The sequence below is a fragment of the Paenibacillus sp. N22P23 genome (assembly GCF_059383735.1).
The window spans coordinates 461,197-518,867 of record NZ_JBXENT010000003.1; the positions used below are offsets into that span (position 1 = coordinate 461,197).

Annotated in this window: 46 protein-coding genes and 2 other annotated features (2 of these 48 only partly in view); of the genes, 13 read left to right on the forward strand and 33 right to left on the reverse strand. The window is 51.4% G+C overall.

Annotated elements, in window-relative coordinates; translation table 11 throughout:
- From AC506A_RS17315 to AC506A_RS17330, 4 genes are all read right to left on the reverse strand, one after another.
- Window positions 1-266 carry the beginning of a glycosyl hydrolase family 28 protein gene (locus AC506A_RS17315; protein ID WP_495462433.1) on the reverse strand. Its footprint begins 589 nt before the window's first position, so 266 of the gene's 855 nt are visible here — the first part of the coding sequence; its start codon is at window positions 264-266; its stop codon lies beyond the left edge, outside the window.
- Window positions 167-733 carry a hypothetical protein gene (locus AC506A_RS17320; protein ID WP_495462259.1) on the reverse strand — a complete coding sequence of 189 codons (567 nt, stop codon included), beginning with the start codon at window positions 731-733 and terminating at the stop codon, window positions 167-169. Before AC506A_RS17320 ends, AC506A_RS17315 begins: the two co-directional genes overlap by 100 nt.
- A gap of 95 nt (window positions 734-828) precedes the next feature.
- Window positions 829-2,211 (reverse strand): helix-turn-helix domain-containing protein, encoded by a 1,383-nt coding sequence (locus AC506A_RS17325; RefSeq protein WP_495462260.1) that lies wholly within the window; start codon window positions 2,209-2,211, stop codon window positions 829-831.
- Window positions 2,212-2,527: 316 nt separating this feature from the next.
- Window positions 2,528-5,287, reverse strand: a complete 2,760-nt coding sequence (locus AC506A_RS17330) for a glycoside hydrolase family 2 protein (RefSeq protein ID WP_495462261.1) — start codon at window positions 5,285-5,287, stop codon at window positions 2,528-2,530.
- Between the two features lie 160 nt (window positions 5,288-5,447).
- On the opposite strand from AC506A_RS17330, the gene AC506A_RS17335 reads away from it, so the two are divergent.
- Entirely contained in the window at window positions 5,448-6,377 is a 930-nt protein-coding gene (locus tag AC506A_RS17335) for an ArsR/SmtB family transcription factor (protein WP_495462262.1), read from the forward strand.
- A gap of 518 nt (window positions 6,378-6,895) precedes the next feature.
- On the opposite strand, the gene mraY is transcribed toward AC506A_RS17335, so the two are convergent.
- Complete coding sequence (gene mraY, locus AC506A_RS17340) at window positions 6,896-7,849, reverse strand: phospho-N-acetylmuramoyl-pentapeptide-transferase (RefSeq protein WP_495462263.1); 954 nt, start codon at window positions 7,847-7,849, stop codon at window positions 6,896-6,898.
- 300 nt (window positions 7,850-8,149) lie between these two features.
- Window positions 8,150-8,411: a binding site (T-box leader), on the forward strand.
- A gap of 43 nt (window positions 8,412-8,454) precedes the next feature.
- Here mraY and metG point away from each other — a divergent pair.
- On the forward strand, window positions 8,455-10,101 hold the full coding sequence (gene metG / locus AC506A_RS17345) for a methionine--tRNA ligase (protein ID WP_495462264.1): 1,647 nt from the start codon (window positions 8,455-8,457) through the stop codon (window positions 10,099-10,101).
- A 348-nt stretch (window positions 10,102-10,449) separates the two neighbouring features.
- Here metG and AC506A_RS17350 read toward each other — a convergent pair whose 3' ends face one another.
- Both AC506A_RS17350 and AC506A_RS17355 read right to left on the reverse strand, forming a co-directional pair.
- The gene (locus AC506A_RS17350; RefSeq protein ID WP_495462265.1) at window positions 10,450-11,067 is read right to left on the reverse strand and encodes a LysE/ArgO family amino acid transporter; all 618 of its coding nucleotides are present in this window, start codon (window positions 11,065-11,067) and stop codon (window positions 10,450-10,452) included.
- 32 nt (window positions 11,068-11,099) lie between these two features.
- Window positions 11,100-11,642, reverse strand: a complete 543-nt coding sequence (locus AC506A_RS17355; protein ID WP_495462266.1) for a 5' nucleotidase, NT5C type — start codon at window positions 11,640-11,642, stop codon at window positions 11,100-11,102.
- A 114-nt stretch (window positions 11,643-11,756) separates the two neighbouring features.
- On the opposite strand from AC506A_RS17355, the gene AC506A_RS17360 reads away from it, so the two are divergent.
- Window positions 11,757-12,395: a pyridoxamine 5'-phosphate oxidase family protein gene (locus AC506A_RS17360; protein ID WP_495462267.1), complete on the forward strand. Its 639-nt coding sequence runs from the start codon at window positions 11,757-11,759 to the stop codon at window positions 12,393-12,395.
- A 166-nt stretch (window positions 12,396-12,561) separates the two neighbouring features.
- A complete protein-coding gene (locus tag AC506A_RS17365) occupies window positions 12,562-12,987 on the forward strand; it encodes a cupin domain-containing protein (protein ID WP_495462268.1) in 426 nt (141 codons plus the stop codon).
- Window positions 12,988-13,049: 62 nt separating this feature from the next.
- Here the strand turns inward: AC506A_RS17365 and AC506A_RS17370 are convergent, their stop codons facing one another.
- The 4 genes from AC506A_RS17370 to AC506A_RS17385 form a co-directional block, all read right to left on the reverse strand.
- Window positions 13,050-13,409: a DoxX family protein gene (locus tag AC506A_RS17370; protein ID WP_495462269.1), complete on the reverse strand. Its 360-nt coding sequence runs from the start codon at window positions 13,407-13,409 to the stop codon at window positions 13,050-13,052.
- Between the two features lie 167 nt (window positions 13,410-13,576).
- Complete coding sequence (locus AC506A_RS17375; RefSeq protein ID WP_495462270.1) at window positions 13,577-14,461, reverse strand: hypothetical protein; 885 nt, start codon at window positions 14,459-14,461, stop codon at window positions 13,577-13,579.
- A gap of 30 nt (window positions 14,462-14,491) precedes the next feature.
- Window positions 14,492-15,451 carry a helix-turn-helix transcriptional regulator gene (locus tag AC506A_RS17380; RefSeq protein WP_495462271.1) on the reverse strand — a complete coding sequence of 320 codons (960 nt, stop codon included), beginning with the start codon at window positions 15,449-15,451 and terminating at the stop codon, window positions 14,492-14,494.
- Between the two features lie 127 nt (window positions 15,452-15,578).
- A complete protein-coding gene (locus AC506A_RS17385) occupies window positions 15,579-17,393 on the reverse strand; it encodes a diguanylate cyclase (RefSeq protein ID WP_495462272.1) in 1,815 nt (604 codons plus the stop codon).
- Between the two features lie 218 nt (window positions 17,394-17,611).
- On the opposite strand from AC506A_RS17385, the gene AC506A_RS17390 reads away from it, so the two are divergent.
- From AC506A_RS17390 to AC506A_RS17405, 4 genes are all read left to right on the forward strand, one after another.
- Window positions 17,612-18,037 carry a VOC family protein gene (locus AC506A_RS17390; RefSeq protein ID WP_495462434.1) on the forward strand — a complete coding sequence of 142 codons (426 nt, stop codon included), beginning with the start codon at window positions 17,612-17,614 and terminating at the stop codon, window positions 18,035-18,037.
- A 259-nt stretch (window positions 18,038-18,296) separates the two neighbouring features.
- On the forward strand, window positions 18,297-18,959 hold the full coding sequence (locus AC506A_RS17395) for a hypothetical protein (RefSeq protein WP_495462273.1): 663 nt from the start codon (window positions 18,297-18,299) through the stop codon (window positions 18,957-18,959).
- A gap of 34 nt (window positions 18,960-18,993) precedes the next feature.
- Complete coding sequence (locus AC506A_RS17400; RefSeq protein WP_256256516.1) at window positions 18,994-19,125, forward strand: hypothetical protein; 132 nt, start codon at window positions 18,994-18,996, stop codon at window positions 19,123-19,125.
- Between the two features lies 1 nt (window position 19,126).
- On the forward strand, window positions 19,127-19,525 hold the full coding sequence (locus AC506A_RS17405) for a LytTR family transcriptional regulator DNA-binding domain-containing protein (protein ID WP_091223266.1): 399 nt from the start codon (window positions 19,127-19,129) through the stop codon (window positions 19,523-19,525).
- A 57-nt stretch (window positions 19,526-19,582) separates the two neighbouring features.
- Here the strand turns inward: AC506A_RS17405 and AC506A_RS17410 are convergent, their stop codons facing one another.
- Window positions 19,583-20,851: an MFS transporter gene (locus AC506A_RS17410; RefSeq protein WP_495462274.1), complete on the reverse strand. Its 1,269-nt coding sequence runs from the start codon at window positions 20,849-20,851 to the stop codon at window positions 19,583-19,585.
- Window positions 20,852-20,855: 4 nt separating this feature from the next.
- On the reverse strand, window positions 20,856-22,502 hold the full coding sequence (locus AC506A_RS17415; protein ID WP_495462275.1) for a PucR family transcriptional regulator: 1,647 nt from the start codon (window positions 22,500-22,502) through the stop codon (window positions 20,856-20,858).
- A 189-nt stretch (window positions 22,503-22,691) separates the two neighbouring features.
- On the opposite strand from AC506A_RS17415, the gene ald reads away from it, so the two are divergent.
- Window positions 22,692-23,825 carry an alanine dehydrogenase gene (ald, locus tag AC506A_RS17420; RefSeq protein ID WP_495462435.1) on the forward strand — a complete coding sequence of 378 codons (1,134 nt, stop codon included), beginning with the start codon at window positions 22,692-22,694 and terminating at the stop codon, window positions 23,823-23,825.
- 98 nt (window positions 23,826-23,923) lie between these two features.
- Here the strand turns inward: ald and AC506A_RS17425 are convergent, their stop codons facing one another.
- From AC506A_RS17425 to AC506A_RS17435, 3 genes are all read right to left on the reverse strand, one after another.
- Window positions 23,924-25,138 (reverse strand): glycoside hydrolase family 76 protein, encoded by a 1,215-nt coding sequence (locus AC506A_RS17425; protein ID WP_495462276.1) that lies wholly within the window; start codon window positions 25,136-25,138, stop codon window positions 23,924-23,926.
- 162 nt (window positions 25,139-25,300) lie between these two features.
- Window positions 25,301-26,986, reverse strand: coding sequence for an extracellular solute-binding protein (locus AC506A_RS17430; RefSeq protein ID WP_495462277.1), 1,686 nt, complete (start codon window positions 26,984-26,986; stop codon window positions 25,301-25,303).
- 219 nt (window positions 26,987-27,205) lie between these two features.
- Window positions 27,206-28,087 carry a helix-turn-helix transcriptional regulator gene (locus tag AC506A_RS17435; protein WP_495462278.1) on the reverse strand — a complete coding sequence of 294 codons (882 nt, stop codon included), beginning with the start codon at window positions 28,085-28,087 and terminating at the stop codon, window positions 27,206-27,208.
- A gap of 150 nt (window positions 28,088-28,237) precedes the next feature.
- Between AC506A_RS17435 and AC506A_RS17440 the strand changes: the two genes are divergently transcribed.
- Window positions 28,238-30,826 (forward strand): beta-mannosidase, encoded by a 2,589-nt coding sequence (locus AC506A_RS17440; RefSeq protein WP_495462279.1) that lies wholly within the window; start codon window positions 28,238-28,240, stop codon window positions 30,824-30,826.
- 759 nt (window positions 30,827-31,585) lie between these two features.
- Here AC506A_RS17440 and AC506A_RS17445 read toward each other — a convergent pair.
- The 3 genes from AC506A_RS17445 to AC506A_RS17455 form a co-directional block, all read right to left on the reverse strand.
- A complete protein-coding gene (locus AC506A_RS17445; protein WP_495462280.1) occupies window positions 31,586-32,020 on the reverse strand; it encodes a GNAT family N-acetyltransferase in 435 nt (144 codons plus the stop codon).
- Between the two features lie 93 nt (window positions 32,021-32,113).
- Entirely contained in the window at window positions 32,114-33,139 is a 1,026-nt protein-coding gene (locus tag AC506A_RS17450; RefSeq protein WP_495462281.1) for an NAD-dependent epimerase/dehydratase family protein, read from the reverse strand.
- On the reverse strand, window positions 33,136-34,437 hold the full coding sequence (locus AC506A_RS17455; protein ID WP_495462282.1) for a glycoside hydrolase family 140 protein: 1,302 nt from the start codon (window positions 34,435-34,437) through the stop codon (window positions 33,136-33,138). The genes AC506A_RS17450 and AC506A_RS17455 overlap by 4 nt, the downstream gene beginning before the upstream one ends.
- Window positions 34,438-34,640: 203 nt before the next feature.
- On the opposite strand from AC506A_RS17455, the gene AC506A_RS17460 reads away from it, so the two are divergent.
- Entirely contained in the window at window positions 34,641-35,162 is a 522-nt protein-coding gene (locus AC506A_RS17460; RefSeq protein ID WP_495462283.1) for an ankyrin repeat domain-containing protein, read from the forward strand.
- A 461-nt stretch (window positions 35,163-35,623) separates the two neighbouring features.
- Here AC506A_RS17460 and AC506A_RS17465 read toward each other — a convergent pair whose 3' ends face one another.
- Complete coding sequence (locus tag AC506A_RS17465; protein ID WP_495462284.1) at window positions 35,624-37,249, reverse strand: putative bifunctional diguanylate cyclase/phosphodiesterase; 1,626 nt, start codon at window positions 37,247-37,249, stop codon at window positions 35,624-35,626.
- Between the two features lie 187 nt (window positions 37,250-37,436).
- Entirely contained in the window at window positions 37,437-39,881 is a 2,445-nt protein-coding gene (locus AC506A_RS17470) for a carbohydrate-binding protein (RefSeq protein ID WP_495462285.1), read from the reverse strand.
- A 286-nt stretch (window positions 39,882-40,167) separates the two neighbouring features.
- Here AC506A_RS17470 and AC506A_RS17475 point away from each other — a divergent pair, with 286 nt between their 5' ends.
- Window positions 40,168-40,953 carry an SDR family oxidoreductase gene (locus tag AC506A_RS17475; RefSeq protein ID WP_495462286.1) on the forward strand — a complete coding sequence of 262 codons (786 nt, stop codon included), beginning with the start codon at window positions 40,168-40,170 and terminating at the stop codon, window positions 40,951-40,953.
- Between the two features lie 261 nt (window positions 40,954-41,214).
- Here AC506A_RS17475 and AC506A_RS17480 read toward each other — a convergent pair whose 3' ends face one another.
- From AC506A_RS17480 to AC506A_RS17510, 7 genes are all read right to left on the reverse strand, one after another.
- The gene (locus tag AC506A_RS17480) at window positions 41,215-42,903 is read right to left on the reverse strand and encodes a glutamine--tRNA ligase/YqeY domain fusion protein (protein ID WP_495462287.1); all 1,689 of its coding nucleotides are present in this window, start codon (window positions 42,901-42,903) and stop codon (window positions 41,215-41,217) included.
- Between the two features lie 87 nt (window positions 42,904-42,990).
- Window positions 42,991-43,264, reverse strand: a binding site (T-box leader).
- A gap of 67 nt (window positions 43,265-43,331) precedes the next feature.
- Complete coding sequence (locus tag AC506A_RS17485; RefSeq protein WP_495462288.1) at window positions 43,332-44,555, reverse strand: amidohydrolase; 1,224 nt, start codon at window positions 44,553-44,555, stop codon at window positions 43,332-43,334.
- 176 nt (window positions 44,556-44,731) lie between these two features.
- Window positions 44,732-45,079 (reverse strand): hypothetical protein, encoded by a 348-nt coding sequence (locus AC506A_RS17490; protein ID WP_495462289.1) that lies wholly within the window; start codon window positions 45,077-45,079, stop codon window positions 44,732-44,734.
- A gap of 63 nt (window positions 45,080-45,142) precedes the next feature.
- Complete coding sequence (locus AC506A_RS17495; protein WP_495462290.1) at window positions 45,143-45,340, reverse strand: hypothetical protein; 198 nt, start codon at window positions 45,338-45,340, stop codon at window positions 45,143-45,145.
- A gap of 584 nt (window positions 45,341-45,924) precedes the next feature.
- Window positions 45,925-46,944 carry a zinc-binding alcohol dehydrogenase family protein gene (locus tag AC506A_RS17500; protein ID WP_495462291.1) on the reverse strand — a complete coding sequence of 340 codons (1,020 nt, stop codon included), beginning with the start codon at window positions 46,942-46,944 and terminating at the stop codon, window positions 45,925-45,927.
- Window positions 46,941-47,900, reverse strand: a complete 960-nt coding sequence (locus tag AC506A_RS17505) for an aldo/keto reductase (RefSeq protein WP_495462292.1) — start codon at window positions 47,898-47,900, stop codon at window positions 46,941-46,943. Before AC506A_RS17505 ends, AC506A_RS17500 begins: the two co-directional genes overlap by 4 nt.
- Window positions 47,901-47,983: 83 nt before the next feature.
- The gene (locus AC506A_RS17510; RefSeq protein WP_495462293.1) at window positions 47,984-49,474 is read right to left on the reverse strand and encodes a tagaturonate reductase; all 1,491 of its coding nucleotides are present in this window, start codon (window positions 49,472-49,474) and stop codon (window positions 47,984-47,986) included.
- 140 nt (window positions 49,475-49,614) lie between these two features.
- Between AC506A_RS17510 and AC506A_RS17515 the strand changes: the two genes are divergently transcribed.
- Window positions 49,615-50,478: a helix-turn-helix domain-containing protein gene (locus tag AC506A_RS17515; RefSeq protein ID WP_495462294.1), complete on the forward strand. Its 864-nt coding sequence runs from the start codon at window positions 49,615-49,617 to the stop codon at window positions 50,476-50,478.
- 50 nt (window positions 50,479-50,528) lie between these two features.
- On the opposite strand, the gene AC506A_RS17520 is transcribed toward AC506A_RS17515, so the two are convergent.
- From AC506A_RS17520 to AC506A_RS17540, 5 genes are all read right to left on the reverse strand, one after another.
- Window positions 50,529-52,889 (reverse strand): glycoside hydrolase family 95 protein, encoded by a 2,361-nt coding sequence (locus tag AC506A_RS17520; protein WP_495462295.1) that lies wholly within the window; start codon window positions 52,887-52,889, stop codon window positions 50,529-50,531.
- Window positions 52,890-53,269: 380 nt separating this feature from the next.
- Entirely contained in the window at window positions 53,270-54,073 is an 804-nt protein-coding gene (locus tag AC506A_RS17525) for a Nif3-like dinuclear metal center hexameric protein (RefSeq protein WP_495462296.1), read from the reverse strand.
- Between the two features lie 17 nt (window positions 54,074-54,090).
- Window positions 54,091-54,942 carry an SDR family oxidoreductase gene (locus tag AC506A_RS17530; protein WP_495462297.1) on the reverse strand — a complete coding sequence of 284 codons (852 nt, stop codon included), beginning with the start codon at window positions 54,940-54,942 and terminating at the stop codon, window positions 54,091-54,093.
- Window positions 54,939-56,009 (reverse strand): mannonate dehydratase, encoded by a 1,071-nt coding sequence (gene uxuA / locus AC506A_RS17535; protein ID WP_495462298.1) that lies wholly within the window; start codon window positions 56,007-56,009, stop codon window positions 54,939-54,941. The genes AC506A_RS17530 and uxuA overlap by 4 nt, the downstream gene beginning before the upstream one ends.
- 371 nt (window positions 56,010-56,380) lie before the next feature.
- Window positions 56,381-57,671 carry the 3' portion of an alpha-glucuronidase family glycosyl hydrolase gene (locus tag AC506A_RS17540; protein WP_495462299.1) on the reverse strand. 785 nt of this gene lie beyond the right edge of the window, so 1,291 of the gene's 2,076 nt are visible here — the last part of the coding sequence; the start codon falls outside the window, past its right edge; it ends in the stop codon at window positions 56,381-56,383.

Below are 57,671 nucleotides of genomic sequence, written 5' to 3' on the forward strand. Positions count from 1 at the left end.
TCGCAGCCAACGATATCAATGCCGTCACCGGTTCCCGCATAAGTGAGAATATTGATGTTGGTAATCGCTACTTGCGTGCTGCCTGCCGGCACCACATGCCAGGTCGGCCCGTCTATAACCGAAATCCCTTCGATCGTCACTTGCTTACAGCCTGCAAGAAGCATCATCAAATGTCGCTTGCTGCCTTCTTCGGCCTCTCTCCATAACGAACCATCCAGGATCCCTCTGCCGCGAATCGCAATGTTCGATGCGTTCTCTGCCTTGATTCGTCCGTGAACGACGGCACACCTTCTTCGATGTAGACCGTCTCTCCGTCAGCCAATACGATTTCTCCGGCTTGATGGACTTCCCCGCCTTTGAAATAGTGCACCGACGGATCGGCCGGATCCGGACGCGCCTCGACTTCAATCGGATTGATCCAAATAAACAGAGGCTCCCGGATGTTATCGTTAAACTCTACCGACAACTTAATAGGTGCTTGCGCCTCGAAACGAAGAACGCCGCCTTCTTGAACCGGCTTAATCCCATGACGGAGCGGACGAACGACAACCTGCTCTGCCGCTTGGCTGTCTTCGATTTCAACCATGACCTTGCCTTCAGCGGACAGCATCGCATAACCTGCGCCTTGACTGCTGTACACGAATACCGGCTGCCCGTTGATACGTACTTTATAACGCTCGGAAGCTGCGATTTGCGCTGCCGGAGCCTGATAGTGAATCGTGGATTGCTGCATAATTGTACACTCTCCTAATGAGCTGATCATCCTTCTATTCTAGCGAACGTCCATCATGAAGCGTGTGAGAAACTCGTCTGCACCCCGTACGAAACTTATTCTTTGCGTACATGCTTGGGCAGCCTGCCTGTCTGCTGTTTATAAAATTTGCTAAAATATTTCTCATCCTGAAAGCCCGTTTTCTCCGCGATTTGATAGACGGGCTCATTCGTTGTGGCCAGCAGTTCCGTGGCTTTCTCGACCCGCAGGTCGTTCAGCACATCTTGAAATTGCTTGCCGACATATTGCTTGAAGCAGCGGCTGAGATAGCTGCGGTTCAAATTGATGCGCTTCGCCACTTCAGTCTGATTCATGCTGCTTTGCAAATCGAAAGAGATCATTTGCATCGCCCGCAGGATGCCGATGCATACATCCTCGGAGAGCTCATGATGTCGCAGCCGCAAGCGGACGAGCCGGAGCCAGTCCGTCCATTGCTCCCAGAACAGCAGTTCCTCGCAAGCAGCAGCCCAATCCACCGACTCCGAGATCGACTCGAAATGCCGCCATAACAAGACGGTATTCTTCAGATGCCTCGTCCAAACCGAAACCGTCGGTCTGCGCTCCCGCACCTTTTCCATCAAATCGTGAAAAGCGCCATCATGGTACACCCAGTAGAAGGAACGCCACTGCTGCTTCAGCACTTGCATAACGGCATCATCGGTGGCGGCAGGCCGAGTCTCCAGCTCAATCCAATCAATCTCATAGCCCGTCTTCTGCGCCTGAAAATCGAAGAACAGCTTCTCGTCCCGATACCGGGTCAGCAGTTGCACCATAACCTTCTCGGGCAAATTGCGCACGCCGCGGATAATGACCGGAATCCACTGATTCCAGTCCATTACGGCATACAGCATTGCGATATTCGTATATTTCTGGAGCAGGTCTTCCCGCCTTACATAAATCCCCTTCTTCTGTATCGTGATCACCCGGCTCCTGGAGCTGGGCATAATAAGCTCAAAAGGCAGCTCCCAGTCTGCCTCATTCGTAATAGGCGTTAAGAATAACGCCCACGGCTCCTCCACCTCCTGCTGCTGCTCCTGCAGCTCGAGTTTGCGTTTCTCCTCCAACCGAATGCGTTCGATGATTCGCGCAATGGATTTGTTTAAGGTGTCGTTCTCCAGCTCTGTTTTGACTACATAGTCGATTGCACCAAGCCGCACAGCCTCTTGAATATGATGAAAATCCTGATGACAGGTCAAGACCGCGATCCACGTACCTAGATAATGCTCGCGAACCTGCTTAATCAGCTCGAACCCGTTCATCACCGGCATCGTCAAATCCGTGAGCACCAAATCCACATGGAATTGTTTCATGAGCGCTAAGGCAATCTCGCCATTAGCTGCTTCACCAATGATCTCAATCCCCAGCTCTTTCCAAGGAACAATATGCATGAACCCTTTGCGCACAAAATATTCGTCGTCCACGATGATCGCCTTCATCATACGATCTCTCCTCAAAGTTAATGCGTGGCTGTGCTTGATCTCCGATTCCTATGCCACCGCTTCTTAGCTGAATGCTGCATGCCCGATCTTAGAATCGTACACGCAAACCAATCAGCATAGCCGACTTCATATTTTCGAGCGCTTGATCGACTGACTGCCAAGTTCCCCCTAAATATATATGGATCTAGTCAAGTGTTCAATAAAGAGAGGGGTGAAACCTGTTGGGTAAACGTAAGAAGATTGTTACTTTTCATAACAAAACAAGCCGTCCCGCAGTGGGACGACTTGTTCGGCTGTTCATGCCATGAATCATTAACTACCTCAATTGAAGGAGAACATCAAACGGATAACGGCCGGCATTTCGTCCGTAGAGGGCAATACCGCCTTGCTCTGCCTCAAGCGTCAGCTTGAAGCTGCGGCTGCGATCCAGCTTCGCCGTGATGCGGCTCGGCACGGTAACGCTGCATAGGTAGCCGAAAGATCCCGCTTCATCCAGCTTGTTAAACACCTCTTGATACTGCCAGGACAGAACGCCTCTGCTATCTGCAGGGTTATCCGGAAGCAGGAACGAACCGATACGCTCCCCGTCAATGAGAACATGAACACGGGATTCGTGCCGCTCCTCATCCGTCATATAGTACGTGTTGCTGTTGCGCTCCACGTCCGCGGCAGCTCCATGCATGAAGCTAATGGTGTGAGCGCGATCCGTAGCACCTTCCACATTGCGGGCAAGCAATCGTTTCGCGCTTGCTTCGAAGCGGATATCCACATGGTGGATCGCCGTCTGCTCCGCTTTGCTTGGGAGATTAATGTCATAAACGAATTGGCCTTCTCCGCCGCCGTTTGTTTTAAAGCCTTGAATCGCATTCCACTGATAGTTGAAGCTGTGCTCGGTATATGCCGTAACCGGCACATTGACGAAACGACCCGCTGCAGCATAAACGCCATTTTCGCTTCCGCTACGCACATCGAATGTAATGAAGTTGCGTGTTACAACGTTACCGGAGGCATCTTTCAGGGAGACCGCAAGTACGGCAACTGCATCCTGATTCGGCATCGTAACCGTAAGCGGCGCATCAATTGCCGTTACGCCGAAGCCATCCCAGTTAAGCGCGATGGCACCTTGATCGGCAACGGTACGGATACCGAGGTTGTCATACCACAGCTCATAGCTCAGCTGCAGCTGCTGGCCGTGGTGTTGGTCCGAATAGCTGGAGCGCAGCAGCGGAACAGCAACCTGCGTGCCCGCTTGAATCGTCTGACACGGCGGCGCATCGATGACGATAAAGTCTGCCGAATGCAGATCGGAAAGCGACATGCCCGGTACGAACTCCTCGTAACCGAAATATTTGTCCGTTCCATCCAAGCGATAGTAGCCGTTAAACTCATTCGTTACATCGCGGAATTCCGTAAAGACGAATCCGCACATTTTGTCATGGCGGCGGAACTCGTTGAGCATGTACCGATAGTGCCATGCGAGATCGCTGTCGCCCGCACCGCTTGTGAAGCCCCATACATTGCCGCACTCACTGTTGATAAGCGGAGCATCGCCTTGCAAGTTGCCGCCGATATAGTTAAAGTCTGAACCCGGATAGGTCTTCTCTACAATCTCCGTTACATGCTCGCGTACTTGCTCATAGCCGTTAATATAGAAATGCCACGAATTCAAATCCGACTCGACATGGTCAAAGTTGCACGGGGAATTATCCTCGATAACCCGCGTCGGATCGGTCTGCTTCGCCCAGCGGTAAATCCCGCGTACCCATTCCTGCGTTTCCGGCAAATACCAGCTCTGCTGGCCCGGCTCTCCTGTTAACCCATCGCCTTGCGGGTTGGTCTTCAAGCCCCAAGTTTCGTTGAACATGACCCAGCAGAAGATCGATGGATGGTTGTAGTCACGATCAATAATCTCTCTGGCTTCGCTCTCATAAGAAGCACGCGCCGTCTCATCCGGGTTGCCCCAGAAGCATGGCATATCTTCCATAACAAGCATACCCAGCTTATCGGCCCAGTACAGCTTGCGCGGCTCTTCCGGTTTGATGTGGATACGGACCATGTTTAGGCCAAGGCGTTTCAGCAAGTAAATTTCATTATGCATCTCTTCGTCGCTTGGATAGGTAAAATAACCGGTTTTGTGGAAGGACTGATCCAGTGTGCCGTTGAGGTAGACCGGTTTTCCGTTCAGCGTGATCCAGCGGTAGGAGCGGTCGCCGAACAATGCTGTCCCGATTTCACGAATACCGAAATAGGTTGAGACTGTATCGGCGCCTATGCCTGTGCCGCTGCTGAGAGTAAGCTCACCTTCATAGAGATAAGGAGACTCGGGGCTCCACAGCTGCGGGTCGCTTACGATGAACGACGTGCTAACCGCGTTGCTGCCTGCCTCGAGCTGAACAACTGCCGTATGCTGCACCGACTGATCAGCGAAGCTGAACTGCAGCGTTGCTTCTCCCGCTTCCTGCGCAGTAATCGCTGCATTCACTTCAATCGTGCCGTCTAGTTTGGTTATGAACTTGGCCGATTGGATATACGACTGTGGTCTTGCCTCCAGCCATACCGGCTGCCAGATTCCACGAATTTCTCCATACCCCTGCTTGCCTCGTGCTTGCGAGCTGCGGTCGAAGTCTTCTGCGCGCACGACGATCGTGTTCTCTGCATCGTTTCTCCACAGCGCGCTAACCTCGAACTCGAAGCTGCCATAACCGCCGGCATGCGAGCCGACATGAATGCCGTTAACCCATACATCGGAGCGATAATCAACAGCGCCGAAACGCACGAATATGAGCGATCCGCTCTCTGCCGGCGCCCATGATACAGTCTTCTTGTACCAGCCTGTGCCGGTATCATTGCGGCCGATACCTGACAATGGACTTGACCATGAGAACGGTACCGTAATTTCGGAATCAAATGAATTCGAAGGCTGAAGCGATGCGTAATCGCTTACATTCTCTTCAGTATCAAGCCGGAAATCCCATACGCCGTTCAGATTCAGCCAATCTTGGCGCTGCCAATCCGGACGCGGATATTCGGGACGCGGCATTTCTGTTTGTGCAGATTTCAAAGCTTGAGCAGCCATTAGGGAAACACAACCTTTCAGGGTGGTGGTGGATTTGAATTGCCCTCATTTTAGCACCGGTATATGATTTAATCAATATATATTATGTTTTTACAATACTTCGATAATAGAGTACACTGGTGGTAATGAAAGATCTGAACGATGAAGGGTTGAAACCGCTATGAGTGAACTCAAACAAGATACCATTCGTTATCCCTCCACCCGCCTTATCGATGTAGCCAAAGCGTTGTCCGGTGACGTCCGCGTCCGCATTCTGGAAGCGCTGGGCGAGAAATCGATGAGCGTCAGCCAGCTCGCCGAAGCGCTCGGCGTCGCGCAGCCGACTATTTCCGTGAACGTGCAAATTCTGGAGAACGTCGAGCTGATCACGTCCACGCTTGGTGCGAATCGGGAGAAAATATGCTCCGTCACCTGCCGCTCTATTCAGTTGGACTTGCCCGTAAAGCTTGGTGAAGGCCTGCTTCGCACGGAAGAGCTGCGCATGCCAATCGGCATGTACGCTCATTGCTCCGTGCAGCCCACATGCGGCATCGTCACCCGCGATTGCGTGCAGCTCGGCTCCGTCGATGATCCCCGTGCCTTCTACTTGCCGGAACGAGTGGAGGCTTCGTTGCTCTGGTTCGCTGGAGCCGGCTATGTGGAATATTATTTTGCCAATCCCATGCCGCCGGGCGTTGTCATTAATGAGCTGTGGTTCAGCGCGGAGCTGTGCTCCGAGGCAGCAGGCTTCCAGATGGACTGGGCCTCCGATATTTCACTTCTCATCAACGATCAGCTTGTCGGCACATGGACAAGCCCCGGTGATCTCGGCGACCGCAAAGGCAAATTGACACCGGATAAATGGAAGAGCGGCACCGAATACGGCATGCTGACCGAATGGCGCGTTACCGCAGCCGGCAGTCACGTGAACGGCGAAGCGTCGTCGGAAACTACGCTTGATACACTCGGCCTGCAATATAACAAGCCGATCCGTGTCAGGCTCGAAGTGTCCGAAGACACGGCCAACTGCCGCGGCCTTAACCTGTTCGGCGCCGATTTCGGCGATCACAGGCAAGATTTGCTGCTGTCGTTTATTCGCTACGCGGAGTAAACGACGCTAAGAAGGACTGACTCAAACGTGCGCAGCCGCGACTTTTGGGACAGTCCTTTCGTATGATTAGGTCAGCCAGATTCTTCTGGCTGGCCTTTTTTTGTGAGGCTCTAAGTAAGCTGGGATCCTGCTTGGCGACTCTCCGACTACGAATCGGTAGTTCACTCTGAAATCAGCGATATGCCGCCGGCTTTTCACTCTAACAAACCACAGAGGCCTTATTTCAGCAATTGGGCTCATCTTGATATTCTAACGAACCCTACAGGCCTTATTTCATGTTTTGAGGCCCCTTTTCGAGCCTTTTGGGCAGAATAACGTTCCTACGATTCGTTAGAATTGAAAAGAGGTGATTTTCATCTAAATAAGGCCTGTACGATTCGTTAGCGCGCTGTAACTGTGACAGGTACCGGCTGGCTGGGCTCGGCCACCGAGCCACTGGGCCACTTGCCTGCTGGGCTGGGCCGACTGGCTGCTGCCCCGGTACGACAAGTCCTGCCCATAGGCAGCCTTTCACATATTCACAAGACATACTTCCAGAGCAACCACGAAACAAACGCTGCCAGCCACGACACAAACCCGAATATCATGACGATTTTGTTCTCGCTCCACCCATATTTCAAGCTAAAATGATAATGAATCGGAGCCATGCGGAAGATTCGCAGTTTCGTCTTCTTGTAATACCACACCTGCAGGATCACGGACAGCTGCTCGGCCAAATAGATGATGAACAGAATCGGAATCAGGATCTCTACCTTTTCGATGACGGCTAAGAAGGTGAGCGAGCCGCCGATTGCAAGTGAGCCCGTGTCGCCCATGAATGCTTTTGCCGGATAAATATTATAGATGAACAAGCCCAGCAAACAGCCTACCATAACTAAGGAGAAGGTCTGCACCTCGATCCTCTCGGAGATGACAAAGAAGAAGAAAAAGGTCGGGATCGCAACGTTGATCAATAGCCCGTCCAGCCCATCGGTAAAGTTAATGGCATTAGCCGAGCCTACAATGAACAAAAGCATGATCACCAGATAGAGCCACGGAGGCAAGCTGAGTGAGAAGCCTTGAAATACTGCAATATCCGTGCTTAAGTTAAATTGCTGAAGCAAAACAAGCAGCAATACACCCGCAAATGTGAATTGAAGGACAAGCTTCATTTTGCCGGAGATGCCCGATGGATCTTGAAAAGCTGCCTTTCGAAAGTCATCCATGAACCCCACAATGCCGAATAATACAAATGTTGTACCTATAAACAGCACCATCGGCTGGGGATGAACGTAAACCGAAACCATAATGCCGATCAGCAAAATTAATCCCGACATTAGCGGCGTACCGCGTTTAGCTTGATGATCTGGCGGCAGCTCTGCACGAATAGGCTGCGTTAGCTTCAGCGCGCGCAAACCCCAGATGAGGAGTGGAGTCAGCAGCGTTACGAGCAGGAACGAAATCCCTGACGCACTCAGTATGGAAATATCCATGAATTCGGTTCTCCTTTCTTTATCACAACATTGGAAACAGGGAACTTGTCCACTTGCTGCCATCCATCACGTGCAACGGATTGAGGAGTACATAGTTGTGGTCATGGACTATACTGCTGCATTGTTCGCTTCCCTCCACTTGGTTTGGAAGTCTACTATCCTAAATGCTAGCATCTTATGGAAAAATGTTGCAAGAGCGAATTTACACCATTCGATTCAGAGCAGCATATTCTATGCTCATAATTGTCCTTGACTTGGAAAATGCTGTGCATTATAATCTCGAATAAGCTGAATATTCAAACAAAAGCTGTGAAGAGAAAGAGTATCGCGCTGATGTCTTTAACAGAGAGCCCCGTCCGGTGCAAAGGGGTAAAGAATAACCGCGAGAATATGGTCTCTGAGCTGTGCCCCGAAACCCGCTATGGGTGTAGGCTGCGCCGGATCCTGCACCCGTTACTGTGCTAGGGTATAACCGCGAACCGCGACGTACCTGAAGAGGTGAATGCCGCAAGGCATTTATAAAATTGGGTGGTACCACGTGAGCACAGCTCTCGTCCCTTCGGGATGAGGGCTTTTTCTGTTTTCTATAAATGGAGGCGATATGGATGGCACCTATCTTTATTGGCGGCGCTTGGCCGTATGCGAATGGTTCCTTACATTTGGGGCGATTGGCGAGCTTATTACCCGGAGATGTACTGGCACGCTATTACCGTTCCAAGGGAGAGCAAGTTTTGTACGTTTCAGGGAGCGATTGCCACGGCACTCCTGTCGCGGTTCAGGCGATTCAAGAAGGCGTTTCTCCCCGTGATATCGCGGACCGCTATCATCAGGAATTTGCCGATTGTTTCGCACAGTTTGGCTTCACCTATGACCTCTATACGCGGACGGATCAGCCATTCCATCATCAGGTTGTACAGGAGATCTTCCTAAAGCTGCTCGAGAATGGATTCTTGTACAAGAAAACCATTCAGCAGACTTACTGCGAGACGGATAAAAGGTTTCTGCCGGACCGTTATGTGGAAGGAATATGCCCGGTGTGCGGGAGCCGCGCCAGAGGTGATCAATGTGACGCTTGTTCCACCATGCTCGACCCGGCGGATCTATCGGATAAGACATGCAAAATATGCGGAAACCCACCCACTGAACGGGCCACCGAACACTTCTATCTTGCGCTATCCCATTTTCAGGATGAGCTGTCTGCTTATGCTGCTGGCAAGTCTCATGGCTGGCGAGATAACGCTGTTCAATTAACTAAGCGCTACTTAGAAGAAGGCCTTCATGATCGAGCGGCAACAAGAGACCTGGACTGGGGCGTTGATGTACCGATAGAAGGCTTCGAAGGTAAGAAAATCTATGTCTGGATCGAAGCGGTCAGCGGTTATCTGTCAGCAAGTAAACAGTGGGCTGCAGAGACCGGCGGGAGCTGGGAGTCCTTCTGGAAAGATGGCGAAAGGGCCATAACGGCTTATTATGTGCACGGCAAAGACAATATCCCCTTCCATACGTTAATATGGCCTGCCGTACTTCTGGGTGGAGGCGGACTGCATGTGCCGGATCGTATTATTTCCTGCGAGTACATGACGCTGGAGGGGAAGAAGTTCTCAACCAGCCGCAATTGGGCCGTTTGGGTGCCTGACATCATGAGCCGATATCAGCCGGACTCCATCCGTTATTTTCTCATTGCCAATGGCCCTGAGAAACGGGATACGGATTTTTCTTGGCGGGAGTTTATCCACAGTCATAATGGCGAGCTGCTTGGCGCATTCGGTAATTTCGTGAACCGCACGCTCGCATTTATCACAAAATCGTTTGAAGGACGCGTTCCCGCAGGCGAGCTTAGCGATGAATGGAAGCAGGCGCTTACGGAGCTGTATCTGGATTCAGGAGCTCTTATCGAAGAGGGACGATTGAAAGAATCGCTGGAGCTCGTCTTTGCGCAAATTCGCCGGGCCAACAAATTTTTCGATGAGCAGAAGCCATGGGCGCAAATCAAAGAGAATCGGGATGATTGCGGCTCTACGCTCCATACCTGTGTAGGGATCATCGCGAATTTGGCTAATCTGCTGCAGCCGTTCATCCCCTTCTCCTGTGAGCGTATTCGAACCTTCCTCTCGCTTGAGCAACCGACTTGGAAACTTGTTACCGTTCCGACTGATCAGCAAATTCAGAGCTTATCGCTGCTATTCGAGCGCATTGATACTCGCCGTATTGAAGAGGAAGAAACCAATTTGTTGAATAGCCGACAGCAGTAGTATTGAGCAATTGAAAAAAGGCAGGCCCTCTTCGGCCTGCCCTCGGGCTTTCGATAAAGTCTCGACGGCCATTTTTTGCGAAAATCTAACGAACCGTAGGGGCGTTATTTGGCCGAATTTCAGGGCCTCGAGATTCTAACGAACCGTAGAGGCGTTATATGGAGATAATCAGCTCCTAACTCCTCCAAAACCGTCAAATAGAGCCCCTACGGTTCGTTAGCATGTTTTCGAAGCCAATAATGGGCAAATAAGCGCCGTACGGTTCGTTAGAGCATTCCGCCCTTCCAAATAATCAACAGCCTGAAGGAAAGAGCAGGCCTTCTTCGGCCTGCCCCACATGTACGCCCTCTACTTGCTTACTAACGTAACGAACAAATATACAGCTGTTCCCCACATGACTACAGCGGAAACTTTGTTCAGCGCAATCATAATCCGCCCTGACTTGTCCAGACTGCCCGTTAGCCGGCCGGCCGCAGCCAGACTTGTAAACCAGAGCCATGAAACAACCACGCAGGCTACCGTGAAGAGCAGCTTCTCGGCCCCGCTGTATTGCAAGGAGCCTGTCCCAATAACGCCGACCGTGTCCAGAATCGCATGCGGATTGAAGAGCGACACCGACGCTGCAAAAGCAATCTGCTTCTTCGCCCCGAGGGCCTCCGAGGAAGAGGATTCTCTAGCTGCCGGCTTGCTTTTCCAAGTCAGCCATCCCATATAGAGCAGGAATAAGATGCCTGCCACAAACAGGATGGTCTTCAGCCAAACGAACTGCAGGACAAGGACCGATACGCCGAGTACAGCTAGCAAGATCAGCAACGTATCGCAGATCGATGCCGTTATGACGACAGGCAGCGCTTGACGGAACCGAGTCTGAACCGCACCTTGATTAAACACAAACACATTCTGTACCCCTAGCGGCAAAATCAATCCCAATGCCAAAATAAATCCGTGAATCATTGCACCAAGCATGGTTCTATTCTCTCTCCAATTCTAGTTGATATTTACCTCAGCCCATTGGCTAAACGAGTAATATGCTGATTTACTTCTGCCCAATCGGCAGCACGCAGTACGAACTCACTCGTAACGGCTCGATTATAAGGCTGATCATACAAAATAATCGGTTTGCGCATCAGAGCAAACTCCTCTGCGTAATGAGGCGCATCATCGATCAGTACGTCCACTTTAGCCGCTATGCAGGCTTCGAGTTTATTTTCGACGAATGTGATGTGGTTGTAGGTGAACTTATGATGGTTCAACCAATCTATTGTAACATCCCGGAACAACAAAGGCCTTGCCGTAATGATAGAAAGCTCATGATGTAGGGATAATTGCTGCAAGCTATCGGCTGCGTTCGGATACGGCGCCGAATGCCAATGAATATCGTGGCCATACTTCGCATAGATGATATCTCGTTCCTCACGATTCCAGCCATAGGATCGATAGATATAGAAATCTTGAATATCCGCGGCAGTTAGCGCCATTCCGGATGCCATATTATAATAGGTTACATGCGCCGCCGTCGCATCCAGAACGGTATTATCCAAATCTATGGCAATGTGCAGACGGGCTCAACTCCTTCGAGGTGGTGCCTATTTATTCTAGTCAGGCATGTATGTTAACTCATTATATCGTTCAAATACAAGGGGTGTGAACCTATTTTGAAAGCAAATGAAGCTTATAACGACATCATCGAAACGGAGGAGGAACTGCGCGCACTTATCGGTTTCCCTAGCGAATTAGTAAGTCGGAAGACGATTACTCATCTCGACGAACATTGCTACAACTACATAAGCCGCTCGCCATTCGTAGTCATCTCGACTGCTGACAGCTCCGGCAGCTGCGATGTTTCGCCGCGCGGAGATTATCCCGGATTCGTGCTGGTCCAGAACGAGCAGCGCTTAGTAATTCCGGAGAGACCGGGTAATAAGCGTATCGACTCGCTGCGGAATATTTTATCGAATCCACAGATTGGTCTTCTCTTTATGATTCCGGGACTTGGAGAAACTCTTCGTATTAATGGGAAAGCGACTATTATAAAAGATGACCAGCTGCTAGAGCAGATGGCGTATAACGGTCGCAAACCACTGCTTGGCATTGCTGTAGAAGTAGAAGAATGTTTCATACATTGCGCCAAAGCCTTTATACGATCGGGCTTATGGGACCCCGAGTCGTGGTCGGATAAGGAATCGCTCCCATCTGCGCCGCAAATTATAGCGGATCACGCGAAGCTCCCCGGCTCGGATTCAGAGGCTATTGCACGTCGGCTAGCGGAAGGCTATTCACAGCGGCTTTATTAGAAGGAAGCGGTTTCGATACTGTATCCCGATGTGGATAACTTCAATTGTGGATATGTTTATACGTCGCTAATACTTATACACGTATTGCTGTTGAAGGCTGTTGACACTGGGGATAACTTTGTGAATAACTATTATAGTAAACGATGAACTGGAGGTCACCGTCATCATGTCCCAATCAACGAACACCACTATTAATGCCTTTCCTTTGTTAGGGCAAACCCTCTCTCCCTTCGGCGCTGATATGGTAATTGCCGAATGGACCGCTGAGGGCTGTCCGCCGGACACGGAACCGATGCGCATCGCCCCGCTGCATATTCATCATGAAGATGATGAAGCGTGGTACGTACTTGAAGGCAAACTTGCGATCCAAGTCGGCGACTCCATTGTTGAGGCTGCCGCTGGTAGTGCCGTCATTGCCCCGCGAGGCGTGAAGCATACGTACTGGAACCCCGCGCCAGAGCCTGCACGTTATTTGCTTGTTATGAACAAGCGCATTCAATCATTAATTGATGCGATTCACGCGATGGAGCAGCGAGATCCGGAAACAATGCAAGCCTTGTTCTCCCAATACAAAGCCGAACTTCTCGATTAGATGGCGCAAAAAGGCCGCCCGTCTCCTTCTCCGGAGATAGGCGGCCTTTCGATGTATGCTTGTTATGAACCTAGTCGTCCAATCGCGATAAATACGGCAATCGCCAGAATGACGACGTTCATCACGATCGCCTGGTTCTCGCTTCTTCTAGCATGAACCCCAATTGCCAGCACCATAATGACCGCAATCCCAATCCCAGCAACACCGGCCAGCCATGGCAGAATGTCAGTTGCAGTTGGTACGATAAATCCGATTGCCGCGAGCAGCTCGGATAAGCCGACGAGGAGAACGAGTCCCCGAGAGGAATCTTTTGCCCAAGGCATGGTCGCTCTAACCTTCTCGTATTGGAACGTCTTCATCATTCCTGCCATTAAGAACATAAGTGCCAGTATAATCTGAGCGACCCATAATGCAATATTCATAAATTGAACTCTCCCTTTGTTTGTTATATTGGTTTATCATACGACAAAGGGTACTTCATCAGAAGTAGGCACATGAAAGTTTCCTAGTTTCCAAAAAGAAACCATAGATAAATACAGGAAAATCCGAGAAGGGGCTCCTTCACCCCACTCGGATTTCTGCAACCACTTTACAACATGCCATAAGATTTTAACGTCTTTAATCGTTCTACCGTAACATATCCGCGCCATTCGGCTTCGGCTCCGGGACCTAACGGCTCCCAGCTGATCCCCCAGCCTCCATCATCTTGCTGCTGATTGATCAAGGCGTGCAAATGCCTTTCCAGCTCGCCCTCTGAAATCAGTCTGCCTGCATAACTGCCATGCTGCGGAGCCCAGTCCAGCACCTTCTGTACATAACCTATCGCTTCCGGATCCCGCTCAATGACCCCTGGCTGCTGCAGCCATTCATCGATCAAAACTTTATAGGGAGCAGCCTTCTCTTGCTCGGGCGTATGCTGCAGAAACGTAATCCACTGAATGCCATCGTGAAAACCATGCGGTTTCTCCTGCTCGAACGCGCGCCATAGATAAGCGGTGTTTCGCTGAAACCAATCTTCCTTCCAAATGTCCGTCCGAACTTGCTGTTTGCATAACATGCCGATCAGTTGGCCGGTTGGATTCATCGAAGCGACATCATCCCGCTCTGCCGCCCACCAAGGCATATGCGGATAAGCCATCGCGCTGCGAAATACGAATGGAACGCCACCATCTGGTAACGTAATGCTCTGCACGTAGCGAATAATTCCGTCAAGCAGCCCCGGATCCCCGTATCCCATCTCATCCAGTATCATTAATGCCACTTCAGTAGGCACAGGCTGGCTGTCCGGACAGCGAATGTCCGCTTCCAGCGCATGTCCGAAACCGCCGTCCTCATTCTGATAAGCGCGAAGCGCACTGAAGACCGCTTCTTCCGTACCACCCTCGAAGAAATATTCAAACCGTCTCCGATCAATTAACCTGCCGTTTGTATATAGATATGATTTTGCCCGTTCGAGAATTTCTTTGCTTCCCATCCTGAACAACCTCCTCTGATATATGAATTCCTACTCCACTGTTATCCCTTGGCTGTATCTCTCGCATACTTGTCTTGCCATCTGAAACAGTTCCTCACGCAAATGCCGGGGTTCCTTCACTTCAGCATCCATGCCGAGCGTATAGAAAAACTTGACCGCCCACTGCCATTCCGAGGACGGACACATGAAATCCAGCTCCCATCTCTCATCCGTGACTTGTCTCACATGGTCACCAATATGGAAGTCTTGTTCCGCTAATAACGCTCCACGATACGTGAATTGAGCGATAATGCGGGTAGAAACCTCATCGCTGCCGTTCGAACTCTCTACTTCCCGAGCCAATCGATCTGCCTCTTCGCCCGGCACATCCATGAGCTCCATCGCTTCGAAACGATCCACCCGAAACGTCCGCTGCTCTCCATGTGATATCGAATACGCCTCGCAGTACCAGTACCCATGTGCAGCGTACATTTTTCGAGGCCGCAGCTCGAGCCAGCGGGTTTGCTTCTCCGAACGGTAGTGCACGCGAAGCCATCTCGAATCGGCAGTATGTGCCAATAAGTCGGTCAAATACGGGGATTTGACGCTGCGCTGCGGCACTTCAACCTCCACAACATCAAGCATGGATTCGATGTGCGCCAAGGTCTGCTTCGGCATAATAGCCTTCAGCTTATCCATCACCGTCCATCTAGCCCGCTGAAACGGCGTATCGGCCATCCTCGTCAAGCTGCGCAGCGCGAAGAGGACGGACAAGGCTTCGCCGGCATCCAGCTGCAGCGGTGGCAGCCGAAAGCTTTCCATCAACCGAAAGCCTCCTGATGGACCCGATACCGCATACAAGGGAATCCCCATCTCGGAGAGTGACTGCATATCCCGCAAAATCGTCCGTTTCGTCACTTCGAATTTGTCAGCCAACCGTTTGGCTGTTGCCGGCTCCTGCTGAAGTGCGATCAGGATCGCCATTAGTCGGTCCATCCGCCTCACTGTCATCCCTCATTTCAACCTCATTATATCACCCTATTGGTGACATCAAGACTGTCACCTAACGGAACAGCCTTCACAAAAAAAGATGACCCTGATCCACTCAGAAGTCATCCCTTGATCGTGATCGTCGAACTTACTCCGTCGCCGCAAACTGCACGCAATCTCGCCCATGGTTCTTCGCCGAATATAGGGCATTGTCCGCCAACTGAATCAGCGCCTGCAGCGATCTATACTGCTCTGCATTTCCTGTTGCGCAGCCGCAGCTGACCGTCACATAGGAGGCTGTCTTTGACGCTGCATGTGGAATTTGCAGCTTCCGAATCGTCTCTCTCAGCTCATAGGCAATGGTTATCGCAGCATCGCTGTCTGCTTGCACGATGACGGCAAACTCCTCTCCGCCAAACCTCGCCGCCATCCCGCCATGAACCTTCGCCTTCTCTTGAAGCGCAATCGCGACTTGCTTCAAACATTCATCTCCGGCCAAATGTCCATAAGCGTCGTTATATTGCTTAAAGTGATCCAGATCAATCAACATCACACTCACAGAAGCCCCTTCAGCACGCAACCACAGCTTCTTCGAGACGTCATCGAACTGGCGCCGATTCGCAATTCCCGTCATTCCATCAAGCAGCGTCAGCTGTTCCAGCTCACGGTTCGCCTGCTCCAGTTCGAGTGTTCGCTCACGCACTTTCTGTTCCAGGGTAAAATTGAGCATTCTGAAATTGCTAAGCAGCTTCTCGCTGGATGCAAACGCCTTAGAGAACCGCCCGGATAAGATGAACGATTGCGCGAAAACAAAACAAAAGATGCCGAGCGGAGACAAATTATTATTCGGCAGCCAATCATATTGAGCGAAGATATCCACGATAACGGCTACTACCATCAAGAATTGACAGATAAAAACGATGCGCGAGCCTTCCCTTCCGCGAATGATCGCCAAGAAGAACACCACATTCATGTAAAGGACGTACACGAGCAGAAACAGCACAATATAGGGCAGCAGCGATGTAAAGTAAAAGGCGGATGTGCCTATGGTCAAGATGAAGAATACGCTGCAGCAGCAAGCAATAATCGGAATGGCTGGCTTCATGAATTCAGCAGGGTACAATCGGCTGATGAACAACGCAAAGGCGAGCATCGTCAGATAAACCAAGCAATACTCCATGGTAAGCATGGTCTCCCAGCTCATGGAAGGCAGCAGCCTGGCCATAATAATTCGGCCGCCGAACAGACTCCGTATCGCTACAAACAGACAGACGAGCCCGAAATATAGCGTCGATCGTTCTTTCAACCGTCGGACATATAATCCGAAGTGGTACATGGCCATAATAAACAGCGCACCGGCCACAAACATCTCGATGGCCAGCTTCAATTGATCCTTTCCTGTAACCGCCGTGGCTTCACCAACACGGAGCGGCTGCGAGATGCCGCCTTGATTATTATCATAGTTAGAAACGTGCAGCACGATTTGAATATCCGCCGCCGCTTTATGGAAGTAGACAAGCTTCACGGCTTTACCGGCTGTCGATGCTTGCGCGGACGTCCCCGGAACACCGACACCCCCATATGCTTCACCATTAATCCATACTCGGTAAGCGCTGTAGATGGGTGGAATCTCTAATGCCCAGCTGCCTGTCTGTTCTTCTATGCGAATGGTCTTGGCATAGGTCGCATATCCGACACGGCCAAGCTTCCGATCATCGATCCTGTAACTATTCCACATCGACGGGAGGTTCACCGTCCAATCAGGCGCCGCATGGCGGACTTCGTCCGGTGTTAGGAAACGGTTCCAATAAAACGACCAACTCTTGTCCAGTACCTGAATGGGGTTATGCCTACTCGGCGCCGACAAGCCTTGGCCTTCTGCGAATGAGGAGAAGCCGAATAATGTACAAATAAGCAAGACCATACTAAACCAGCACTTATGTATAGCGCGTCTCGGTGCCATCTCATTCTTCCTTATCCGCTGATTTATGCCTGAATCGCATGTACTTTATCTTATCATAGTTTTAACCACTAATTTACATTTCATAAATAATTCCCAGGAAATCGAATCCATTTTATTCGGCCGACAATCAAATATTGCAAACATATGTTCGGTATTGTATGATAACCATATTCGGCCATACTGATATGGCCACCCCAATCACAAAGGAGCGATTTATGATGATTACCATGTTGGTCCCTTATCTAGTCATGAACGGCAATGCGACGGAAGCGATCGCATTTTATCAAGGAGCTTTACATGCAGAAGTAGTCATCATGCAAACCTTTGGCGAGATGCCGCAGAATCCGGAGATGCCGCTGCCTGAGGAAGCTAAGAGCCTGATCGGACATGCGACAATTAAAGTCGGCCAGACAGACCTTATGTTCTCCGACGCATTCCCGGGTACGCCTCATCAGATCGGCAACCAAGTTACAATCTGCCTGTGCACGGACGATGTAGATACATCCAAGCAAGTCTTTGCCGCGCTCGAGCAAGGCGGTCAAGTCAGCGTGCCTTTAATTGAAACGCATTTCAGCCCCGGCTACGCGGTGATTACGGACAAATTCGGCGTTACTTGGCAGCTTTACACGAACATGCATCAATAGACTGTACACTTCCATGTCTAAGAAGAGACACGGCTTCGCACTTGCTGCGGGCCGTGTCTCTTTTGCTTACAAAGCAGGGGAAGTAATGTCTCATTTTGTCGGATTTATTTCGTTTATATGCATTTTGCTTCTGATATAATGGAATCAACTAGTCCAAATGTCGTAAATCCAAAGAAAAATGTCAAATCTATTCCCGGAGTCATGGTAAAATGAAGCTAGATGGCCTTATAATACTACCTTAGGAGGGAAGAGCGGTACTATGAATTATTTATACTTCATCTTGGGTTCATCAGTAGAATACTTTTCAGTTTTCGTTTTAATGTTCACCTTATTCCGCTTTCCCGTGACAGAACGGCTGAATATTACTTTGATTATCTCGCTCATGATGAGTCAGGTTTCTTACTTCACTCGCCTTATTCCTGAAATTGGAGATATATCTTCCTATATACAACTCGGGATGCTAGTCATTGTCTTATGGGTTTTGTTCCGGGTTCCAATCTATTATTCTCTTATTATGAACGCCGCGGCATTCATTGTCGGATTTGCTATCCAAGGGCTGACGCTTCTCGTACTTTCCCTATCCGGCACACCGCTGGAAGTTGTGGCAGGCACGCCTATACTATCCGCCTCGGTACAATTGTTGTCGGCAGCGATTGTTTTCGCCATCAGCAGAACCATTTATATTAAACATTGGGGTTACGATTATGTACCAGCCTCGCATCGCGCGAACGTGACCATAACGGGAACCAATGCAATACTGCTCGTTGTTGTCGTATCCAGTCTCGTTATAGCTGCCGGCGCCGGACTCATCCTGCGAGGAAACTATAAAGACTATGCGATTGTCGCAAGTGTCATTTTTCTTCTAACGATCCCCCTATTTCTGCATTACTCCATAAGAAAAGACAAAGAAGACGCTAAATAGGTCTCGTTATTACTCTGATAAGGAGGTGATAGCGATGCAAAAAAGAGCCTACCAAATGTTGGCGGCAGCCATTATCGGCGTTTCATCCTTGTTTGTACTGACAGGATCTTATTTCCTGCTCCACAACCCGCGCATTCCAAATGAATTAAGAAAAAAGGGCGTGTAATATGAAGATTCCAGTCGTAAAAAGATACAATAAAAAAGAGTTCGATATCGTTTTTATTGATCTTGAGGACGTTCTTCTTATGCGCAGCTACCGCGGAGAGGTATACTATCAAACAAGAGAAGGTCTTTACAGTCAAATTTCTACGTTCGAAGAACATGAGCGCTTCTTAGTAGGCGAGGGTTTTAAGAAAGTCGATCGTTGTTACGTCGTTCAGATGGATCAAGTGGAGTTTTTTGATGAAATACAACAACGATTATACTTCGTTAAGAAACCAGTAAATAGCGATTCACCAAGCGCACCTGTTTCCGGCGCACATCTGAAGGAAGTAGAACGGCTCTGCAACGCTGCAGAATCACCTGCGATCCGAAATGATCTGACCGGCGGATTATCGACAACATAGCTTGAAACAATAAAAAAGCCTTCTTCCTTTAACCGGGAAGAAGGCTTCTTTGTTAGGTTAGGAAGCCATGTGAATGGCAGCAGCTCCAGCACGGCGAATACGCAGCGCCATAAGCGATGCCAGCAAGCAGAGAAAGCCGGACATCACGAATGGCACCGTATAGCTGCCGAGCCAAACCCGCAGCAGTCCTGCTTCATAGGCTGCAAGCGACGCACCGGCTTGGTGAGCCACGACGACCCAGCCGAAGATCATACCGGCCTTCTCTTTGCCGAAGGTATCCGAGGCCAGTTTCGCTGTCGGCGGAACGGTCGCGATCCAGTCGAGACCGTAGAAGACGGCGAAGACGGTGAGCTGCATATAGCCAGTACCAAGCGCATAAGGCAGGAAGATAAGGGATAATCCGCGCAGACCGTAATACCAGAACAGCAGCCACCGGCTGTCGAAACGATCAGATAACCAGCCCGATAACGTCGTACCGACAAGATCAAACAGTCCCATCAGCGACAGAAGCCCTGCCGCGGTTACAATGGGAATGCCATAATCGCCGCAAGCCGGTATTAGATGCGTCCCGATGAGTCCGTTCGTGGAGAAGCCGCAGAAGAAGAATGTCCCGGCGAGCAGCCAGAATGTCCCGCTGCGTGCAGCCGTTAACAACGTTTGAATCGGCGTGAAGAACAAATTTCCTGTAAACGGTACTGGCTTCACCACTTCGGTTGTACCGAGTGCGGATACGCCGACATCGTAAGGATGGTTTCGCATCCAGATCCCGACGATCGGTGTCAGCAGCACCAGTACACCTACAACCGTATACACGGCGGTTCGCCATCCGATATCCTCTGTCAGTTTAGCCAGCAGCGGCAGGAAGAGAAGCTGACCGGTAGCCGCGCTCGCGGTGAGCATGCCGATCACAAGCCCTTTATGCGTAACAAACCAACGACCGGCTATCGTAACGCCGAGCACATTGGCTAGAGATCCGGTTCCAATGCCGACCATGACGCCCCACAGCAAGGTCATTTGCCAGATCGACGTCATGATCGGGGTTAGCGATAAGCTGACGATGAGCAGCAGCATCGAGATTACCATAATCTTGCGTACGCCATACCTCGCCATGAAGGCTGCTGCGAAAGGCCCCATTAAACCATACAGCAGGATACGAATCGATACGGCGCCGGATACCGCGCTGCGATCCCAGCCAAATTCTTTCTCAAGCGGCAGCATGAGAACGCTTGGCACGGAATTAATCGCGGCTGAAACGAGCAGCGTCAGAAATACGATGCCGACAACGACCCAGCCGTAGTACAACCTAGATGATCTCATTCCCCGCATCCCCTTACTTCAGCTTATAGGCAACTAGCGCCATCTCCAGACAACGCCTTTTATCCGCTTCCAGGAAGTCTTCTCCCAGCAGTAGGCTGAGCTTTTCTAACCGATTATAGAGTGTCTGACGGTGGATGTGAAGCTTCGCCGCCGTCTCTTGCTTGGAGCCCATACAGCCCAAATAAACATCCAGCGTTTCAATAAGCTGCAGATGATGCTCTCGATCGTAAGCGATAAGCTCTCCCAAATGGTCATCCACATACGAAGCGAGGAAGGATAGCTTCGGAACGGCCTTCAACAGCTGGTACACACCCAGACGATCATAGAAGATGCATCCCTCCTGCGACGCTACATTGCGAGCAACATCAATAACCTGCTGCGCTTCTTCGAAGCTTCTGGACGATTCCACGATTTGCGTGCGCAGCTTGCCGAAGCCGGCATGGAGCTTCAATGATTTTCTCGGTTCATGTGCAGATGCACGTAATTCCTCCGCAAGCCGCATAAGCGTCGCTTGGAAGTTATCCTGCGATTCCTTGTGCAGCGCGTCTTTGGCGCAGAGCATATAAATACGATTGTTCTGAATCATGACCAAATTGTACAGTCCATGCTTCTTCAGCAGCTGCCGCACCAAGATGAGCATATCCTGCTTATCTGCCTCAATGGTAATGGGTTCAATGTCAACCGTATGCTGAATTTCGATAATGCCGCTTGCAAACAAATACTCGCCTTTATTCAGTTGACGAAGCCCCATCCGGGATTGCGCCTGATCTTCGTTCTCGATGCGGTTGTTCATAATATCCAGGATGAATTCGTTATGGTCCCGAGACATCTTCTCTTCCAGAAACTCGGTGCGCAGCGTGATTGCGGCAACGGCCTTCGTGGTGTAATCGAGCAGCAGCGTGAGCGACTCCGTAATCTCGGCACGGTTGTACAAGAGCACACCCACATAGGAGAACGTCTGGCCGAAGCAAATAACAGGCTGCACAACAAGCATTTGCTGCGTATTCATAGGCAGTATCGAGACATCTTTGGCAGATAGTGCTCGGGTATCCATCTGCCGCTGCAGGAAGCTTGAAATCGGCCCCGATACTTTAGCGGTTAAGGCCGGGTAGAAGATACTATGGTCGAGCGAAGAGAAATACAGCACCTGCCTGGCCGATTGTTCGTGGAAGGCTTTCAGAATTTGCGCGATTCCGGTACTTTCAAGGGTTAGACGCTGCAGCTTTCGCGAGTAGACCTCCAGCTCCTTCAGAAACTGATGCTGCCTGTTAATGATCAAGGCATGAATGTCCTGCGTAATCTCCACAAACCGCACCGGCTGCTCGAACACGATGAGTGGAAAATGATGCAGGTCCGCCAGCTCCACAATTTCCTTCGGAATGTTATCGACGGTGGTGCCCATCTCAATGCAAAGTCCAGCAGCCTGTTGGTCGATCAGCTGCTTCATATAGGCAAACCGTTCCTGCTCGTTCTGCTTCAACCACAGGCCCGTCGTCAGAATCAAATCGTTCGGGCTCACATAGGGAGCCACATTCGTGATTTCAAGTACATGCACCCAGCCGACAGGATGATGGATCCCTTCCCGTCCTGCAACCAGCCTCGCGGCGCGAAAAATCGGCCTTTCGAGCAGCTGTTTTATCCCAAACGTCATTGTGTCCATTTTATCACCCTTATGTTAGACATTTTGTCTATAACCAGTAGGATCAATATACATAAATGTCTAACAATCTGTCAATTCACTTTATATTCTGTATGATGTTTATGCTTGGAATCCATTTTATAATGCAACTAAGAACAGCAAACAAACGACTTTCAGAGGTTCGCATTCAGAAATAGGGAGAGATCAATGATGATCATTGGCGTGCCGAAGGAAATTAAAAATAATGAATGCCGTGTAGGCGTAACACCATCCGGCGTGAAGGAATTCGTGCAAGACGGACATACCGTCTATGTGGAGACCAATGCCGGACAAGAGAGCGGCTTTACCGATGCTGAATATCAGCAATCGGGCGCGATTATCTTAGCTGATGCCGCAGCTGTTTGGCAACAGGCGGATATGGTTATAAAAGTGAAAGAGCCGCTGCCAAGCGAATACGCATTCTTTAGGGAAGATCTTATTCTCTTCACTTACCTTCATCTCTCCGCAGAACCAAGTTTAGCTGAGGCACTAGTTCAGTCGAAGGTGACAGCAATCGCCTATGAAACGGTCAAAGATGGCGGAGCTCTTCCGCTCTTGACGCCAATGAGCGAAGTAGCCGGCCGGATGGCCGCACAAATCGGCAGTCAGCTGCTCGAGCGCTCCAAAGGCGGACGCGGCATTCTGCTCTCCGGCATCCCCGGTGTAGCCAGAGGCAAAGTCACCGTAATCGGAGGCGGCGTTGTCGGTACGAATGCAGCGAAGATCGCCATCGGCTTAGGCGCGGAAGTCACGATTCTTGATCTGAATGCAAACCGCCTGCGACAGCTCGATGACCTGTTTGGCAATCAAGTACAAACGCTCGTATCCAGCCGCTATAACATTGCGCAGAGCGTGGCCGAAGCAGATTTGCTTATCTGCGCCGTACTGATTCCGGGAGCGAAAGCACCTGTCCTCGTTTCCGAAGATATGGTGAAAACGATGAAGCAAGGCGCCGTAATCGTCGATGTGGCCATCGACCAAGGCGGAAGCGTTGAGACGATTGATCATATTACAACACATGACAATCCAACGTACGTGAAGCATGGCGTGATTCATTATGCCGTAGCGAACATGCCTGGCGCTGTTCCACAGACGTCCACCGTTGGTTTGACCAATGCAACCATACCGTATGCGCTGCAAATTGCCCGCAAAGGTGCCTATCAAGCGATTCAAGACAGCCCTGCCCTGCAAAGCGGCACGAATATCATCAATGGCAAAGTCACGTACAAAGCCGTAGCCGATGATCTTGGTTATGCATATACTCCTCTGGCACAGGTGCTGGAGCTGCATACCGTTCATATATAGAATTAAGCTCAGAACCCTTTCATATTTTTTTAAACCCCATGCCAAGCCCCCTTGAGAATTTCTCAAGGGGGCTTGGTGTATCTATATGCGCTGGCTAATTACCGGTATTGCGACAACATGATTTGCACCCTCTGCATCCATGCCTGACTGACCGTATGAAAGGAGCTGTCTTTGATATTGTTCGTTGCCGGATCCCAGCTGTAATGGTAGCCATAATTGGTTGTATCCCGCAGCTTGGCATTCAAGGTGTCGATATTTTGCTGCGCGATATTAAGCCAGTTGACGTTGCCATCTGCTTGATACAGCTTAATAAAGGACTGCGATCCCCAGCCGCTGTAGCAAGGGTTAAATACCGGATCGGCAGTATTGATGATAAAGGCGCCTGTACTATTTTGCGTGTTCCAGAGCTGGTTCTTCATATTCGCAGCTATATTCTGGGCACTCGTCAAATACGCATTGTTCCCCGTAATGGATCTGTAGAGAAGATTAACCTCTATCATAATGGCATTGTCGTAGGTGAATTTAATCGGGGTAACGCTACTATTCGTGAGTTCATATTGCCAATTGTACAGGCCTGCAGAGGTGTCGAACATGTAGGTATCGAGCCACTGCTTGATGGAATCGGCCCATGACTTGTAATAGGCCTGCCCTGTAATCATATAGAGGCGGAGAAATAGCTGACAGGCGAGCCCGTTGACCTCCGAGCCCTTGATCTGCATGTACGGGGTCGTCTTGTTCGTCGTCCACCAGAACCCGCCGCCTGCGGTCGAATCCCATAGTCCGCTGTACATCAGCCAATTCGCAACCGCTTTAGCCGAGTTCAAATAATTCTGCTGCGTGATGCCGGTAGTCACTTCGTAGGCATCCAAATAAGCTGCGCCCGCAAGTGAAGCGTCATCGACATATTTATCTCCGCCTGCACCCGTGCCGTCAAGATTGCTCAGCGCAAAGTAGCCGCCAATCGGGCTTGTCATATCCCACATATTGCCCATGAAGTTGTACGTATTGTTCATGTAGGACAAATACCTGGAATCCCCTTGCCCCAGCATCGCGGCATCCGCATAGATTTGACTCACGTTGTACCACTGCGTCGTTGACTGATCTCCGATTTCGGTGCGGTAACTATTGGAAGACGTCAACAGATTGCCTGCCGTGAAATTATGCGTTTCCTGCGCAAGCGTCCAATACGTGGAGCTGGAACTGGCCGATACTGCTCCGGACGGAGCCATCATGAGCACGAGTGCCATAATCAACTGTACAATCACGATCTTCGAGCATGCTTTCGGTAATAGAGTAGAAACGTTCTTCTTCATCCTATAACCTCCTATGATGTGGGTGATTGGACATGCTGTGCAGCTGCCCTGTTTTCTAGTATGAGGATTTAAGACTTACCAGTAAATAGAAATTTTTACTCAAATATAAAAAGGTATCCACGCTTACCGGATCGTAAGCTTAGATACCTTCTTCCTGAGTGGCTAGTTCAGTGATTCTGCCACTTCTTTCGTAACCTCGTCGCCTCCGGATAATTTCCACGTAGAGACGAACTTATCGAAATCCTCGATTGGCGCCGCGCCGGTTATAATACGCAGGAACGTTTCATTTTCCAGATTATCCAGGCTCGTCCCTTTCTTCACCATCGTCGCAGTCGTGCCATAGAAGATCGGGTTCACCTTCGTAATTTCTTTGGTACCCGTGACAGCGCCGCCCGTGTAGTAGGCAAGGGAATCGGCAAAGGCCGTAATGTCTTTCTTCGGTTCCTTCTTGTTCTTCAAGATCGAATTCACTCGTTTAATAAGCCTTGCCGGCAGATCCTGCAGATCGTTGTCCACCAGCACCTTGTCGTAGATCGGAATATCGCGGGCTAACGAGTCTTGGAAGTCCAACTGTACGTTAAGCGGATAGTTGAGCCAGCTGACGATCTTATCCTTGTACAGCTCATGTGCTTTCGGATCGATCAGACGAATGCCTTCATATTGGACACTCAGCATTTTCAGTGCCGCTTCCGGATGCTTCGCTTTCTTGTTCACTACAAGGAAGGTGCCCGATGGCGCAGAAGGCACGACATTACGTTTGCCATCCCCGTCAAGCGGCCCAGCAAGCGGCACCCACTCTGCCTTCGGATCGGTTTTCACACTATCCGCCAGCATCCAGCCGGCAAACCATGGTGCAAACAGAATACCCGCTCGACCGCCGGATACAAGCGCGGCATTGTCCTGCCATTTGCGCGTCAGAAACTCTTTATCGATGAGACCTGCTTCGTACATATCCCTTAGCTTCATGAGCGCTTGCTTCGTTTCAGGCGTTGTCGATCCATAAACAATATTGCCGCCGGCATCCTTAAACCAGCTCTTCGGATAAGAATGGTACTGGTTAAAAATCGGATCGAAGGTGAAAAACTCAGCATCGCCGACGATCTGTTTGTCCCCGAGCAGCCCTAACGTATCGGGCTTGCCGTTCTGATCGGGATCCTGCTCCTTGAAGGCTTGGGCAATCGTTTGAACATCTTCCATGGAAGATGGGAGCTCCAGCTTCAATTTATCCAGCCAATCCTTGCGAACCCACAACAGCTGGTATGTACCATCAATGTTCGTATTCGGCAGCCCGTACAGCTTGCCATCGATGCGTCCTGTGTTCAGCACGCGATCGCCGGAGAACGACTTATAGTAGTCTTTAATAAGCGGTGAGCTATAAGTCTCGTAAATAGAAGTCAGATCAGCAAGCATGCCTGCTCCTGCCATCTCCTTGAATTGCTGCTCATTGACGACCATGATGTCCGGCATGCTGCTATTGGCTATCGCCAAACTAACCTTCTGATTATAGTCATCCACGTCTTCAATGGAGAACTCATAATTAACTTTCAAATTGAGACGGTCCTCGACGTATTTAAGAAATTCGTTGTTCTCCAGCGTATCTCCATTGGGTAAGTTATTGCCCGCTATTCCTTGCCTTCCGAGCGTAACCTGGATCTGTTCCTCATACTGTGTAAATGGCCCATCATCATTTATATCCGCATATGTAGTAGAGTCAGTATTTTCATTCGAGTTGCCTTCATGATAAGTAGCACTAAACTGATTGCCCTCATCCGCACCATTCCGATCGCAAGCCGCCAAGCTTAAGACGATTGATGCACACAGAAATAAACTCACCGCTGTAGTTTTCATCTGCTTCCCCCAAGTTTATTGTTTGCTGTTTAACCCATTATAGTATCGAAAGGCCTTCTATTCTATGTAAAAACTAATTTTAATCTGACTATCCCGATATTTATCCTAGTGGATTCCAGTTTAGGTAGCTATTTGTTTCCGAATCGAACATAAACTGGCCCGCTCTCATCCTACGATAGTTTTCCATTTCTGATCATGTAAGCGCTGTTATGATTTCGTTTAAACGAGCACCCTTTCCGGTCCACGAACCGGTATTGCCGTTTTGCGGTTAAGCTTCCTATACCTTGCAGGCGTCATGGCGTACCTGGCCGTAAACATTTTGTAGAAATAACTTAGGCTGCTGTAGCCGCAATCCAGTCCAATATCGAGGATGGACGCTTCCCCCTGCTTCAACAGCGCAGCAGCGTGCTGCAGCCTTCGTTCATTCATCCATTCCGTAGGGGTGATGCCGAGATACTTCCGCATTTCCCTGCAGACATGCTCTTGCGAATACGGGGCCAGTCGGTAGAGTGCGCCTGTCCCCTCGGCCAAGTGTGCTCTAGTGCCGACCTGACTGAGCAGATCGTTTAACCACTTCGGTGCACCGGGATGAACATCTGCAGGCGGGGGCGTAAAATGCTGCACCAGCAGCTCGATCAGCAGACCTCTTGCCGCAGCGCGAATGGCGGACTTGTTGTCCGCACTCATGGCTTTGATTCGTTCATATTCCCCGATCAGCCATGCAGCTTGTTCCGGTGAAAGCGTACATTGAGGCGGCAGCAGCGGCTCGGTCAGCCGCGTTCGGCCGAAACCTTCACCCAGATAGTTAAAAGCCTCCTCTATCATCGAACTGCGAAAATTAATATTAAGCAGCTCCACTTCTTCGTCGCCATATCGCTCATAACTATGAATATCGGTTGGACGGATGAAAGTTAGTATACCCGCTGACATTAGCTGTTTCACGTCGTTAACAAGATGATAGACGCTTCCCTCCGTAATCAGGAAACATTCATAGAAGTCTTCGTGATCATGCACGGTCGTCCAGTACTGAAGCTTACGGTGATAATAGAACTCTGTTTCAAGGCTCGCATCAATCAGTCCATCGGCGGTCAAACGCAGCATGGCTGGCCGCACCTCCCTTGTACGTTCATTATATCAACAGAAAGCAATTCTAGATCAATGGAAATGAAGATTCTTTCGCACCTCGAATGGTACGCTATCAACAGAACGAAGTTCTAACGAGATTGATTATAAAAGGGAGATGAACCGTCCTTGCTGCGAATTCCGTTACATGACGATTGGCAGTTAACATTTGAGGATTTATCCTGCGGTCCTGATGCGGCTTTTCGTGTATTCAGCAAAGCGCATGATTGGATTCCGGTTGCCACGCTTCCCTGCGATATTCATATGCCGCTCATCGAGCAAGGCATTATTAAAGACCCGTTGCTCGCCGATTATTGCTTCGCTGCGGAATGGACGGAGAACAAATCGTGGTGGTTCATGAAGCGTTTCTCCCTTGACGAAGAGACACTTGCTCGGCAGCGCATTATGCTCCATCTGGAATCACTCGATTCGGAAGCCGATGTTTGGATCAATGGCGTCCATCTCGGCCATCACCGCAGCACATTCTACCCGTTCCGAGCATCTGTAAAATCACTGCTGCATACTGGCGAGAATTCGCTGCTCGTGCGCGTCACTTCGGGACTTGAGCATGTGTCTGCTCAAGATATGGTCATGACCGCCGGGACACTCGCGGAAATGGAAAACGAGGCGATCGGTAAACGCGGCGACGATCGGCGCGCCAACGTGCGTAAGCCGCAGTTTGTCTATGGCTGGGATTGGGGGCCGCGAGTTGCCACGACGGGCATCACCGGCAGCGCTTGGCTGGAAGCGGACAGCGTCGTCAGCATTCGCAGCGTCAGTGCGGTGACACTGTCCGCTTCAGATGCGCATGCGAGGCTTCGCTTTGAAGTAGAGGCAGAGCAGCTTCATCCCTTTAAGACACGGGAAGCGGCGCTATCCTTGCGGCTGATGCATCCGCAAGGCAGCGTTAGTGCTGAGGTGAGCGAGCAGGTCTGTCTTCGCTCCGGTATCAACTTCCTTACTTATGAAGTGGAGGTGCATGAAGCCGAGCTTTGGTGGCCGAACGGCATGGGGGGCCAGCCGCTCTATGTGGTTCAAGTTTCACTAGTAAGCAATGGTGAGAGGTTTGTTTATCCTGAATTCAAGCTCGGTATCCGTACGCTTCGTATCAATACGGATCCGGTCGTTTCATCCTTGTCAGACGAGCCGGAGCCGGAGCTGGAGCGGCAGTTTACACTTGAAGTGAATGGTGTGCCTGTCTTCTGCAAGGGAGGCAACTGGATTCCGGCCGACTCCATTATCGCCAGAGTGAGCGATGAGAAATATGAAACGCTTATCGCCGAGGCGCGAGAAGCCAACTTCAATATGCTGCGCATATGGGGCGGCGGCCTTTATGAGCGGGATATTTTCTATGAGCGGTGTGATGCTTATGGTATCCTCATCTGGCAGGATTTCATGTTCTCCTGCGGGAAGTACCCGGATCACCTGGACTGGTATAAGCAAGAGGTCACGAAGGAAATCGATTACCCGACCCGGCGGCTGCGCAATCATGCCTCTCTTGCGCTCTGGTGCGGCAATAATGAGAACCATTGGGGCTTCGATGAATGGTGGAACGGTACTCGGCACCCGGACTTTTATGGTGGAGCCGAGATCTATAATCAAATTGCGCCGACGCTGATTCGCAGCAATTGTCCGCACATTCCCTACTGGAACAGCTCTCCCTATGGCGGCGAGCATCCGAATGGCAATGCCATGGGCGATCGTCACCACTGGCATGACGGCACAATGAACCCGGATATGGAGCGGCGGATTACGCCGGAAATTTATGATGAGGTACAGGCGAAGTTTGTTTCAGAGTATGGCTATATTGGGCCGTGCCGCTTAAGTACAATCGAAACCTACTTTGACGGAAAACCGATTGATACGAGCAGCCGAATCTGGGGACTGCACACGAATACATTCGAGAAAGACACCGTCCGCGCGGGAATCCGCAAGCATTATACAGAACGTGAGGACCTGTCGCTGGATGAATATTTGCTCTACGCCGGGCTTTGTCAAAGCCTCATGTACCAATATTCGCTGGAATCCATCCGCAGCAAGCCGTTCTGCTCCGGCGCTTTGTTCTGGATGTACAACGATTGCTGGGGCGAGGTCGGCTGGACAATTGTAGATTATTATCTCCGGCGTAAGCTAAGCTATTATGGCGTGCGGCGTGCTTTTGCGCCGGTGAAGCTGATTTTGCGGGAGGGGTCGCCTGGCATGGTGGAAGTAACCGCCGTGAACGAAACCGATGTGCCGCTGACGGAGACACTGGAATGCGGATTCCTCTCCTTTGATGGGCAGATAAGGCAGACGGAGCGGATTGATGTGGTCATTCCGGCTCGCTATCGCGGAGTGCTGCATCGCTTCTCGAGGGGGGGTTCTTCTGACGGCGCTGGGGCCCTCGGGGCTGGCGGGCTGTTCGTGGCTGCTATTCCCGTGGGCAGCTCCTCGCAGCGCATTCAACCGGCTATGCTTCGCCCAGGGGATATTCGAGCCCTCGGTCTTCCGCAGGCGGAAATTAGCGTCGTCTCCTCCAGCGTGGAAGGCGATGACCTTCATGTCACTGTGAAGTCGCAGACCTATGCGCATGCGGTACATTTTGACTTGGCGGATGATGTGCGGCTGAGTGATCATTATTTCGACCTGCTGCCAGGGGAAGTTCGCACCGTCACCATCTATGGCGGTGCCTCAGCAGGGATTACGTTAGAGGCATTAAAGATTGCCTCTATTAAGTAATGGGAGCTCGAGAGTTCGAAAATGGAACTCTCGCCGCCAATTCCGCGCCGTAATGAAGCTGAGAGTCCGGTAATCATACTCTCAGCGGTCACACTAACCAATCTGGCTCCGTGCGTGGATGCGAGAGTTCGAAAATGGAACTCTCATCACCAATTCCACGCCGTAATGTAGCTGAGAGTACGGAAATCGCACTCTCAGCAGTCACACTAACCAATCTGGCTCCAGATGTGGATGCGAGAGTTCGAAAATGGAACTCTCATCACCAATTCCGCGCCGTAATGTAGATGAGAGTACGGTAATCGTACTCTCAGCAGTCACACTACCCAATCTGGCTCCGAGCGTGGATGCGAGAGTTCGAAAATGGAACTCTCATCGCCAATTCCGCGCCGTAATGAAGCTGAGAGTACGGTAATCGTACTCTCAGCGGTCACACTAACCAATCTGGCTCCGTGCGTGGATGCGAGAGTTCGAAAATGGAACTCTCACCGCCAATTCCGTGCCATAATGAAGCTGAGAGATCGAATATCGTACTCTCAGCAGTCACTCTAACCAATCACGCTCCGTGCGTGGATGCGAGAGTTCGAAAGTGGAACTCTCACCTCCTAATCCGCGCCGAAATGATGTTGAGAGATCAAAAATCGCACTCTCAGCAAACCGATCGCGGGAGTTAGACCAGCCGGCACGCAATGCCCTCGACGGCGCGGGCTTCCATAACAAAGAAAAAGCGGCGCAGGGAGCTCCCCTAACGCCGCAAACTCTTTACTCATTGTCGTCCTCATCCGCGTAATACGTGCATTTGAACCGCTCCGTACCGGGATACTTCTCGCCAAGGCTCTCCACCGTGAATCGGCTGCTCCGATAGAAGTCGACTGCTTCTTCATCTGTCTCGGCCAGCAGCACCGCAGGTTTCTCCAGCTCCAGCAGCTCCAGAATAATGCCTCTGCCGTAACCTTTGTATCGTTCTGAAGGATCAACAGAAATATGATCGATCTCAATCGTATCGCTGCTCATACGGTGATACCCGATCAGCCCGATAATTTCGTCCTGCGATACATAGCCAAGCAGTTTAGCCGACGAATCGTCTTTATAGCGCTGCACCGCTCTCTCCAAATGCTCCGGCTCCGGAAATACCGACCAGCCGAGCAGCTCCTGAATCGCTTCTTCGTCCAGCTTTGCTTTAATATCGATCAACATATGAGAATACCGCCTTTGCATGGTTACTTTGTGACCAAAATTATACCATAACCGCAGGCGACAACGCTCCCCACCTTCACACCACTTCGTCCGTTATCCGTCTAAACCGACCATTCGCTCCGCCATCAGCTTTTCCGCTGCCGACCACGCCTCAACAAGCTCATCGTACCAAGGCCGTTCACCCGCCGCTTCAATCGCCCCCATCTTATCCAGCTCTTCAACAATGCCTCGAATGCCCTGCTCCCATTTCACTGTATAGCGAAAATCCAGATCACGCCTCGCAGCGGTATTGTCAAACAGGTTGTTGTAGCGGAAGTTCTCCACGCACCACTCGGCCTTCTTCGGCAGCAGCAGGCCCAGAAGATCGGTCGGGATGTGTATAATTCGCGGTTCAGGCACACCAAGCGTAGTCGCAACCGTTCTCCAATAACGGTCGTACGTCATCCATTCTTCACCCGTCACATTGTACGCTTGTCCGTATGCAGCCTCGTTGCCGATGGCTTGTACGAAAGCTCTCGCCACATCATCCCGATGGCAAGCGACCCACAGCGAAGTACCATCGCCATGAATTATAATCGGTCGTCCTTCGCGCACCCGCTTCATGTTGTAATTCCCGTCCGCGATGGAAGGGACAGCCGTCCCGCTTCCGCCGTACGTTTGAGCCGGTCTGAAGATCGTAACCGGAAACGTGCCGGGATCATGAGCTTCCAGCAACATATTTTCGCTCAGCACCTTATTAAACGCATACGGGAACGAAGGCAGCGCTTCACGTTCACCGCTCTCCGTAATTGGATAGCTCTTGGCTTGCTTCGTATAGACGTCAACCGTGCTGCAATAAATGTACTGACCGACTCTGCCCTTAAAGGCCCGAATGGCGCTCTCAGCCTCGTCCGCTTGAAACCCAATCATGTCAATGACGCAGTCGAACCGTCCCGCTTCCGCCATCTGTGCTTCAAAAGCTGCAAAATCCCGCCGATCGCCAATAATCGTCCGAACACCGGTCGGCGTTTCTCTATTGCCCCGATTGTAATGCCAAACTTCCATATCCCCTCGGCTTAACAGCTGTTCCGTAATCGCCGTGCTAATCGTCCCTGTTCCACCAATAATAAGCACCTTCACCTGATTGTCTCCTCCTTGAGCACAATGATGAGTACGTCCGAATTTGTATCTGACATGGGGATTCTGCTGCTCACACCTTCAGCGGTGGATGTGGTAGAAATGGCTGGTTGAATGATATGTCGCCTATCCAAATCGATCATTTTTACCGTGCAGCCATCAGCAGACAAGTCTAAAGACAGCTCCACATCGATGCAATACGGAACATAGACCACGATTTTACTTCGATCACAATTTGCGGCTACGCGGATTTCCGGATAAGGCGTGACCAGCAGATCATTACGCGGAACAAGATCGAACATGGCATACTGCTCGAACAACTCTTTGGCATAGCCGGTATCCCATGCACCAGGGAATCGAAGCGCCACTCGCCAGTCAAACGGTGTTTTGGCAAACTGCTCATTGTTGAACGGCATCCCCTTCTTATGCCAGGACCAAATGCCGTGCGCGCCATAGGTAAAGCCTGCTTTTGCCCCGCCCAGTACACTCCACCAGAAGGCTCGGCGAACGTCGAAAGCACCATATCGGCCATACCGATTGCCATATCCATGTCCCTCATAACAAGGCTCGGAATTGATAATCGGTCTATGAATCGTTTTCTCCATGAAATGCTCCGGGAGTTCGTAACAATCGGACTGCGTTTCCGTCCTATGACCGGATTGATAGATATACAGATCCAAGTCCTCCGATTGCAAAATCGTATCCGGAATGTCATGCTGATGCGATCCCATGTGCATCGCCGTCACAGCCTCAGGAGCGCAGCGCTTCAGTGTTTGCAGTGCTCTCTCGTAATACGCGGTCACTTGCTCATTCTCAAACTGCGTGTCGCCGCTGATGTAATAGAGCGGGCTGTACCGCGCGAAACGCTTCGCCACATACTCGGTGTAGGGCTGAACAGCCTCCCATGGAATCGTATACTCCGGATGCATGTTATTCACGCCGGTACCGGGAACATAATTGTGCCAGAGCACAACAAGCACGGGAAGGAAGCCTCGTTCGCAGGCCATCTGCAGCATCTTCTCCGCTTTATCGAAATAAGCCTCATTGCAGCTCATAAAGTCCCAATTACCCTCTGCATCAAATCGAAACGGCAATTCATCGGCGACCGTTTCATGCACGAGCGGCAGCACGCTGATTTGCAAGGCATTGAACCCCTGCAAGCGGCGGTATTCGAGATAGACTTCCCACTCCTCCAGCTTCGCGGCCGAGAATACCCCCCACACGGTATCGGCCATATAGAAAAAAGGCTGCCCTCGGTCTAGCAGGATCTCCTTATTTTCCGCTACTGTAACTTGTCTCATTGTTCCCCTCTTTTCGCGACCGTGTCATGCTTTCTTCTGCACTATACCATGGGCTGAAAATCGCTGTCTATGAAATAAATACAGAATGTATACAATAAAATATTGTTTTTTGCTAGGCGATAACATGGCAGGAAAATGGAACACTCTCCCAGAAAAGGTATAGTCGAAGTTAGGTACGCATTCGCACAAACGGAGGAATAACAATGGAGATCAAATCACTTATTGAGGATATTTTTCAAGCAGCTCGTTTAGGTGAGGTTTCTCAGCTTCGCGCCACATTAGCAGCTCATCCGAAGCTTGCCAACACCGAGAATGATGATGGCTTAACGCCTCTGGGGTTCGCCGCGCATTTCGGAAACGAGGAAGCTGTACAGGCTCTGCTCGATCACGGTGCAGATGTAAATGCCATCTCGCATTCCAAAGTGTCCTACATCCCATCGAATACGGCTTTGCATGCTGCAATTGCGGGGGAGCGTAACGTGGACGTGATTCGACTGCTTCTGACGCATCAAGCCCAGCCGACGATTGTGGACAGCAACGGGCATACCGCTCTCCATTCGGCAGCGTTTCATGACAACAATGAAGAGATTATTCGCTTGTTGCTTGCACATGGCGCCGACATTCATGCTAAGACGACAACCGGTGATTCGGCATTATCCATAGCCATCCGGCAAGGCAACAACAACGTCGCTGCGTTTCTTCGTATTAACGGAGCCGTGGATTAAGTAAGAGGCTGCCTAGAAAGTGCGCCGTGCGCATTTTGAGGCAGCTTTTGTTTGTTTGTTTGTGTGGGGGATGGTTGAGACGTAGCAGCGATGCTTCAGTGCGGGGAGTTACTTTGGCGGTCTATCCGACCGGGGTGCTACGAGGAAATGCTGACGTAAATGCAACATATGACCACTCCAAAAGGCTAGTCTCCGCTAATGTTGCGCAAAATGCATCATTTCAGCCAGGCAAGGCCTCCCATCAACTATTTGGAGCGGAAATATTGTATAACGAGCAACATTTCCTATACGAAGCCTTCTTTTTATCGCAAAATGCTGCAAAAATGCATCATTTCACTTGCTAGTGATTCGTCATCCTAAGGAGCATCGCGGAAAGTGATTTCCTCCATTAGACACAAAAAAAGCAGCTGAACAAGGGCGTTCCCCGTTCAGCCACTCTTTCCCCCTGCTTGGCCAGCTCATTAAACCGGAACCTGCTGCAGCGCTGCCAGCGCTACCGGCTTGTTGATGTAATACCCTTGAATGCCCCAGCAGCTCATCGCTCTGAGCATCTCATATTGACCTGCATCCTCCACACCTTCCGCGACGACCTTCAACCGCAAGGCACCGGCCATGACAAGCATGGCGGATAATACAGACTCATTCATTTCTTGGGTAAAAGAGCGATCCATCTTCAGTGTATCAATAGGCAGCAGTGTCAGCATACTCAGCGAAGAGTAGCCTGTGCCGAAGTCATCCAGCGCAATGCTGAAACCGACAGACCGCAGCCGGCTAAGCGTCTGTCTTATGCCCTGGGAATCGCTGATAACGGTACTCTCCGTCAACTCAAGCTCGATCGCTTGAGGAGGAACATGTTCCTCCTCGATGATTTCAATAATCCGGTCTACAAAATCCGGCTCACTAAGCTGCACGCCCGATATATTCACGGAAACGCGAATCTCATCCCCATAGCCCTCCACCAGCTGATGCCAATCTTGGCATGCCTTGCGGATAACCCAGTAGCCGATCGGCACAATGAGGCCGGTCTGTTCCGTAATCGGAATAAACTCTGCGGGCTGCACCATTCCCCCGCCAGCCCGGTTCCAGCGAAGCAGCGCCTCTGCGCCGACCACGCATTCTTGCTGCGGGCTGTAGATCAGCTGATAATGCAGCTCGAATTCCTCCAGCTCAATCGCGCTCGACAGCGCCAGCTCGTGGATGAAATTCTCGACATGATCGTATCTGGAGGTCGCTTCGTACACATGGAAGCTTTTACGACCGGCACCTTTTGCCTTATAGAGGGCAATGTCCGCCTGCTTGAGCAGTGTCTGAATATCTTCATGCCCCTGCTTCAGCGCAATCCCAATGCTGCAGTTCAGCTTAATTTGCTGGTCGTTAATGCGAAAAGGCGCGCGGAACAACTCCATGATCAGCATGGCCATCCCTTCCGGCTGCTCTACACATGCGCTGGCAGCCACGATAAATTCATCGCCGCCAAGCCGAACCAGCGTATAGTCCTCCTCCGCCTTGAATGCGGCACTTAAGCGAGTTGCAACTTCGACAAGCACCGCATCCCCTGCGTCGTGGCCGAAGGTGTCGTTAATATTTTTGAAAAAATCGAGGTCGAGCAGAAACAGTGCCTCGGCGCTCACCATTTTTTCCATAAGAAATCTGCGGTTGTACAGTTTGGTACGATCATCGTGGTAGGCATAGTGAAAGAGCAGGTTTTCGTAGTTTTTGCGTTCGGTAATGTCGCGCGTCACGCTGATTACATAGTCAACCTCACCGCTATCGCCAAAAATAGGCGTCAGCATGGACTCCCCGCTCATCGTCCCGTTCGGCATTACAACGCCATCCTCATAGCGGATGTCCGTTCGCTCCGTCACGACTCTAGCATATTTCTTATATAAATATTCAGCCATGGCAAACGTATTGCGTTCGTAGAACGTCTGGCCAACATCTGCCATCGTAATGCCCGTCATGCGGGTAGCTGCTTTGTTCACGTAATAGTAGGTCAGCTCCAGTTCCTGCACTTTCATAATAAAGATACCGTCTGCGATATCATCCAGCATCCGACCAATTTGCAAATGAAATTCGTATGGGTTCAAGTCCCTGTTCAACTCCTTGTGCGTTGCCTCTACGATGTCTATCTTCTCTGTACCCTATACTTCTGCAATTACAGACGATTTCCCTGCTCTGCTCGCTAGTTTAGCCCGTGAATATTTCATCCCTTTAATGAAAAAAGACTTCGTCCGTAAGACGAAGCCTCTTTCGCAGATATAATTAAATCTTGCTTTAAAAACCGCTATTGCCGGACAGAACCGGAACGACCAGCGTGCTCGCGTCATTATAGTTTGTGAGCGCATTGCCGGAGGCCGTATTGTAGTTGAACTGCGTGCGACCGCCGCTGTCGCCAAAGGAAGTATTGTCGATATGGATGCCTTCCGTTTCCCCATTTGAAATGATGTTCAGCTCGATTTTCACATTTTGCATCGGATTGTTATTCAGCCAGAAATGAATGCCCGCATGGTTATGCCCTGTATGTCCGGCCTTGTTAATGGTGTTGCGCTGGAACTTCAAGCCATCCACCACACGAGAGTACGAAGGACTAAGCGGTTCCGTAGCAATCATCATGCCTGCCAAATACGTACTGTCGATAATGTTGTCGCGTACCGTGAAGCTCGCTCCGCCGACATCGGAAATCCCTCTGCCCCAATAACTTGCGATAATGGAGTTAAACGATGCCACATTGTTTGCCGCTAAGCCCATATCCGTCCGGTTGACTTGAGCAACGCCGTCATCCCCGAGCCCGCGCATATGGTTGTTGGTTACGAGATTGTTCGTATTCGCGCTGTCTCCGAAGTGAACGCCATCATAATACGTGCTTCTTAACCGATTGTTCTGAATAATGGAGCTCGACCAATCTCCCCAGCCGATCAGGCCGCCGACATGCTCGACCCATAGATTTTGCAGGACGTTATTGAGCCCCGCTCCGCTCGTTGTTGAGATGGTCATGCCTCCGGCAGCACGGCTGGTATCGACACCGCTGATGCGAAGGTCGGTAATCGTGGTATTGTTATTCAGCGTAAAACCGATCGTGCTCGTGACAGTGGAGTGGAGATGAGTGTACCAAATACCGGCACCTGCAATGTTAACGCCGGACGGCACCGTGATTTTGCTGCTTTGGTTGTAGGTACCCGCAGGGAACCATACCTCTTTGCCGAGTGTGTTCGCGGCATTTACCGCACTTTGGATCTCCGCTGTATCATCAGCTACACCATTGCCTGCTGCACCGTAATCCATAACCGAAATGTAGTTGGCCGGTATGGTAAGTGCAGACGGGGCCAGTTCGAGGTCGATGAGATCAATCCCGTAGAAGGTAGCGGTATCTCCCGAATCCTTCTGCAGCTTGACGGTATCTCCCGCATTAATGGCAACCGTAACGTCCTTCTCATCGTATCGTCTTGGCATGCCGCTGTCTGCCGAATCGTAATTGTAGGTCGAACTCAGGCTTATGGACTGTACCTTCACATTATTGACGTAGAGGCTAATCGTACCGCTGCTGGATTGCGGAATGGAGTATCGGACCACGAGCCGATTGGCGGCTGTCACATTGGTCCACTGCACATTTTCTCCGGTCGCGTTGAGGTAGGCGAAGCTTTTGCCAGAGGATACGGCTTTAATCGCAGTGTCATTGTTCAGCGTAGCTCCTCCGCCGAGTGTACCGTTCTCCGCTTCATAGGTTTTGAAAGGTACGGTGGCTCCCCGCGGCTCGTTGTTCGTGAATTTAAACCAGTTTATATTGGCAATGCCCGAGCCTGAGATGCCTTTCACATAAATATTGTGGGTGCCGCTTGCGCCGCTTAGTGCCCATACTTGCGTTTCATATGTGCTTGTTCCGCCGGTGTTGGCTACCGTGAAAGTCGTAATGACAGGTCCTGTCGCACTGTCCAGCCTGACTTCGAATTTACCGCCGGTAGCGGCTGAGGACGCGAGCCTTGCTTCTAATGTTTTGAAGCCTGTCCCTAGGTTCACGCTGTTAAATATGAGGTAATCATTCGTATCCAAGCTGCTGATATCCTGGCCGCCGCCGCTATCTGTTGAAGTAATCGTCGTCACGCCGGACATGGAGCTGTAGCTCTCCGCCTGAAGCGTTACCGTCGCGCCGACGGTTGCTGCCGTGTAATCGATCGATGGATTCCAGAATGTGTGGTCATTGCTCATACTGCCGTTCTTGCCTACGATAAAATAAATCGCATCGCCGGAAGCCACCGTAATGCCAGTAACTCCGGTCGGATTCACATCCGTCGTATTCGTCACCGTCGCCGTCCACAGCTGCGTGCTGTTCTTCTTAATGGTGGCTACGATGCCGTCACCGATGGCATCTCCTTTATGAACGCCTCCGGTAATGGTAATCGTACCGTTGCCCGGTGCTACCCATTTGCGGACGATATCGTACGTACTCTCCGGATGGAGCTGATCCGTGCCGATCCACGGATAACCCGATGTTTCTTTCCAGTGAGCGGTTCCGGAATCATAGGTGGCCAAATTCGAGTATGTGCCGGCGGACAGCTTCTGATAATACCACTGGTTCTGTCCTTGTGTTCCGCTAAATCCGGCAGAAGCACTATAAATTGTAGAAGCATACACTTTCGGGCTGCTGCCCAGATTCGCTAGAGAAAAGGTGAATACGAGTGTAATAGCAAGCAGAATCGACCATCGTTTGTGATGCATAAGCATTAATTGGCACCTCCGATTAAATTGTGATTCTTCTCTTCACTTGAACTTGCTTAACCAAGTGTCAGCACGCACACAATCAATTCGGGATCCCCCCTTTCGTGACAGCGTTTGCAAAATCTTGCGAAACCAGCCAACGCCAGAGGGGTCGTCTATTCCATTCAACAATTGGATTTATTTTCCTGCTCATTCGAAGCTTAAAATTATGCGAAATGATCGCCCTCGACAAGCAGAAAGAAATATTGCATGCTAGTTACTAAAGTGAATGACTAGGATGGAGGAATATCAAATGGATTTAGGGTTTACTAATCGTACCGTCATCGTAACAGCAGCCAGTAAGGGACTTGGAAAAGCATCTGCGCTTCAGCTCTCGCAAGAAGGAGCAAACGTGGTCATCTGCGGCAGAAATGCGGAGACCATTGAGGCGGCAGCGGCTGACATTCGCTCAGCTACTGGCGGGGAAGTGCTTGCAGTACAGGCCGACGTTTCTTCGCCCGCAGATATAGAAGCGCTCATAGCCGCGGCTGTAGAGCGGTTCGGACGCATCGATGGGCTCGTATGCAACGCCGGCGGACCTCCGGGCGGCACGTTCGCTACCATTACGGACGAGCAGTGGGAGTCTGCATTCCAGCTGAACGTGATGAGCGTTGTCCGATTGGTTCGGCATACACTGCCGCATTTCCCGGCTGAAGGCGGACGGATTGTGTACGTGTCCTCCACAGCAATCAAGCAGCCGATTCCCGGCTTAGTGCTCAGCAATTCGCTGCGCCTTGGCGTGCAAGGGCTGATCAAGACGCTTGCGGATGAGCTTGCGCCACGTAATATTCTGATCAACGCGGCGGCACCGGGCCGGTTCGCGACCGATCGCGTCCGTTCGCTGGACGAGTCACGCGCATCTGCGACAGGCGTCACGTATGAGGCGCAGCGTGCACGGAACGAGAGTGAAGTCGGCGTAGGCCGCTACGGCGACCCGGCGGAATTCGCCCGCTATGTGGCGTTTCTCGCATCGCCGGCGAACAGCTATATGACCGGCCAAGCGTTGATGGTGGACGGCGGGTTGGTTCGGGGGTTGTAGGCATAGTAAAGGGACGCCTCGCGAGTGTGATCGCGGAGCGTCCCTTTTTAATTGGCTGCTTAGTACTGAGAGTTCAATTTCCGAACTCTCAGCTTCATTTCGGTGTGGTTTCGGCGGTGAGAGTTCCATTTTTGAACTCTCACTTCCACACTCGCGGCCGGATTGATTAGTTTGATTGCCGAGAGTTCCATTTTCGAACTCTCACTTCCACACTCACATTCCCCGGCCATGACCAACATGACCGAGGAACATCTCTTTGTCTTACTTCTTATTCCACGTATCCTTCAGTGGCACAATCCGATTAAACACAAGCCCGCCATTACGGCCGTTATGTTTCCGATCCACGCAGAAGAACCCATGACGGAAGAATTGAACCTTCTCCTCCGGAGCAGCACCTCGAACCGACGGCTCAATCAGTGCGTCCTTAACAATTACGAGCGAGTCCGGGTTAATCGCCTCGGCCCAGCTGTTGTCCTCGCGTGTCGGCGCATTCTCGTCAAGCAACAGCTTGTCGTACAAATGAACATTCGCCTTCACCGCATGCTCTGCGGTAACCCAGTGGATGGTCCCCTTCACCTTGCGTCCAGTGAAGCCCGTTCCGCTCTTCGTGAGCGGATCATACGTGCAGCGAAGCTCCGTAATCTCGCGGCTCGCCGAATCTTTGACCACTTCCTCGCAGCGGATGAAATACGCACCTTTCAGACGCACTTCACCGCCAGGGCTAAGACGGTGAAACCCTTTTGGCGGCAGCTCCATGAAGTCGTCCCGCTCGATATAGATCGTCCGAGAGAACGGCACCTCCCGCGTCCCCAAATCCTCATTTTCGCTATTGTTCTCAATGGCTAGCAGCTCTGTTTCACCCTCAGGATAATTCGTAATGACCACTTTTAACGGCTGTAAAACAGCCATGACACTCGCCGTCTTCCCCTTCAGCTCCTGTCTGAGACAATGGTCCAGCAAGGAAATGTCCACCGTGCTTTGCGTGCGAATACTGCCAATCTCCTCGATAAATCGGCGAATACTCTCCGGCGTAAAGCCCCTTCTTCTAAGGCCGCGCAGCGTAGGCAGTCTTGGATCATCCCAGCCGTCTACGTGACCGCCTTGGACTAGCTGCCTCAGGAATCTTTTGCTCGTCACCACGCCTGTTAAGCTAAGCCGCCCGAATTCCCTTTGCCGAGGTGGCTCTGGGAGACCTAATTCCACCAGGACCCACTCGTACAACGGCCGGTGGTCCTTGAATTCGATTGAGCAGAGGGAGTAGGTGATGCCTTCAATAGCATCTTGAATGGGATGGGCAAAATCATACATCGGATAAATGCACCACTCGTTCCCCGTCCGGTAGTGCTCCGCGTGGATAATCCGATAAATGACGGGATCACGCAAATTGAGATTAGGCGATGCCATGTCGATTCGGGCACGCAGCACCATGGATGAGGCCGGATATTCGCCATTACGCATTTTCGCAAAAAGGGCCAAGTTCTCCTCGACAGACCTGTTCCGATTCGGACTGTTCTTCCCAGGCTCCGTTAACGTTCCGCGATACTCTCTCATCTCGTCCGGGGTTAGCTCACATACATAGGCTTTGCCGCGCTCAATTAAAGTGACGGCAGCCTTATAAATTTGTTCCGAGTAGTCAGAGCCGTAGTAGATGTTCTCGCCCGGATCGTAACCGAGCCAGCGGATATCGTCTACGATGGCATTGACGTATTCGATATCCTCTTTCAGCGGATTCGTGTCGTCGAAGCGCAGATTGAATCTGCCTCCGAACCTTTGCGCCATCGTATAGTTCGTATGGATCGCGTAGGCGCTTCCGATGTGAAGGTAGCCATTGGGCTCGGGTGGAAACCGCGTGCACATCGTTCTTCCGAATGGCTCTTGTTCCAGTTCGCCGCTAATCAGCTTATATAGAAAATTTTCCTTATGGTGTTCTTTCTCATTTTCGTTCTCCAAGGTCGACGCCTCCTAATGAAGTCATGATGTGACACTACGATTACCTGCTGCAAAAACCAAAAAAACTTCACCCCCAAGACATGTTGTCTTGGGGACGAAGTTTATCGCTCGCGGTGCCACCCCAGCTTCATTAATATGTCGCCATATTAACCTCTTCAAGTACGCCGCCTGCCTGTATTCATCGCAAATGGTTATACTCTAGCTCTGTAACGGGAGCTCCCGTCACGCCATCCCCGCTCACGGCGGTTCCAGCATGCTGCTCAGAGGCTTGGTTCGGGAAAATGTCCTTTGCTCCTTCTCAGCTGCCGGAGCTCTCTGTACAAGAACGATATTTCCCTACTCTTCTCATCATCGCGTTTGAATGTTGGAAAGATGATAACAGAAAATCCTTTTATAGTAAATAGGCGCTCGACTGATTGCGGATCTAGCTACAGCGTTCCCGATACAATATTGCCACGGTACAACGTCGCTATTCGCGGCGCTCTTCTGGCCACCGCTTCCGCGGAGCAGCTCGCCTGCACGAGTACCACTGAAGCATCGTCTCCGATAGCCGGCCATACCCGCTGTCCTTGTTCATTAAGCGGCAGAACGCCGCCGGTAATAAATCCAAGCGCGCGCGTCAGCGAATACTCATCGGACATGTGGTATACCTCAGCCAGACGGCCCGCCTTCTCCAAATTATCGCCGTTGCCAAAAGGGGACCAGTGATCCGTAAGGCTGTCCGTTCCCAGCTCTACCTCCACACCTTTGCGGTGCAGCATCGGGATCGGCATGACCAGCCCCCCAATTGGCACCGTAGACGCAACCGAAATCCCCGCTTCTGCAAAACGTTCCGCCAGCTGTTCAGCTTGTTCTGCCGTTCCACTCGCAAAACCGAAGGCATGGCTGACTGTAACTCGTCCCTGCCAGCCTGCATCAATTGTCATCTCGGCAAGTCGGTGCATCGTATCATAGCCTGATGCCCCTTGCTCATGAAGGTGCATGTCCACTCCGGCGCCGGTTTCGACAGCCAGATCCATCATCGCATGCAGGGATTGCTCCATGTCGCCATCCACAGATGTAGGGTCAAGTCCGCCAACATGCGTGGCTCCCATCTCGATCGCCTGTTTCACCAAGTGGCGCGAATTCGAACGCAGCAAACCGTGCTGTGGGAACGCGACCAGCTCGTAATCCAGTTTACCTTCATAGGCGGCAAGTGCTTGATGTGCAACTTCCAGCCCTCTAAGCTCGCTTGTCGGCTCGATGTTGACGTGACCTCTCACATGCGTCGATCCGAATCCGAGCAGCAGCTCGATGATTTGCTTAGCCCGATCTACCGCAACCGGCAGCAGCTTCGGCAGCAAGATTTTTTCCTCTTCAATTCGGTCAAAAATACTCCTTGCCGGCTTAACCGCCTGCCAAGGACCGCCGAAGTACGTTTTATCCAAATGGATGTGCGCATCTCTAAATCCAGGAAGCAGCAGCAACCCTTTCGCATCGCGTTTCGGACGCTGATCCTCTGCAGGGATGGCCTCGAACGTAATCGATTCTATTCGGCCGTCCGCTACCAATACATGTCCAATTGCCGTTTCGGTTCCGGAGACAATCCCGTTCTCACGCTGGAATCCCGTCTCAAGCCGCACATTTTGCAACCAATACGTCGTAGCATTCATTAGGCTATCTCCAATCTGTCGGTTGTTTAGAAGTCATCCTATTAATTTACCACATTTGGTCAGGTTTCGAATCATAGGAGCACGCGAAAAAACCTCCAGCTCCACTTGTGAAAGCGGTTCTTGGAGGCTTCGGCTCATGTCCTGAAAATCTATAGCAGGGCTAGCCATGGCAGGGCTCACTTCTTATCTACTTGAAGCAGCGAGATGCTCTTTACCGCGTACGTATCCTTCAACCTCTCTTCGTTCAGAACATTTAACTTGATTAAACCTGCGATTTTGGATGAATCGGGTCTAGACAGCAGCCGCCACACTTCCAGGTCACCTAGTGACTCATACAGCTTGATGTCGTCGTATTCCTTACGTTCCTGATGGACGATTTTCACCCGGTATTTCTCCGTTTCCAGCTCCGATACGCCCTGATCCTCGCAATGCACCAAAATCTCCCCGCGCAGCTCCGTCAGCTCCTGCTCAATTTCTTTCTGCTTCTGCTTCAATTGAAAATAGCGTTTAACCTTCTTGTCCACCTTATTCACGCTCCTCTGTTACATACCTATGCAGAGGATGTGCTTAATATTGACGTGAGCGCATCAGATTATTTCATCTGCATACCGTCTGAGTCCCTGCTCGAACGGCTTCACGCTATCTGGAGAAAGCCGCAAAATCGCATGCATCAACGTCCTTATTGCGGCAGCGGAGGTCATAGGAACGAGTGCATCATATGCTGCCTGCAAATTGCCTTCCAGACGGTATTTAGCTGCTAGTTGCAGTAAGTCATATTGGTTCAATTGAGCACCTCGTTGCAAATTGACTTTGTGGTGAATGGTGCAAAAACGATCTCGGTGCACGGCAGATGCTAAAGTGGTGGCGTTGCTGCGACTAGTTCTTTTTTTACTCTATTCGGGTCTGCTTGCATCTAGTCACGGATTTCGCCACCGAGCCCCTCGGGGGCGCTGAGAGTAGGAAAAACCGACTCTCAGTGCCAAATACAACCCGAAATAAGGCTGAGAGTCGGAATATCCGTCTCTCAGCCTTCAAACTAGCCAATCTGAACCCTCTGCGGACACTGAGAATAGGAAAAACCGACTCTCAGCGCGACAACTAACCATTCTCTACCTAGGATTACTTTGATCTGAGAGCTGCATATCCGCTTTCAGTGTCTCTTTCGTGTAGTTTCGCCATACGAGAGCGGATATGCCGCTTTTAGCGATGAAATCACCGGCTGCAGGCCGATATTACTGGAATTATCGTGGCTGAGAGCGGTATATCCTCTACCAGTGTCTCTTTCGAGCTATTTCGCCATACGAGAGCGGATATGCCGCTTTCGGCGATGGCATCACCGGCTAGACGCCACCGCCGATCGCCGGCGAAATTAAAGCTCCACCATCGCTTTAATCACTCGCGATTCCGGCTTTAGCCAGCCGGAAAATTGCTCGATCATCTCGGCCAGCGGTGCCCGGTGCGTGATGTAGCGGCCGACATCAATGGTGCCTGCGGACAGCGCATCCAAGACGGTGTCGAAGTCTTCTCTTGTGGCATTTCGGCTTGCCATCAGCGTGAGCTCGCGTTTGTGAAACTCGGGATCGCTGAAGGCGATGTCGGCTTTAACGAGTCCGACAAAGACGAGCCGGCCGCCATGTGCCACATAACGGAACGAGTCGCCCATGGACCTGGCATTGCCCGTCGCATCGAAGACGACGGTTGGCAGTTCGCCGCCCGCCGCATCCATGATTCGCTGAACCGGCTCATCATGCAGCGCGTTTACAAGCGCATCGGCCTTCGCCCATTGCCCGCAGAAGCTAAGCCGATCGTCGCTCACGTCCATCGCGATGACCTTCGCCCCCTTGTGCTTGGCAATGGCCATCACGCCGAGGCCGATCGGTCCGCCTCCGATGACCAGCGCCGTCTCGCCCGCGGTAAGACCTGACCTGCGCACGGCATGCGCCCCGATCGCAAGCGGCTCCAGCACAGCGGTCTGATCCAGCGTCAGTCCATTCGCCGCCAATAAACAAGCGACCGGGACCGAGATCCGCTCTCTCATGCCGCCATCGCGATGCACGCCGAGCACCGACATATCGGTGCAGCAATTCGTTTTGCCGCTGCGACAGGCGATGCAAACGCCACAATGCAAATACGGAATAATGCTAACTTGATCACCGGCACGTAGCCCCTGCTCATTATCGCCAACCTCTTCAATAATGCCCGCAAGCTCATGCCCGAGAATTCGCGGATAGGAGAAGAACGGCTGATTGCCTTTGAACGCGTGAAGATCCGTCCCACAGATACCGATTCGTCTAATGCTGACAATGGCATGTCCCGCTTCCGCCACCGGCTCAGGCAAACCGTCCGTCCATTCGAAACGGTCTACTTCCGCACATATGATTCCCTTCATAGCTGCCCCCTGCCAATCTTCGTGTTATATTCAGGACGTCCGCTGACCCACGATTCATTATGAATGGGCTTCAATAATTCGAGCACTTCCGCGAGCACTGCTTCATCAATGGGTTCGTCCACCCATGCAGCGTTTCGGCGTATATTGTCCGGGTTCGCCGTACTAACGAGCGACGTCGGAATCTGCCCATTCATCGTGGAGTATTGAACCGCCAGCTTGGCGATGTCTGTCCCCTGCTTCACACAGTAGGCAGCCGCCTCTGCACATGCCGATTTAATTCGCTCACCGGCAGGATGCCAATCCGGCGCTCCACGCGAGCTGAGCAATCCCATCGATAGCGGGGATGCATTGATAAGACCGATGCCCTTCTCTTCCAGAAGCGGCAGCAGACCTAGAAGCGACGTGTCGTTCATTGAATAATGGCAGTACGACAGAACGACATCCAGCTTCTCCGGGCTCGCGCCAATAATCTGCTCAAACAATTCTAGCGGCAGGCCGCTGATGCCCGCAAAACGAATCTTGCCATCTTCCTTCAATTGCAGCATTGCAGGAATCGCTTCTTCCAAAACAATCGCAGCCGGAACGTACTCGATATCATGCAGGAAGAGAATATCCACATAGTCGGTTTGCAGTCTCGCCAAGCTTTCATCAATGCTGCTGCGAATGCGTCTTCCTGAGAAATCAAACTCATTCAACCCATAGCGCCCGGCCTTGGTAGATAATACGAATTTGTCTCGCGGAATGTCCTTAATCGCCTTGCCCAATACCGTTTCTGCCACAGTGAGGCCATAGAAAGGCGACACATCCATATAGTTAATCCCCTGATCTATGGCTTCGTGCACGGTTCGAATTCCTTCTGCTTCGTCGATGTCACGGAACACAGAACCCAGCGCAGATGCGCCGTAGCTTAGTATCGAAACATCCAATCCGGTTTGGCCAAGCTTGCGGTATTTCATCCTACAGGATCACCCCGTCCTTAAAAATAACACTCTCGTGAACCGTTCATTGTTCGTCTGCACCATGCATGAATCGCATCCAACTATTCATCACGACTCGCTTCCATCTCCAGAATGAACGTCGTAACCCCTTCCGCCAGCCCGCCGATGGCAGACAAATCGGTGCCCCAAATCTCCTTATGGCTGAGCAGCAATGGGACAATCTCTTCAAGCGGACGCTTACTAGACCAGCTTTCAGCTAAAAGCTCCAATGACGCCGCATCGTCTCTAACCGTATAGGGAGTGCCATCAAGCGTGCGACCTGCGAAAATATCGCCTTCCCGAACGACCTGGTAATAGCGCAGAAGTGCGGCTAGTGACTTCACGATTCGCTGCGGAAGCGCCTCTCCGCGGTCCACGTAATAAAGCAGCGTTGGCAGCAGCCGAGCTCTGAACTTGCTAAGGCTGTTCATGGCAATATCCGCGAGACGATGGTTAATGTATGGGTTCAGAAACCGTTCATACACGGCCTCCGCATACGCCGTTAATTCCTCTTCCGGCATGGCAACCGTCGGAACGATTTCAACGGCAACGGCTTCTTTCACAAAGGCATTAAAGGTCGCATTCATCATGACATCTCTGACGAACTGCTCGCCATGCAGCAGTGCAAGCGGGGTCATGAGCGTATGAGCGCCGTTAAGGATCCGCACCTTTCTTAGCTGATAAGGACGCAGATCATCGACCCAGCGTACGTTTAGCCCTGCCTGCTGCAAAGGCAGCTCTTCGTCCAGCTCCGATTCCGCTTCAATTGCCCAAAAATGGTACGGCTCTGCCGTAGTCAGCATCGCATCTTCATAGCCCCATTCGGAGAACCACGCATCCGCTTGGTCACCTGCCGGATAGCCCGTTACAATGCGGTCGACAAGCGAATTGAGGAAGCGATTATGCGTCGTTACCCATTCCCTGAACGGCTTCGGTAGCGACCAATCCTCGCAATATTGCAGCACGCAGCGCTTCAGCTCATCGCCATTGCGTTCAAGCAGCTCACACGGCAGGAAAATGAGTCCATTGTCCTCGGTTCCACTGCTGCCCAGCGCTAGATATCTGCGATAGAGCAGCCATGCGATTTTGCCCGGGAATGACTGAATCGGTTCGCCTTCCACAAGCGGCTCCGGGTTGTAAACGAGTCCGGCCTCCGTAGTGTTGGAAACGACAAAACGCAGGGAAGGACTCTCCGCCAGTGCGACGAGCTGCTGCCAGTCACTGTAAGGGTCGAAGACTGTAGAGAAGACGGACACGATCTCCTTTTTCTCCACTCGCTCCCCATTTTCCAGCCCCCGCGTTACTAATGTGTAGAGACCGTCTTGGCTTTGAAGCCTATTGATCTTCGCCCTGCCGCCCGGCCTTGGCTGCGTCAGCGCCACGCTTCCGTGGAATAAACCTTGCTCCTTGCACTTATGAATCATCCAATCGAAGAAACCGCGCAGAAAGTTGCCTTCGCCAATTTGCAGCACCGTGACCGGGCTTTGCTTCATAACCTCGTATGCTTGCCGCTGCTTAGCAGGCAATGTCTCGCGACCCAGCTGTGTCCCCATCGATTCAAACCCCTTTGCTTGTTTGGTCTTATCTTAAATGTAACAGCATCAACAGATCATAAAAGAGCAAATACTTGCAGATTTATACCCTATTTTGATATATCATAATGAAAGAAAAGCCTCTAAAGGAGCGCTCGCACATGAATCCTATACGCAAACATTTCGATGCACAGCCATCCTTCCCTTTTGCCATTACGTACAAGGATAGGAAGACACCGCAGCGTGAATTACCCGATCATTTGCATGATTGGTTTGAGCTTGTCTACGTGTACAGCGGTAAAGGTACTTTCTTTATAGACCGAACTATTTATGACATGAATGAAGGCGATCTCTTTCTCATTCCGGGCAACACCATTCATCGTGCTTTTCCGGATAAGGATGATCCCGTTACGTCCACCGCCATTTTTTTTCATCCGATTCTATTTGAGCGCATCGTGCTGTCGGGTGAATCGTTCTCTTATTTGCAATGCTTCGAGCAAAGCCGCATGAATCATATGTTCAAAATGGCATGTACGCCGGCACTTCAGCAAGGTGTTGAACGAGCGCTAGATGGGGTTGAATCTGAGCTGCGGACCGCGCATGCAGGCTTTCGCCATGCCATTGTTCTGTATGTAGAGCAGCTGCTGCTCGCGGTCAATCGGGAGAAGGGTGGCGAGCGGAAGCATAGAGCCAGTTCAGCCTTTATCGGTCCGAGCTGGATGAAGGATAGTTTACTGTATATGGACCAACATTTTACGGAGGATGTCAGCCTCAGCAAGCTTAGTCAGATGGCTTCTGTCAGCCCTGCGCATTTCAGCCGCGTATTTAAGCAGAGCACCGGGATGAACGTCACTGGGTTTATTACGGTAAAACGAATTGTGAGAGCCAAGGAGCTCCTGCTCGAAAAGGAGGATACAATCGCAGCCATTGCCGAAGCATGCGGCTTCGAGAGCATGCCTTATTTTCACCGGGTGTTCAAACAGATTGTTGGCATGACGCCTTCGGCTTATCGACATCGCACCTAAAAAAGCCGCCGGCGAATGAGGTATCTCCTCGCTCCCGGCGGCTTCGAAACTTATCCGGTAATGGAGTAGCTTCCGTCCATATGAGTGTTGAATCGGTACAAGCCTCCGCCTAACAGTTCGGCATCGACTAAGTTTCCCTCTGCATCCGTAATCGTAATTGGCGACTCTGAAAGCAGGGTGCAGCCGCCCCCGACATGAGATTTTATGCTTGCCTTATACAGCTTGCCTTCCTTCCACGTAATGCCGACTTCGAATCCACCGCGAGCACGCAAGCCCTTAACCGATCCGTTTGACCAAGCATCCGGCAGTGACGGCAGCAGCCATACGTAATTCTGATGGGATTGGAGCAGCAATTCCGCAATGCCTGCCGTCGCGGCAAAATTGCCATCGATCTGGAATGGCGGATGAGCGTCGAATAAGTTGGCGTACACGCCGCCGCGGTGATAGTTTTCTTTTGCATATTCATCGACAAGTTGAAGCAAGTTGTTCACTAGAGCGAGTGCGCGATTGCCATCTCCAAAACGTGCCCATAGGCCGGTTTTCCACCCTAAGCTCCAACCGGTTCCTTCATCGCCGCGACGCTCCAGCGAACGACGGGCAGCCGAGAACAGCTCCGGTGTACCTGCTTCGGTCAGCTGACGGCCGGGATAAACACCGAATAAATGCGAGACATGACGATGGAATTGATCCTCATCCTCGAAATCCTTATACCATTCCTGAAGCTGACCATACTTGCCGATTTGCAAGGGGAATAAGCGCTCTCGGGCTGCTGCCAGCTCCGCCCGCCACTCCGCATCGATCTCCAGCTCCTCGGATGCTTCAATGCAGTTCGTGAACAAGTCCCATATAATCGATAGATCCATCGTGGAAGCCACGCTGACACCGGAAAAGCCGTCTTTGGTCACGAATTTATGCTCTGGCGATGTGGATGGTGACGTAATGAGTCTTCCTTGGCCGTCATCAATGAGCCAATCCAGGCAGAACATCGCCGATTCTTTCAAAATCGGATACGCCTTATCTCTTAGGTAAGCTTTATCTTTGCTAAATGCGTAGTGCTCCCATAAATGCTGGGCCATCCAAGGTCCGCCCATCGGCCACAATGCCCACGCGGCATCGCCTTCTCCGAAATCGCCGACCGGTGCCGTATGTCCCCAAATATCGGTGTTATGATGAGCCGTCCAGCCGCGGGCTCCGTAATGAATACGTGCCGTTTCCCGGCCGCTCTGCGATATCTTCTCAATCAAGTCGATCATAGGCTCGTGACACTCCGCGAGCGCGCAGGTTTCTGCCGGCCAATAGTTCATTTGCGTATTAATATTGATCGTATAATTGCTGCTCCATGGCGGCCTGGTCTCTTGATTCCAAATGCCTTGCAGATTCGTCGCTTGCGTTCCCGGCCGCGATGAAGCAATCATCAAATAGCGACCGAAATCGAACAGCAGCTTCACAAGCCCGGGGTCGCTTGCCCCGTTCTGCTTAATCCGCTTATCTGTTGGAAGCAGCTCGTCCGATTCCGATGCTTGGCCCAGATCCAGCTCAACGCGATTGAACAGCGATTGATAATCCGCGATATGCCGTGCGCGAAGCTCCTCGTACGAACGGCTCAGCGCCGCATGAACACGCTGGGAGGTGCGGATCGCAGGCTGCTCTTCTTTCGCAGCGAAATCCGTCGCCGCATCGAATACCAGGACAACCGACGTCGCGCCGTTTACACGCAGCCCATCAGGGCTCGCTTCGACAGTACCGCCATCCGCGGATGCTGCGAGCCTTCCGTTGAAACGAATGGCTTTGGACGTTGACTCATCGCCATATCGAATCGGATTATCCGAAGACTGATAGCTCGGCGCGACATGCTCAGGTGCTATGCCGCTTAGCAGCAGGTCGGATGCTCCGCCCTGGTCCGTACGGTGACGAAGCGGACTGCTCAGCTTGGCATGGAAGGAGATCTTGCCCGGCTGGCTGGCAGTCAGTTTGATCACGATTACTTGATCCGGATGCGAGGCAAAAAACTCCCGGGTATAAGCTACATTGCCAATCCGATAATTCACCGTCGAGATCGCTTCATCAATGCGGAGCTCCCGGCGGTAGTCGCTCGTATTATTACCGTGCTCGAACAGAAGATGCAGATGGCCAAGCGGCAAATACGACTGCGTGTATGCACCCATCATTCGTTTGCATAGCTGATCTGCTTCTACGTACTTCTCTTGCGCCAGCAATTGGCGAACTTCCGGCAGAGCAGCAAGCGCCTCCGGATTGTTCCAATTAAAGTTCGGCCCCGACCAAAGTGTGTCTTCATTTAGCTGCAGCTGCTCGCTTTCCACACTGCCATAAATCATGGCACCCAATCGACCATTCCCAATTGGCAGCGCTTCCGTCCAAACTCGTGCAGGTCCCGGATAATGCAATTTCAATTCATTTCCCTCCCAATCAGTCCTTGATGTTGTCCTACTCACACACTATCAAACTTCTGAACGTCTGTGTTGTAATTTTTCCCAATTTTGAGGATCGTGTAAAACTTTCCTTCGTACATTGGGCTGGAACCACCTAGCACCTCGATGTTCATGAACTGGGGAATGTTGCAAATTGTGCAGTATAATCAATGTAGATCCCCAGATGAGCTTCTCCTAATCGCCCCTCCTTTCAAACTATTGTGTTGCCCTGGGAGCTACTCTTTCACTACATTCGCCCTTCTTCGATCAATGAGTTGCTTCAGGCCCGCTCGCCCTACAAACACAACAAAAACAAGGCCGCCTCAAAAGTCGCCATGCACACTTTTGAGACAGCCCCACATCTATACCACTTGAAATACAGATTCAACATTTACATAGTGCACCGGCACGGCCGCGAACAATCGACTGAGCCGATTGGCCAGCAGCCTCATGCCCGGCTGTTCACTCTCCAGGTGGCCGAGAACGAGGAGTGACTTCGCCGCTCCGATGTGAACAGCGTCCCTCACGTACTCCGGCGTTTCCCACTCCGGGCCTTCGCCGTACAGGATCAGATCAAGCTGGTACTGCTCATAAAGCGGAATCGCCAACGCTCCGCCTCCCCTGTAACCAGCGAGCAACCCAACGCGCCGGCACTCCGCGGACAGATCACCTACAGCACGGAGCGACCCAATCCCAAGCCGCGATTTCACATGAGCCGCAATCTCGAGTCCCGTACATGCAGGAAGCTCAACAATCGAAGCAGCAGGAAGATGCTCCACGACGAACGCCTCCCAGCCCAGCTCTTGAAGCAAACCTTCCATAATGCCGTCGGGCTTCTGCCGATGCAAGCCATCATGGAAGCGGTAGACAGCAAGACCGTGCTCAGCAATAAACCGTTTCTTAGCAGCATGCACCGTCCCCACAAATGCCCCTTCACTTTCCCCATCATGATGATGACTATAAAAGATCCCTTCATGCGAAATCACCAAGTTCGCACCTAACGCAACCGCCTGCTCCAACACCTGCTGCGATGCGATGAAGGTGACGACGATTCCGCTGACAGCCTGCCCGGCATCGCCGAAGAGAAACTTATCCGCTCTGCACGCAGCCCCACTCGGCACCGTCGCCGTCAGCGCATCAAGCACGTCCTGAACAATGAGCGTCATCCCAGCCACCTCCTATCCTATACGCCCGAATACGCCATAAATCCGCCATCCACCGGAACGGTGACCCCGGTGACGAATCCAGATACGCTATCGTCCGCCAGCCAAACTAACGTGCCCAGCAGATCCTCCGGCTTCCCGAATCTTCGCATCGGCGTATGGGTAATGATTTTATGAGAACGATCTGTCAGCGTACCGTCCTCATGCGTTAACAGCTTCCGATTCTGTTCCGTCAGGAAGAAGCCCGGCGCGATCGCATTGACCCGTATTCCCGCTTCCGCCATATGTACCGCGAGCCACTGCGTGAAATTATCAATCGCTGCTTTAGCTGCGCTGTACGCCGGCACTTTGGTCATCGGACTAGGCGCGCTCATCGACGAAATATTGATAATCGATGCCCCTTCGACATGAAGCATTTTTTTCGCAAAAGCCTGCGTCGGCAGCAGGGTGCCTTTAAAATTCAAGTCAAATACATACCCGAAGCCCTTCTCCGTTAAATCGAAAAAGGTACGAATACCCGCGATGCCGACATCCTCTGGCTTAAAAATCTCGTTTGTCGTGCTGCCCTCCGGATGATTGCCGCCTGCACCATTTATGAGCAGATGGCACGGGCCCAGCTGCTCCGCAACCACGCCAGCCGCCGCATCTACACTTGCAGCATCGAGCACGTCACAGACAACAGCTATTGCCTCATAACCTTCCTCGCGAATCTCCTCTGCCACTTTCCGGCCGGATTCCTCCGTCCGGTTAAGGATGGCTACCTTCATTCCCTGCCGCGCTAACTCCTTTGCCATCGCGGAACACAAGACGCCGCTTCCTCCGGTCACGACAGCTACCTTGCCTCGCAAATGCTCATGTTTAGGAATACTCATTTCGTCACCTCGCCTGCACGCATGGAATCCCAAACGCCCCACAAATACATAATGCCTAACGCGCGATCATACAACCCATAACCCGGCCGACATTGTTCGTCCCAGATATGTCTTCCGTGATCCGGACGGGCATAGCCGGTAAATCCCGTTTCGTAATAGGCTCGCACGATTCCTGCAATATCTACGGTACCATCGGAGGTCCGGTGCGAGGTTTCAATGAAATCCCCATTGTCATAGACGCGTACATTCCGAATATGCGCGAATGGAATACGGCCCTTAAACTCATTCACCATAGCCACAATATCGTTGGCCGGATTAGCGCCAAGCGATCCACTGCACAGCGTTACGCCATTGTAAGGGCTGTCGACTAGCTGAAGCAGCCTGCGGATACTATCCTGGCTGTTGATGATGCGCGGTAATCCAAAGATCGGCCAAGGCGGATCATCCGGATGAATGGCCATTTGAATGCCATGGCGCTCCGCGGTCGGGATAATCTGCTCCAGAAAATACTGCAGATTGCTCCACAGATCTTCTGCCGACACCTGCTTGTATTGCTCAAATAAAGGCGCCAGCAGCTTCAATCGTTCCGGCTCCCAGCCCGGCATCGTAAAATCCAGCTCATTAGCTATGCGATTCACAAGCTCCCCGGGGTCCATGCTGTCGACCTTCGCCTTCTCATAGAAGAGCGCCGTCGAGCCGTCACCCAACTCCTTGAACAGCTCCGTCCGTACCCAATCGAATACCGGCATAAAGTTGTAACAGATCGTTTTCACGCCAACCACTGCCAGCTTCTCGATCGTCTTCTTATAATTATTAATATAGTGGTCTCTAGAAGGCAGCCCGAGCTTAATATCCTCATGGACATTCACACTCTCAACAACCTCCAGATGCAAACCGTATGCATCCGCTTGTTCCTTGTAAGCAAGGATCTTGTCCATCGGCCAATCTTCTCCCGCAGGCACATCATGCAGCGCCCAAACAATGCCTTCCACACCGGGAATTTGCTTGATCTGCTTCAACGTAACCGTATCATTGCCATTCCCATACCAGCGGAACACCATTCTCATGCCGCTTCCCTCCCCTTCTCTTAATAGGTTTATTATTTAAGCCTTTACTTAATTAAGTTGCGAATGGGAGAAGGGGATTGCGCTGGAGAGCTTTGTGCCATAGAGTCTACGCGCCGAACGCACATCCCTGATCCCTTCTCCTCCCCCTCTCTTCAAAGGATTATTATTTAAGCCTTTACTTAATTAAGTCTTAACTTAATTAAGCTGCGAAAGGAAAAAGGGATTGCGCTGGAGAGACTTTGTGCCGTAGAGTTTAGGTGCCGCCTTTGATAGTGTGTTGTTACCTCCAATTCTAATCATAGAGAACACACAATCAACAGCGGCCGAAAGCACATCCCTGATCCCTGCAGCCCTAGCGCATTAACCTAACTTCAGTAAATCAAACGCCCACGTTCATCGGCAATCCCCGACTTGCGATAAAAATACGTATTAATGCAATCACGCCATTCTTCCGCATGCTCCGCTTGGTGAGTGAGTCGCTCAAGCACCTGCCCATACCGCTCGCTTTCAACAAGCGAGGCTAGCAAATTCCACTGCTCTACTAGCTGTTCCGCGCGCTCCGCGCCTTCGAAATGCGTATCATAAATATGCTGAATCACCGTCTTGCCGCTCTTAAGCCGATGCGTATACGGGACATGGTGGAAGAATAATAGAAGCTCATCCGGGCATAACGCCACTGATTCGTACCGCTCTGCCACCGGAGAATGATATTGTCCCGCGTAACCAGTGCCGCTGCGCACGGTACGGTCAACGCCCATGCCATGGCAATCCGCATAGTGATACGTGCCCCACTTGGAATATTCATAGCCGTCTACGTTAGGGCCATAATGATGATTCGGATTGACCATCCAGCCCACACCGAGCGGAGCCGTATAGTCTTCGTAAATGCTGTACGAGCTTAGCAGCATTTCCAGTACGACACGCTCCACCTCCGCATCCAGCCCGAACGTCATCCGAATCCATTCGCGCGCAATCTGCTCCGCGCTTAAACTCGGATTCCATGCCAACCGCGCATAGCCATACCAGTTCGCCTGCGCCAAAATATGTCCGGTCCAGCTCGCATCGTCCCCGATATTGGCAACTGCCGCAACACCGCCGCGAGCTCTACCGAACAGCCGCCCACTTGCTACTTCTGCAACAGTAGATCCTTCCCCACGCGCATAAGTATCAAAGTCGAAAACTTCCTTCCACTGCGGCACCAAGAAGCACACATGCCGCTGCTGGCCCGTATACTCCTGCGTAATTTGCAGCTCAAGCAGGTGATTCGTGTCCTTCAGCCCGCCAATCAACGGCGAAACCGGCTCCCGCACCTGAAAATCCATCGGCCCGTTCTTAATCTGCAGCATGACATTATCCCGGAACGTTCCATCCAAAGGCATGAAATGGTCATAGGCCGCACGAGCGCGATCCGTGCTGCGATCTCGCCAGTTCTGCAGGCAGTTGTAGACGAAACAGCGCCAAATCACTTCGCCGCCGAATGGGGCCAGCGCATCTGCCAGCATGTTAGCGCCGTCCGCATGATTCCGTCCATACGTAAACGGCCCCGGTCTGAATTCGGAATCCGCCTTCACCAGAAATCCGCCGAAATCCGGGATATAGCGGTATATATTCTTCGCCGCGCCATGCCACCATTCCGCTACCTCCGGCGCGAGCGGATCTGCC

What these genes read in the sequence shown, in the direction of transcription:
- AC506A_RS17415 (WP_495462275.1), bottom strand. Translation starts at nt 22,502, where the DNA reads ATGGACACAATGACGTTTGGGATAAAACAGCTGCTCGAAAGGCCGATT.
- AC506A_RS17475 (WP_495462286.1), top strand. Translation starts at nt 40,168, where the DNA reads ATGGATTTAGGGTTTACTAATCGTACCGTCATCGTAACAGCAGCCAGT.
- metG (WP_495462264.1), top strand. Translation starts at nt 8,455, where the DNA reads ATGGCACCTATCTTTATTGGCGGCGCTTGGCCGTATGCGAATGGTTCC.
- AC506A_RS17500 (WP_495462291.1), bottom strand. Translation starts at nt 46,944, where the DNA reads ATGAAGGGAATCATATGTGCGGAAGTAGACCGTTTCGAATGGACGGAC.
- AC506A_RS17470 (WP_495462285.1), bottom strand. Translation starts at nt 39,881, where the DNA reads ATGCTTATGCATCACAAACGATGGTCGATTCTGCTTGCTATTACACTC.
- AC506A_RS17460 (WP_495462283.1), top strand. Translation starts at nt 34,641, where the DNA reads ATGGAGATCAAATCACTTATTGAGGATATTTTTCAAGCAGCTCGTTTA.
- AC506A_RS17385 (WP_495462272.1), bottom strand. Translation starts at nt 17,393, where the DNA reads ATGGCACCGAGACGCGCTATACATAAGTGCTGGTTTAGTATGGTCTTG.
- AC506A_RS17375 (WP_495462270.1), bottom strand. Translation starts at nt 14,461, where the DNA reads ATGGGAAGCAAAGAAATTCTCGAACGGGCAAAATCATATCTATATACA.
- ald (WP_495462435.1), top strand. Translation starts at nt 22,692, where the DNA reads ATGATCATTGGCGTGCCGAAGGAAATTAAAAATAATGAATGCCGTGTA.
- AC506A_RS17525 (WP_495462296.1), bottom strand. Translation starts at nt 54,073, where the DNA reads ATGACGCTCATTGTTCAGGACGTGCTTGATGCGCTGACGGCGACGGTG.
- AC506A_RS17335 (WP_495462262.1), top strand. Translation starts at nt 5,448, where the DNA reads ATGAGTGAACTCAAACAAGATACCATTCGTTATCCCTCCACCCGCCTT.
- AC506A_RS17445 (WP_495462280.1), bottom strand. Translation starts at nt 32,020, where the DNA reads ATGTTGATCGATATTAAAGCAAAGCTGGACGAAGAAGCGATTCAGGAG.
- uxuA (WP_495462298.1), bottom strand. Translation starts at nt 56,009, where the DNA reads ATGAGAATGGTGTTCCGCTGGTATGGGAATGGCAATGATACGGTTACG.
- AC506A_RS17380 (WP_495462271.1), bottom strand. Translation starts at nt 15,451, where the DNA reads ATGACAGTGAGGCGGATGGACCGACTAATGGCGATCCTGATCGCACTT.
- AC506A_RS17505 (WP_495462292.1), bottom strand. Translation starts at nt 47,900, where the DNA reads ATGAAATACCGCAAGCTTGGCCAAACCGGATTGGATGTTTCGATACTA.
- AC506A_RS17515 (WP_495462294.1), top strand. Translation starts at nt 49,615, where the DNA reads ATGAATCCTATACGCAAACATTTCGATGCACAGCCATCCTTCCCTTTT.
- AC506A_RS17510 (WP_495462293.1), bottom strand. Translation starts at nt 49,474, where the DNA reads ATGGGGACACAGCTGGGTCGCGAGACATTGCCTGCTAAGCAGCGGCAA.
- mraY (WP_495462263.1), bottom strand. Translation starts at nt 7,849, where the DNA reads ATGGATATTTCCATACTGAGTGCGTCAGGGATTTCGTTCCTGCTCGTA.
- AC506A_RS17370 (WP_495462269.1), bottom strand. Translation starts at nt 13,409, where the DNA reads ATGAATATTGCATTATGGGTCGCTCAGATTATACTGGCACTTATGTTC.
- AC506A_RS17425 (WP_495462276.1), bottom strand. Translation starts at nt 25,138, where the DNA reads ATGAAGAAGAACGTTTCTACTCTATTACCGAAAGCATGCTCGAAGATC.
- AC506A_RS17410 (WP_495462274.1), bottom strand. Translation starts at nt 20,851, where the DNA reads ATGCGGGGAATGAGATCATCTAGGTTGTACTACGGCTGGGTCGTTGTC.
- AC506A_RS17325 (WP_495462260.1), bottom strand. Translation starts at nt 2,211, where the DNA reads ATGATGAAGGCGATCATCGTGGACGACGAATATTTTGTGCGCAAAGGG.
- AC506A_RS17430 (WP_495462277.1), bottom strand. Translation starts at nt 26,986, where the DNA reads ATGAAAACTACAGCGGTGAGTTTATTTCTGTGTGCATCAATCGTCTTA.
- AC506A_RS17350 (WP_495462265.1), bottom strand. Translation starts at nt 11,067, where the DNA reads ATGCTTGGTGCAATGATTCACGGATTTATTTTGGCATTGGGATTGATT.
- AC506A_RS17395 (WP_495462273.1), top strand. Translation starts at nt 18,297, where the DNA reads ATGAATTATTTATACTTCATCTTGGGTTCATCAGTAGAATACTTTTCA.
- AC506A_RS17435 (WP_495462278.1), bottom strand. Translation starts at nt 28,087, where the DNA reads ATGCTGCGTTTGACCGCCGATGGACTGATTGATGCGAGCCTTGAAACA.
- AC506A_RS17390 (WP_495462434.1), top strand. Translation starts at nt 17,612, where the DNA reads ATGATTACCATGTTGGTCCCTTATCTAGTCATGAACGGCAATGCGACG.
- AC506A_RS17485 (WP_495462288.1), bottom strand. Translation starts at nt 44,555, where the DNA reads ATGAATGCTACGACGTATTGGTTGCAAAATGTGCGGCTTGAGACGGGA.
- AC506A_RS17320 (WP_495462259.1), bottom strand. Translation starts at nt 733, where the DNA reads ATGCAGCAATCCACGATTCACTATCAGGCTCCGGCAGCGCAAATCGCA.
- AC506A_RS17365 (WP_495462268.1), top strand. Translation starts at nt 12,562, where the DNA reads ATGTCCCAATCAACGAACACCACTATTAATGCCTTTCCTTTGTTAGGG.
- AC506A_RS17530 (WP_495462297.1), bottom strand. Translation starts at nt 54,942, where the DNA reads ATGAGTATTCCTAAACATGAGCATTTGCGAGGCAAGGTAGCTGTCGTG.
- AC506A_RS17400 (WP_256256516.1), top strand. Translation starts at nt 18,994, where the DNA reads ATGCAAAAAAGAGCCTACCAAATGTTGGCGGCAGCCATTATCGGCGTT.
- AC506A_RS17330 (WP_495462261.1), bottom strand. Translation starts at nt 5,287, where the DNA reads ATGGCTGCTCAAGCTTTGAAATCTGCACAAACAGAAATGCCGCGTCCC.
- AC506A_RS17405 (WP_091223266.1), top strand. Translation starts at nt 19,127, where the DNA reads ATGAAGATTCCAGTCGTAAAAAGATACAATAAAAAAGAGTTCGATATC.
- AC506A_RS17455 (WP_495462282.1), bottom strand. Translation starts at nt 34,437, where the DNA reads ATGAGACAAGTTACAGTAGCGGAAAATAAGGAGATCCTGCTAGACCGA.